Genomic DNA, 46285 nt, shown 5'->3' with positions numbered 1-46285 from the left:
CGTCGATCGCCGGAGGCCCCTCCTGGCTCCTCCTCCGCCTTGCCAGCGCGGCGCCATGCGCCGCGCGCTTGACCGGCGACCCCTTGGAATAGATCGTCTAGTGGTCCCGGACCGGCCCGGCGAAATCCCTCCTTACAGGGAATTGCGGGACGTGTGAGTCCGGAGAGCGCTAAGTTCGTGCAGCGTGCGAATCGTTCACATCTCAGATCTTCACATCGAGCCTGAACCCGAACAGCGGATGCCCGGTGTGATCGCCTCCCTCGACCGCGACCGGGACCAGCTGCACGCGGCGGGCGCGGAGCTCGTCCTCGTCACGGGTGACCTGACGACGTTCGGCTGTGCCCAGGTAGACCACCTGAAGCGTGCCCGGCAATGGCTGGACGAGCTGGGTCTTCCGTACCTCGCGATTCCCGGCAACCACGACTTGTCGCCCAGCCCGGAAGCGGGCGACTTCGAAGACGTGCCGTACGCGAAAACCGGCTACGGCCGGACGTTCGACGCCGATCCGGTCCAGGTCAGCGACCTGGGCTCGGTCCGGGTGATCGCCGCCGGGCTGCGCGAGCGCGACCCCGACGGTGTGCTGCCCCGGATCGTGGAGCTCCTCGAGTCCGACCCGCGGCCGGTGATTCTGGCGACGCACTACCCCGTGCTCGGTGTGCGTGAGCCGAAGGTGCACAAGTTCTTCGGGTCCGACGAGTTCGTGCCGGAGTCCGCTCTGGCGCTGCTCGAGATCATCCGAACGCATCCGAACGTCGTGCTCTACGCCTGCGGGCACATCCACGTGAGCACGACCGCGCGGCTCGCCCCGCACTGCCTGCAGGTCACGGCCGGCAGCCTCGGGCAGGGCGCGAGCACGTACCGGATCTACGACGTCGACTCCGCCGGCCTGACGTACTCCACGGCGCTCGGCTGTGGGCCCCTGACATTCTGGGAGCACAGCGTGACCGGGCTGGACGCGGACTTCTCGCTCGGCCGCGACGACGAACGCACTGGAAGGATCACGTGGTGAGTCGTTACGCGATGTTGATCGTCGGGCAGGACGTGCCGTACGCCGAGCTGCCCGAAGGCGAGGTCGACACCACGATGGCGGAGATCGACGCCTGGTTCACGAAGTGGTCGGCGGCCGGGAAGGTCGTCCCGGGCGGCGCCGAGCTCAACGACGCGTCGATGGCCAAGACCGTGCGCGCCGCCGCCGGCGGGCCGCCGGTGATCACGGACGGACCGTATGCCGAGCTGAAGGAGTACATCGGCGGCGTCGTCTACCTCGAGGCCGACGACATCGACGATGCGGTGGCGATCGCGTCGGAGTGGCCGCGGCTGCAACCCGGCTCGATGATGACCGCGGTCGAGGTACGCCCGATCATCCAGCGCTGAGCGTCGCCGCCTCCTCCCGCGGAGAATGGACGCGTGGAACTCGCTCGGCTTCGTGGCCACGTTCCAGCCGGACCCGAACTTCGGCCGCATCCTGGCGGCCTACGGCGGCGTGTTCGTCGCCGGCTCGCTGGCCTGGGGCGTGGTCGTCGACCGGTTCCGTCCCGACCGCTTCGACCTGATCGGCGCGGCGATCTGCCTCGTGGGCGTCGCCGTCATCATGTATGCCCCGCGCGGGTAGCGCTTTCAGGCGAACGGGTCGTCGTCCATGGGTTCGAGATAGACGTGGTTCCCGCCTCCGGGTGGCAGCTCGGGCGAGTCCGGCAGCTTGGGCAGGCGGCCCAGCTGCTCCACCTGCTCGGTCAACGCGTCCAGCACCGAGCGCAACTGCACCTGTGCCACTTTGGCAAACGTCCGTACGTACTCGATCTCCGGGATCTGCCGTGCGTACGCCGCGCTCGGGTCCACGCCGAACCCGGTCACGCCATGATCGGTCTCGTCGGCGAACACCACCTGCGGATCCTGCAGCGGCGCCTGCGAGGCCGCCTTCGCCGCCGCCCGTTCGGCCTGCTCGTGCGCCTTCTCCAGGATCTCCCGCTGCTGCTCCCGCGCGGTCAGCATCAGATCTCGGGCGTGCTGCACCGCCTCGGCCACCAGCCGGTCCGCCACCTGTTGCGCCTGGCTGAACAACGCCACCGCGTGCGCGTTGATCTCGGCTCGCGGCTTCGGCCCGTTCGTCGCCTCGGAACGCATCCGATCCAGCTCCGCCCGTAAGGCGGCACGCTCGGCATCGGCTGCCTCGATCTCGTCGGCGAGGCCGGCGAGGAACGCCCGGACCTCGGACTCGTCGACCCCGCGCACGCGACGGCTGAACGATGCCGCCCGGACCGCGCGAGGCGACCTGCGCGAGGTTCTTGGATCACGAACGATGTCTGTCACATCGCACCGCCAAGCTTCTCGGATCGGATGTCGCTGCGGGGCATGCCTGCCTTCGCCAGGAAGTCGATGGTGTTGTTGACCATCCGCGGTGAGCCGCACACCATGGCCAGCCGTCCTTGCCACACGCGGCTCTCGGCCGCGACCTGGCCGACCAGGCCGCGGATGCCAGGGAACGAGACGTCATCGGAGACGACCTCGGTATAGGTGAACCAGGGGCGGCTGGACAACTGCTGCAGCCGGCTGCGTTCGTAGAGGCTCCACGGAAGCTTCGCGCCATGGAAGAGCCGCACCTCGGGCGCGCTGCCGTTGGTGCGCCAGTAGCGATCGAGCTGCTCCAGCACCGCGCGTAGCGGCGCCAGGCCCGTACCGCCGGCGATCATGATCAGGTCGCGGCTGTCCTGCAGGGTGAGCTCCTCGCCCACCGGCGCACCGATGCGTACGGTGTCGCCGGGCCGGAGGCTGCGTACGACCGCGCCGCTCACCTGTCCGCCGTCGATCACCTGGACGTGGAGCTCGATCGTGCCGTCCTCGCGCGGGGCGTTGGCCGGGCTGAAGTAGCGCCAGAGCCGCGGCCGCTGTGGGATCTCCATCGCGAGCGACTGGCCGGCGCGGTACGCGTAGGGCTGTTGCGGCCGCAGCTGGACCACGGCCAGGTCGACCGTCCGCCGCTCGATACCGATCACGTCGGCCAGCCACCAGGCCGGCTTGTGCTCGGAGTCGGCCTCGGCTGCCTGCACCATGGTCTTCGCGACCAGGCCGTACGCCTCGGCCCAGTCCGCGGCCAGCTCCTCGGTCCACGCCGGGCCGAGGAAGTGCTGCAGCGTCGCGAGCAGCGAGGCGCCCACCAGGCTGTAGTGGTCCGCGACCACGGAGAAGCGCCGGTGGTCGCGACCCAGCTGCTGGATCACCGGGATCACGTCGTCCAGCTGGTCGACGTTGCTGACGACCGCGCCCAACGCGGCGACCAGCTTGTCTCGCTGCGTGGACATCGCGATCGGGAACATCTCGCGAAGCTTCGGATGGGAGAGGAACAGGTGTGAGTAGAAGAACAGCGGCACCTCGTCACCAGACTTGGCGACCAGCTCCCAGCTGCTCTTCAGCGCAGCTGTGTCCATCAGCGGTCAGCTGGCTCCCGCCTTCACGATGTCCTGCTCGGTGCCGGCGAGCGCCTCGCCGAGCCTGCCGATGATCTCCTCGGGTACGCCCGCCTCCTCCAACGCCGCCACCAAGTGGACGACAACGAGCTTGAAATGCTCACTGGTGATCGGGAGGCCGGCGTGCGCGTCGCGTAATTCACGGCCGTCGTATTTGGCCGGACCGCCGAGTACGTAGGAAATCAACAAGACCTGGTGACGCTTGAGCCGCGGCATATCGACATTGCTGAAGAAATCGGCGAGTTGTGGGTCTGCCACGACCTTCTCGTAGAAGTTGTTGACGACCGCCGACACCGCAGATGCTCCCCCGATGCGGTCGTAATCACTTACTGGGTTGGCGGTTCGGTCTTCGACGTGCTCTGACATCGAACGCTCATCTCATGCCGGGGAATGCGCAACGAGGAGCATTCGTACCAGTACTCCGCGCGGCATCGCAACCCGCCCTACGGAGGGCTGGCAGGTTGCTGTAAAGGCCTTACAAAGGGGTGGTGAATGCGATATAAGAGAAGCATCTTCTCGGCATTTCCCGGCTTAGCCGGACAGATGCTGCTTTCGCACCTGAGCATAACGGTTTCCCGGTCTGTGAGCAGAGGCTGTGGATTGTAGGTAACGGAACGTTTACGTCCAGGCGCGGGCAACCCCGCAAATATCCCTTGCACGGAAGCCCAAGGGCGCGTACGTTCGGTCGTACACGTGGAAGGAGGTGGTCCAACAGATGCATAGCTCTGGGACTCGTGAGGTGGCTGTCCGCTAGGCAGCCGTCCATTCCAGAATCGGACCATGACTGTCCTGGCGAATACCAGGCGGCCACCCGACCCGTAGGTGCCGGACTGTCCCCCGGCTTTCTGTGAGGCGACCGCCTCCCAGGCCTACGGGTCGAACCATTTTCCGGGCCGGCTCGCGCGACGCTACTTCTAAGGAGCGAGGCGCTCCAAGATCCAGCTGTCGCCCTCGCGGCGGTAGCGGAGTCGGTCGTGCAGTCGGCCGCGCCGGCCCTGCCAGAACTCCAACGTCTGCGGCTCGACGCGATAGCCGCCCCAGAAGTCCGGCAGCGGGATGTCCGTGCCGTCGGGAAAGCGCAGCTCGAGCTCGGCGTAGGAGTTGTCCAACGTGTCGCGATCAGGTACGACCGTCGACTGCGGGCTGGCCCAGGCGCCGAGCCGGCTCTCGCGCGGGCGGCTGCCGAAGTACTCCGCCGACTCCTCGGTCGCGACCTTGCTCACCGTGCCCGTCACACGTACCTGGCGTTCCATCGCGTGCCACGGAAAGACCAGCGCCGCCCGCGGGTTGGCGGTCAGGTCGGCGGCCTTGGCCGACTCGTAGTTGGTGAAGAACACGAAGCCGCGCTGGTCCAGGCCCTTGAGCAGCACCGTTCGCGCCGAGGGCACGCCGTCGGCGTCCGCGGTGGCGACGACCATCGCGTTGGGCTCGGGCACGTCGGCGGCGAGCGCGTCGTGCAGCCAGCGGCGGAACTGTTCGATCGGGTCGGGGTCCACCTGATCCTCGACGAGCTCACCGCGCTGGTAGCTGGCGCGCAGGTTGGCCAGTTCGGCCTCGGCCTTGTCCGCGGACATTCCTCCTCCTTCGGCGACCCACCGGTCCAGACTGTCGATCATGTAGGGACAGTCTTGCCAAGGCCTCGGGTGGGGGCAGTCGCGGCCGTGCTGGAGGAACGTCCGGGCCAGCTCGGCCTCCGCGATCTGCTCACCGAGCGCCTCGATCTGCCCGTCGATGGCCGCCCGCCAGGCGGTGCCGCTGCCGTTCAGCACGTTCGCGACCTTGGCCAGGCTGATGCCGAGCCGCTGGGTGAACAGGATGAACGCGATCCGGCGCAGCTCGGACTGGCCGTACCACCGTTTGCCGGCGGCGCGCCTGGCCGGCCGGACCAGGCCGCGCTCGTCGTAGTAACGGAGAGTCGAGGTGGCGACGCCCGTGCGCCTGGCCGCCTCGCCGATCGGCACCAGCTGTTGTGCGGACATGCTGACATCCTGATTCATCTGACCGATCGTTCGCCATTGAGCGAAGCGTGGCCAACCGTAGTAGCATCGCCAGCCAACGAGCTTCCTGCCGACCGCGGCAGAACGAAACCAAGTCCGAAGCCTTGGGGACGTCTGGCGTGCCGGGCGGGCGTTCCGCGTTGCACCGCGGAGCACTTTCGGTCTGTCTGGATGCTCTACCGGTCGACGGGGCCGTGTGTTCAAGCACATGTTCTTGCAGTGAAGCGTGTCGCCCGGCACGCGAACACGCGAGGAGCTATGTGTCGTGCGCAGGCAGCCGGACCGAGCCGACCGCAAACGGGGCGGCGGAGACGTTTCTTCGTTGCGTACCCGCCCACATCGCGGCGAGGTGACGTATCCCACGAGCTTCGTTGGGCTTGTGGCATACGTCGTGGATCACGAAGATCGCACCTGCCGGGCGGCCCTGCTGCTCCGCCGGGTCGCGCCTCTCGTCTACATCATCGCCGCCAGCCTGCTGGTCGCGATCGTGTTGCTTGCGTCGTCGCCAGTGGCGGCAGGAATCTCGGCAGCGCTGCTCGGAGGACCGGCCGGCGTGCTGCACGTCGCGCATCGATGGCGGCGGCGACGGCTGGCCTCAGGTGGACTCGAAGCCAAGCGCTCGGAGCCATGATCGGGACCCCGTGCGCCTGGCGGCCTCGCCGATCGGCACCAGCTGTTGTGCGGACATGCTGACATCCTGATCCATGTGATCGAAGCGGAGCTCAAGGCCCGCGTACCCGACCCGCCGGCGGTGCGTGCGCAGCTGGCTGCCCGGGCGACCGAGGAACGGGCGGTCTACTACGACACCTACTACGACTGGCCGGACCGCCGGCTGACGACGGCAGGCTGCGAGCTGCGGCGCCGCGTCCTGGAGGACGTGACATCGGGACGGCGGACGCAGTTCCTGACGTTCAAGGCGGCGGCAGTCGACGCCGAGAGCGACTCCAAGCCGGAGCACGAGGCGACGCTGGGCCCCGGCGGCCAGATCACCGCGATCCTCGGCGGGCTGGGACTGGTGGAGCGGGTGCGCTACACCAAGCACTGCCTGAACTACCGTTTCACCGCCGACGGCCGCTTCCTGCTGGCGACGCTGGCCACTGTCCCGGAGCTGGAGGGTACGTACCTGGAGGTGGAGAGCATCGTGGAGCCGCACCAGGTGGAGGGCGCACTCACCGTCATCCGTGGCGTGCTGGCCGAGCTCGGCCTGCTCGACCACCTCGACACGTCGAAGTACACCGAAGCCGTCCTGCAAGCCCGCGAAGGAGGTTGACTTCAAGTGCACTTGAAGTGCCACGCTCGGAGCCATGACGCAGACATCACCTCATGCTCCACAGCGATCGTGGTTGATCGAGAAGCCGCTGAGCGGGTTCGCGCTGCCGTCCGGGCGGTTCGCCAGGGTGTACGGCTGGATGCTCAGCCGTAACACCAAGACCGAGCAGGCCGACGTGTTCGGCGCCCTCGGTCTGCAGCCCGGTGAGCGTGTCCTCGAGGTGGGGCACGGACCGGGGCCGTTGCTCGCCATGATCGCCAAGTCCGGCGCCGGGCAGGTGTGCGGCGTCGACCCGTCCGAGACGATGGTCGAGATGGCGCGGAAACGGCTCGCCAAGGTCACCGAGACCGCCGAGATCCGGCAGGGTACGGCCGAACACACCGGCTTCGACGCCGCGAGCTTCGACCTGGTGATCTCCGTCAACAACGTGCCGATGTGGTCCAGCCTCGAGGCCGGCTTCGGCGAGCTGCGCCGCGTGCTCAAGCCCGGCGGCCGCCTGGTCGTCGCCTGGCACGGTGGCCGGAACCCGACGCAGATCGCGAAGCGGCTGACGTTGCCCGCCGACGTGCTCGACCGCGTTCTGGAGGAGCTCCGCACGGTGTTCGGCAACGGTGAGCACGACCAGAGCGAGCGGATGGAGCTGTTCCGCGCTGTCCGATGACCGGTCATGGACCGGTCTGTACATAATCCACCTGGAACAATGGCACCCGTGACCGACGCGAACCTCACGATCCCCGACGACCTCAAGCCTGCCGACGGACGCTTCGGATCGGGTCCCTCCAAGATCCGCCCCGACGCCGTGAGTGCGCTCGCGACCAGCGGCGCCGCGCTCCTCGGCACCTCGCACCGCCAGGCGCCGGTGAAGCAGCTGGTACGCAAGGTCCGCGAGGGCCTGGCCGAGTTCTTCGCCGTCCCCGACGGCTACGAAGTCGTGCTCGGCAACGGCGGCTCGACCGCGTTCTGGGACATCGCCGCGCACAGTCTCGTACGTCAGAAGGCTCAGCACCTCACGCACGGTGAGTTCTCCGCCAAGTTCGCGGCCGCGACCAAGGCGGCGCCGTTCCTGGCCGACCCGACAGTGGTCAAGGCCGAGCCCGGCTCGCTGCCCACGCCGTACGCCGAGGCCGGAACCGACGCCTACGCCTGGCCCCACAACGAGACCTCCACCGGCGTGATGGCGCCCGTCCAGCGGGTCCAGGGCGCCGACGACGACGCGCTGCTGCTGATCGACGCGACGTCGGGTGCGGCCGGCCTGCCGGTCGACATCGCCGAGACCGACGCCTACTACTTCGCGCCACAGAAGGGCTTCGCGTCCGACGGTGGGCTGTGGCTGGCGATCCTGTCGCCGCGTGCCCTCGCCCGCGTCGAGGAGATCACGGCGAGTGGCCGCTACATCCCGGCGTTCCTCGACCTCGCCACCGCGATCGACAACTCCCGCAAGGACCAGACCGTCAACACGCCCGCGATCGCGACGCTGTTCCTGATGGCCGAGCAGCTCGACTGGCTGTTTGGGCTCGGCGGCCTGCCGGGCGCGGTCGCGCGTACGACCGACTCGTCCACGCGGCTCTACACCTGGGCCGAGAAGTCCTCCTACGCCACGCCGTACGTCTCCGAGCCGTCGGCGAGGTCGCTCGTCGTCGGCACGATCGACTTCGACGAGTCGATCGACGCGGCCGCGGTGGCCAAGGTGCTGCGCGCCAACGGCGTCGTCGACGTGGAGCCCTATCGCAAGCTCGGGCGCAACCAGCTGCGGATCGCGATGTTCCCGTCGGTCGACCCGGCCGACGTCGAGGCGCTGACCGCCTGCGTCGACTACGTGATCGAACGCCTCTGACCCGCTCCGGTCGGCACTGTCCGCCCACTCCGGTCGGCACTGTCCGCCCACTCCGGTCGGCACTGTCCGCCCACTCCGGTCGGCACTGTCCGCCCACTCCGGTCGGCACTGTCCGCCCACTCTGGTCGCGAATGACCACGTTAACCACGTAATTGGCGGGTTAACCACGTCCCGGGACGTGGCGAAGCACCTACCAGCGTGGCGAAGCACCGACTTCCGCCGCCTGGGCGAATGACCACGTTAACCAGCCAAAGCCGTGGTTAACGTGGTCATTCGCGGGGGTCAGTAGCGGGAGTCGTCGGGGTAGCGGGGGTCGCTCGGGTAGCGGGGGTCTCCGGAGTAGCCCGGTCCGCCCCCGCCGGGCCCGCCACCGCCGTACGGCCCGCTCGGCCGTCCGCTCGGAGGTCGGGGTGTGCGCCGTGGCCGGTACGGTCCCGGTCCGAAGCTCGCCGAGTCGCGCCCTCCGGACTCACGTTCGCGCTCCGGGTCCCTGCTGCCCGACGGCGCCGGCGCGGGTTCGCGTCGTGGCGAGGGCGGTGGCCTGCGCTCCCGCGGCCCGCCGCCTCCGCTGCCACCGCGTTCGCGCGGCGGGTGGTGCCTGCGTCCGCGGCCCGTCCGTGGGAACGCCGCGATGCCGGCGATCAGCGCGATCGCCGCGATCGAGAGCAGCACCCACATCGACATCCCGCCGAACAGTGAGCTGCCCGCGCCTTCGTCGCGCTTCTCGACGGCGGTCTCCGAGCTGACGCTCGGCGACGGTGTGGCCTCGGGTTTCGGTGTGGACTTCGCTGGCGGCGGCGCCGCGCCCGAGACCGGCAGGGAGTAGACCGGGGAGTTGCCGCCCTCGCTGCCGACCAGGATGTTCTTGCCGTCGTTGCTCACCGCGAGCGACTCGCCCTGCTGCTGCTTCGGCAGCGTGATCGTGCGGATCGTCTTGGCATCCGGCCAGCTCATGACGTACGCGGTGGAGTAGTTGCGCAGCACGATCGCCGACCCGTCGGGCAGGAACGCGCCGTCGGTGATCAGCGAGGGCGCGTCGGCGACCTTCTCCAGCGAGTTGACCGAGTCGGAGCTCGGATCCTCCGGCCCGGCGTAGATCGCGCCACCGCCGAGCGTCTTGCTCACGACGTAGACCTGTCCGGTCTTCGGATGAACGAGCAGCGTCTCGGCGTCGCGGGCGCCGTTGGTGTAGCGGAACCGGAACCGGCTCCACTGCAGCCGCTGGTCGGAGAGATCGGTGGGCTCCTTGAAGCGGTACAGCGTCACCCGCTCGCGCACGCGGTCGTTGTCGCCGATGTCGCCGACCCAGATCCGCCCTTCCGGACCGGAGGCGATCGCCTCCCAGTCGTACGGCTCGACGTTGCGCATGGTCAGCGTGGCCGACGTCTCACCCTTGGAGTCGACGGCGTAGACCCGCGCATCACTGCCGGAGTCGTTGACGGTGTAGTACGTGCCCGGGTGGACGCTGCTCGCGGCCAGCCCGCTCGACTCCAGGATGTCGGGGTCGCCGATCGTGAACGCCGGATCGGGATCCTCGGCGTACGCGACACCGGCACCGCCGACGCCGGCAGCCACCATCGCCGAGGTGGCGAGGGCGGCCGCGGCCAAGGCCGTTACGGCACGACGCAGGAACCCGCTGGTCACGCGCGCAGTACCTCCGCAAGCTCGGGCTCGAGCCTCCGCTCGAGCGCGGGTGTGACTCCCCATGCGCTGGTGAGCTCCTGGTAGTCGCTCACCACGTCAGCAGGAGCGCCGGATCCAGTCCGCACGGCGCGCACCATGAGGTTCCGCGGCGTGTGCACCGAATCGACGAACTCGACCACGTCTACCCGATACCCCACCATTCGCAGCAAGGCGGCCCGCAGCGTGTCGGTGAGAACGTCGGCCACCCTCTCACGAAGGATTCCAGACCTGGTCAAGAGGGCGTACGGACGTGGCGGGCCGGATCCCCGGCGTACCTGGCGGTGCAGGTCGTGGTGGCAGCAGGGCGCGGCCAGCACGACCGGCGCCTGCCAGCGGACCGCCCTCGCCAGCGCGTCGTCGGTGGCGGTGTCGCAGGCGTGCAGCGCGAGCACGACGTCGGGCCGCTCGCCGACCTCGACGTCGGTGATCTCGGCCTGGACGAACGTCAGGCCATCGGCCGCACCGAGCTGCTCGGCGAGCTGGCTGTTGCGGCGATGAGCCTGCTGCTTGACGTCCACGCCGGTGAAGCGGGCGGGCAGCCCGCGATGGTGGGTCACGTATCTATAGGCGGCGAAGGTGAGGTAAGCGTTACCGCAGCCGAGGTCGATGACCTCAAGCGGACGCTCTGGGGTCGGTTCCGGCAGGTGTCCGCTACTCAGCGCGTCGTCCAGAACCGGGCCGAGCAGCCGCAGGAACTCCTCGATCTGGCGGTACTTGTCCATTTTGCTGGGCTTGATCCGCCCGCTGCCGTCGGCGATGCCGACCGCTCGCAGGAACGGGTCGTCGGCCGGGAGGACGTGGTGCTTGGCCCGATCATGTGCCCGATCGGGCATCTCAGCACCGCCGGACGAGCCCGGCTTGGCCGCGGTGTGCAGCTGGGCGTCGCCCTGCTTGGTCACCCGCAGTTGCACGGTCTGGTCGGGAAGGTCGACGTGCCAGTTGCCGTACGGCTCGGCCAGCGCGGAGTCGACGGCCTCGGCCGTGGCACTGCCGAGCTCGACGTTACGGGTGTGGGCCTGAGTCTGGTCATACGTCGTGACCTGCAGGCGACGGCCCGCGCGCAGCTCGACGTAGCGCAGCTCGGTGCGGCGCCAGCCCGGAGCCGGCTCACCGCGGCGTTTTCCGGCCGCGACGGCCCGGACCAGCCGCTCGTCGTCGAGTAGCAGGTCGCGCAGCTTGTCGAGCGCGGGTCGCAGCGGTTCAGGCACCCGTCCATTGTCCGCTACGAATGCGTGTCCGCTTCGAGGGCCGGGAAATCGGGTTGCCGCACTTCGGGCAGGCAGGCGGCTCAGAACGGATGGACGTCGCCCGAACCGCCGCTGACCTGCTCGAACTCGGCGCCGAGCCGGCGATCCGAACGCCGCTTGCGGAGTCGGTGAGGAAAGTCAGCCGCGAGATGCTGACGCTGTGCGGCTACCGACGGCTGCTCTGACTCGCTGGGCCTGCCGTGCGCCGGCCGGCGTGGTCAGCTTCAGCGGCACCGCCACCGCCAGTCCGGCAACGGCGACCACGAGCCCGGCCACGCCGATCGGGGTGACGAGGAGGAGCGCGGCTCCCAGTACGTAGATCGCGATCCGGCGGATCCGGGGCAGCAGACCGGCGAGCAGCACGCTGGTCAGCACGAACCCCACGACGGCGCTGCCTTCCTCGACCGGGTGATGCAGCACACGCTGCAGCAGGAGCGTCAGGGACAGGCACGCGATCAGCACTACGCCGGACCGCGGCAGCCGGTGGATCGCGGCCCGGCGGTCCTGCCGCCACACCAGGACGGCGGCCATCATCAGGACCGTGAACGCGAGCAGCGTGTGACTCACCATGCCGTCCAGCTTGCGCCTCCACCTGCCGTGCGCTCATCCGGAACGATCACGGGCCGATCCCTGAACTGTCCCCGAGAAGATCCCCGGTCCGGGCGCGCGTCAATCCCTGCGGTAGCGGGCGTCGAACCCGCAGTAGAGCCCGAAGCAGGTCCAGCCGGCAGCGAGCACGAACAGCAGGATCTTGCCGAACGGCTGCCCGGCCAGGGTCTGCAGCGCACCGTCCAGCCCTACAGGCTGCGACGGATCGTGCTGGATCGCCGCCACGACGATCAGGATTCCCGCGATCGCGTACGCCACGGCAACCGCGACATGTCCGACCTGCCCGAGCCGGATCGCGCTCTGCCTGGCTGTCCGGCTGACGCCGGAGAAGTCCATGTCGCTGGTGAACTTGGCCTTGACCCCGCGGTACGCCACGACGGCCATCACCACCACCACGCCGACACCGACCGCTCCGAGCAGGAACGGGCCGAACGGCAGTCCGAGCACGCGGGCGGTTGCCGTCTGGCCACCTCCGCCTGCCCCTTTCCCGGCGGCGATCTTCGCGGCGAGGAACCCCAGCGTTCCGAAGACGACGGCTTCGGCGAGGTTCGTGCCGCGGCTCATCCAGCGGCGCAACGCCGAACGCGAGCCGTCGTGGCCACGGAACGCCTCGGAGACCTGCCAGACCACCAGGGCGGCGAGCCCGACCGCGATCGCCCACAACAACACCCGACCGCCGAGGTTGCGGGCCATCTCCTGCAACGCCCCCGCCCGGTTGGCCTTCGCTCCGGTCGTACCGATCGCGATCCGGACCGCGAGGTAGGCGATCAGCACGTGTACGAGGCCGTGCGCGACCAGGCCGCCGCGTCCGAGTACCCTTACGGGCTTGGATCGAGCGGCCTGGCCGGCGGCATCTCCGACATCGTCGGGTTTCGAGACGTCCATGAGGGGCGGGGAATTCCCGGCCCCGCTGTGACCAAACGGATCAGATGTCGGGCGTGAAGTTGGTCGCCTGCAGGTACGTGCCCGATCCGAGGTTCAGGTTGAGGTTCAGGCTGGCCGCCGTCGAGATCTGCAGCCGCAGCCGCTGTCCGTCGATCCGGCGCGGCGTCGAGACCGGGATGGTGACCGTACGGGCGCCGATGCACAGCTCCACCGGTCGCGTCACCTGACCGATCACCTGGGCGTTACCGCCGTCCGGTGCCGTCGCCGCCACTTGGTACGTCGTCGCGAGCGAAAGCCCAAGCAGGCAAGGCATCCGGAACGTGAACGTGCTTCCGGCACCGAACGTGCCACGCGCGGGCGGGTCGCCGTACCACCGCGGTGCGTTCAGCAGGTTGAGCCCGAGCACCTGGCTCGGCGGCTGGTTGGCGTTCATGGTGAATCCGCCCGCGGTGCCCGGAATGTCGTTGCCGTGCAGGTAATACCGCAACGTCACCACGGCCGACTCGGCGAACACGTGCGCGGCGCCCTGCTCGGGCGATCCGGGCCCGGCCGCGAACGGCGCGCCGACGACGGCCGTCGGTCCGGACAGGGCCACCGCCACACCGAAGTTGTCGTCCTCGGTGCCGTCGGATGCGGTCAGTTTGTTCTTCTGCGCCCAGGTTGTACCGGTCCGCCCGAACACGTACGCCGCGCCCTGCTCGACGTTCGCCCCCACGGTCTTGCCGCGAGCTCCGGCCAGCACGGTGTCACCGGACAGCGCGACGCTCCACGCCAGGAAGTCTCCGGTCGCCCCATCGGCCGCGGTCAGCTTCGCCTGCTGGCTCCACGTCGTTTCCGACCGGACGAAGACGTACGCCGCGCCCTGCGCGTCCTCGTCGTCGATGTCGGACGTGGTCGCGCCGATCGCCGCGGTGTCGCCGGCGAGCGAGACGCTGTTGCCGAACCAGTCGTCGGGCAGGCCGTCGGCCGCGACCAGCTGGGCCTGCTGCGACCACGAGGTCCCGGACCGGGTGAAGACGTAGGCCGCGCCCTGTCCCGCGTTGGTGTTGAGCGCTCCGACGAGCGCGCTGTCGCCGTCCAGGTCGACGCTGTTGCCGAACCCGTCGGCACCGGCCGCCGTCAGCTTCGCCTGCTGGGACCAGGCCGGGCCCGAACGTACGTAGACGTAGGCGCCGCCCGCCACCGGCGAGCCGACCAGCGCCGAGTCACCGGACAGCGCGACGCTCTGCCCGAAGCCGTCGAAGCTCGCACCGTCGGACGCCGTGACCTTCGCCTGCTGGCTCCACGCCGTACCCGACCGGACGAAGACGTAGGCCGCTCCCTGGTCGGTCGCCGCACCGTCGGCCGCATCGGCTCCGATCACGACCGTCGACCCGCTGATCGCCACGCTGGCGCCGAAATGATCGCCGGCCTGCCCGTCGCTCGCGACCAGCTTGGCCTGCTGGGCCCACGTGGTGCCGTTGCGTACCAGGACGTAGACCGCGCCCTCGCCGCCCGCTCCCGCGGCGCCCAGGGCGCCGACCACGGCGGTGTTGCCGTCGACTGCGACGCTCGCGCCGTACAGGTCGGCCTCGGCGCCGTCGGCGGCGGCGAGCCGGGCCTGCTGGGCCGGCACAGCGCCCGCCGGAGTCGCCGCGGCGATCAGTCCGGCGGCCACCACGCCGCCGGTTGCCAGGTATGCCGCAGCCGTGCGAATTCCGGCGCGCAGCAGCTTTCGCATGTCATCCCCACCCTGAGTTCGTGACCGGTTACGTCGGCTCTGCTCCAGAGATATGGCGATCCTGGCCGGGATCGGTAACACCACGGCGCGTATCCCTGATACTTGTGGTGGACGATAGGGCGTTATGACTGTCTTCACGCGAATCTTCGAGGGCGTCTTCGCCTTTGTGGCGGCGGCCGTGCTGTGGACTGTGTTCAGCCTGCCGGTCGTCACCGCCCTGCCGGCGACGATCGCCGTCTACGCCGTGATGACGGTCTGGGCCGAGTCCGGCCCGCCGAGCGTCTGGTCGGAGTTCTGGGCGGCGTTCCGCACGTTCTTCAAGCAGTCGATGTGGTTCACGCTGCTGCTGACGGTGGTCTGGTCGATCATCATCCTCGACATCCGGTACGGCCTACGGGCCGAGGGCGCTCCGCTGCGTTCGGTCGTGATGGTCGCCGGGATCGTCGCGATGATCTTCCTGGCCGGCACGCTGGTGTTCCTGTTCCCCGTGATGGTGCGCTTCCCGGCGACCTGGCGGCGGGTGCTGCGCAACGCCGGGCTGTTCGCGGCCGCGTACATCTTCACCACGCTGCTCGGGCTGCTGCTGTTCGGCGCCGCGGTGCTGGTGTTCCTGGGCGTGCCGGTGCTGTTGCCCCTGCTCGTTCCGGCCGTGGCGTTCGTGCAGACCCGGCTGGCCGGCCGGACGTTCGACCGCTACCTGCTCACTCACGACGTCGAGCTGGGCGAGAGCACCGCCTCCGACCAGCCCGCGAAAGGCTCGTAGTCAGGCAGCCGGCGCAGCCGCTCGGCCGACTCCTCGTCCGAGGGCGTGTGGACGCCCATCCGCAGGCCGGGCTGGTCGGGCAGCAGGAAGTTGCCGGAGTCGAGCCGCAGCAGGCCGACATCCGGATGCAGGAACAGCTTCGCTGTCGTGGTCGGCTGCTTGACCAGTTGCTCCGCCCACAGGTCGCGAAACTCCGGCGACTGCTCGGTCAGCTCGTCGATCAACTGTTTGCTGGCCGGGTCGTCGAGCCGGTCGGCCATCGCGCCGCGGTAGAGCGCGACCGAGTGCCGCGCGGCCTGGTCCCAGTCGAGCAGCATCGTGCGCCAGTGCGGCTCGACGAAGATCAGCCGCATCTGGTTGCGGCGCTCGACCGGCAGCAGCCCGACGTCGCCCATCAGGTGGAGGTAGGCCTGGTTCCAGGACACAAACTGGTACGACGGCGACAGGATCACCGCGGGGAACGGCTGGACGGCTTCGAGCACACGCTGGGTCACCGGAGTGAGCTCGTCGTGGCTCACCACCGGCGCCGGCGGCGTCAGCTCGGCGAGGGTGAACAGGTGCAGGCGCTCGTCGGCGTTCAACCGGAGCGCCTGGGCGATCGCGTCGAGAACGTTGCGGGACGGGTTGATCGACCGGCCCTGCTCGAGCCACGTGTACCAGGTCACGCCGACGCCGGCGAGCTGCGCGACCTCCTCGCGGCGCAGGCCGGGCGTACGGCGGCGGGAGCCCGCGGGCAGGCCGACGAGCTCTGGGCTGAGGCGCTCGCGCCGGGAACGAAGGAAAGCCGCCAGTGCGGCACGCCGGTCGTTGGTGGACACAACACCATGATGCCGCGCTGACCGTACGGGTACCAGGTAGTGGCAATACCAGTATGAAGCGACTCTGGTACCAGGCTGAGCAGGTCCGCACGGTGGAAGCCGTGACCACGTACTCCGAGTCCACCACCCCTCAGGCCGCAACCGCGCAGACCTCGACCGGGCAGTCCCCACCCCTCGGCGGCGCGGATGCCTCCGCCGGCACGCTGCGGGCGCTGCCGTTCCTGCTGCTCGGGCTGTTCCTCGGCCTCTCGAACTTCTTCATCGTCAACATCGCCTTGCCCTCGATCGGCCGCTCGTTGCACGCGCAGGCTTCGCTCGTGCAGCTCGTGGTGGCCGCGTTCAGCGCCTCGTACGCCGCGACGCTCGTCGCCAGCGGCCGGCTCGGCGACCGGTACGGCCGCAAGAAGCTGTTCGTCGCCGGCGTGGCGGCGATCGGGCTCGCCGGCCTCGGCTGCGCGGCGGCCACGAACATCTGGATGCTCACCGGCGCGCGGCTCGTGCAGGGCATCGCGGCCGGCCTGATCACGCCGCAGGTCCTCGGCACGATCCAGGCGACACTGACCGGACCCGCGCGAAACCGGGCGATCGGGCTGTACGGCGCCACGGCCGGGCTGGCCACGGTCGTCGGCCAACTGCTCGGTGGGGTCGCCGCCGAGTTCGACATCGCCGGGCTCGAATGGCGCGGTGTGTTCATTCTTTACGCGCCGCTCGGCCTGCTGACGGCGTACCTCGCGCACCGGCTCGCTCCGGAGTCGCGCGGCGCGCACTCGCGGCTCGACCTCGTCGGGGCGTTGCTGCTGGCGCTGACGCTCGCCCTCGTGCTCGTTCCGCTGAGCGTCGGGTCGGCCGCCGGCTGGCCGGTCTGGACGTTCGTGATGCTGGCACTCGCGCCGCTCGCGGCCGCCGGGTTCGGCTATCACCAGCACAGCACCGAACGCGGTGGCCGGACGCCACTGCTGCCGACGTCGTTGCTGCGCGGGCGGGAGTTCCGGCGCGGGCTGGCCGTCGTCGTGCTGTTCTTCCTGGCGACCGGCGGCTTCTTCCTCACGACCGGCGTCTCGCTGCAGGAAGGGCTCGGCATGAGCCCGCTGGGTACGGCACTGGCGCTCGCGCCTTACGCGCTCGGCTTCCTGGCCGCGTCGCTGGCCGGGCCGCGGCTGATCGGACGGTTCGGCACCGGACGGGTGATCGTCGCCGGCGCTCTCGTCCTGACGGCGGCCTTCGCGGTTCTCGCGACGCAGACCGAACTGTCGTACCCGCGACTCACCGGAACGACGCTGGTTCCCGCGCTGACGGTCGTGGGGATCGCGCAGGGGTTCGTGATGCCGCCGTTGTTCGGCTTCGTACTGACGAGCGTTCCCGCAACGCGGGCCGGGCTCGGGGCGGGCGTGCTCACGACGACGCAGCAGTCGAGCCTCGCGGTCGGGGTCGCGCTGCTCGGCACGTTGTTCTTCGCCTGGGCGCACGGTCCCGCGCGTACGTCAGGCTGGGCACACGGGACGACCGCGGCATTTCTGGTGGAGGGGGCGCTCTCTTTGCTGGCCGGGCTGGCGGCCTATTTGGCCACCCGGAGCCGATAGCGCCTGATTGGCACCTTTCGCCCTGTGGGAAACCCTTGTGACACAAGGGAAAGTGCTCTACGTTAACAGCAACATTCTTGCGGGGATCGACTCTCGGGGAGTAGGTCTTGCACGGGGTATGGGCTAGCGCATGGTAGAGACGCCCTTTGTCGCTGCGCTGAACGGTGGGCGTAGTCGCAACGAACACCCTGGCGTCCCGTTGAGCCCGGCTGAGCTCGCAGCCGAGGCGGCGAAGGTGTTGGCCGCCGGCGCGGGCGAGGTCCACGTCCATCCACGCCGGCCCGGCGGTGCCGAGTCGTTGACACCCAACGACGTGTCGGGTGTCCTACGCGCGATCCGGCGGCAGGTCCCAGGAGTCGCGATCAGCCTGACGACCGGTGCGTGGATCGAGCCCGACCCGATCCGCCGGCGCGACCAGGTGTCCGACTGGACCACACTGCCCGACTCCGCGACCGTCAACGTCCACGAGGACGGCGCCCTGGAGGTCGCGCGGGCGTTGGTGAAACGCGGCGTCGGCGTCGAGGCCGGGCTGTTCACGATCACGGCGGCCGAGGAGTGGCTGAACGGACCGATGCGCGAGCTCACGATGAGGGTGCTGATCGAGCCCGTCGAACGTCCGGCGCTGCTGGCCATGCACGACGCCGAGTTCATCCTGGGGCTGCTCGACCGGCACCGGGTGACGCAGCCCCGGCTGTTGCACGGCGACGGCGAGAACACCTGGCACGTGCTGGGACACGCGTTCAAGCTCGGCGTTCCGAGCCGGATCGGGCTGGAGGACACCCTCGTCCTGCCGGACGGTCGGCGGGCGACGGACAACGCCTCCTTGGTACGGGCGGCCCTGGCCGGGCGAGCCGGAGGCGTGCGGGCACCGCGGGCGCGCTGAGGCTGTTCTCTTCCACTACTCCGTGGTGAGCACGGCGATCGTGCTGTCGAGATAGGCCCGCTGGGCTGACTTGGTGCGCGGCAGCGCGCCGGGGGTGGAACGGGCCAGTTGGGCGTAGCCGACGTAGGCGGAGTAGCCCAGCACCGCGCGGCGTCTCGCCTCGGCGCGGGAGAAGCCGATGTCGGCGAAGAGCCTTGCGAGGTAGTCGATCCGGCGCTCGGTCACCCGTTCGCGTACGGGCGTCACGGTGGAGTCGGTGGCCGAGAGCAGGGCGAGCTCGACGGCGAAACCGTCGGGGCTGGTGAGGACCAGACCGAACAGCTTGCGCAGGCGGCGTACCGGATCCTGCTCGGTTTCGACGATTTCGATGACGCGCTCGGTGTGCTCCTGCTCCCAGCGCTCGACGGTGGCGCGCAGGAGTGCCTCGCGGCTGGCGAAGTGCCAGTAGGCACTGCCCTTGGTCGCGCCGAGCCGCTTGGCGAGCGGCTCGATCGCCACTGCGGCGAGTCCGCCTTCGCGCAGGGCCTGCAGGGCGGCGGCGGTCCAGTCGTCCTTGGTACGTCGCTTGGCGGGCATGCCTCCATACGGTACCGTACAGTTGTTCCGTACGGTTGCGTATGGAGGAGGAGCGACGATGATTCGCAACGTCCACTGCCGTGAGGTGCCCGTTCCGGTCTCGGAGGTCGGACCCCTGCTGGACGGCATCCTCGAAGCGGACTCGATCTGGCCGTCGGCGGGGTGGCCGGCGTTGCGCCTGGACCACGGGCTCGCGGTCGGTTCGTCGGGCGGGCACGGGCCGATCCGCTATCGCGTGACCGACCACCAGCCGGGCAAACGCCTGGAGTTCGCCTTCGACCCGTCGATGGGTGTGGAGGGCACGCACGCGCTCGAACTGCATGCCGGCGCCCGGCCCGGATCGACGCTGGTCCGGCACACGCTGATCGGCCGGCCCACCGCGGCCACGCGCCTGCGCTGGGCGTTCGCGATCCGCTGGCTGCACGACGCTCTGATCGAAGACCTGCTGGACAACGTAGCGGTGGCGGCCGGCCATCCGCCGGCGAAGCCCGCGCGCTGGTCGCCCTGGGTCCGCCTGCTGCGCCGAGCCGTCGGCCGCCGTCGTGCTACGTCGGCACGGCCACAGCCAACGCGGCTGTGACCAGTGGTGCGAGCAGGCTGAACGTCGTGCTCGCCTGCCGGAGCAGGTTGGCCTCGACGTTCAACCGCACCTGCAGCCGCGCGCGGGCGTCCAGCCAGGCCTGGCTCGGAACGCCGGCCACCGGCGTGCCGATGGCGCGCTCCACCAGCCGGGCGGCCTCGGCGCGATAGCTCAGCAGCAACGGCAGGACGGCAACGGCCAGCAGGATGGCGGCGACCAGCCCGTAGGCCAGGACAGCGGCCGGAGGGAAGTCCTCCGGCCGCTGGATCTCGGCGTCGAGCAGCGCGACTCGCAGGGCGCTGTTGAGGAGGGCGGTCATCGAGAGCAGCGCCGCGAGCGCGAGCACGCAGGACTGGAACGCCTTCCACACGGCCAGCGCGCTCGCCACGGCAGCGGAGCTGGCCTCGGCGTCCAGCTGGCCGGCAGACCATTCGTCGCCGACGCTCGCCGGCTGGATCTGCTCGGTGCTGCTCCGGAGCCGATGCGCCTGCTCCTGGGCCAGCCAGATCAGCACCACCCACGGCGCCGCGGCCGTCAGCCCGACGACCCCGAATCCCGCGATCAGCAGCCGCCAGCCCTCGACCGGCACCGGGAGGATCTGCTTGCCCTGCAACAGAGTCAGCAGGAAGACCGCGACGATCGCGAGCACGACGTAGGCCGCCAGGTTGCGCACCCACCAGGCGCGGTCGCGCCGCCACGGCGGTGGGAGGGCGCGGATCGTGGCGATGCCACGCCAGAGCAGCCCGAGCCAGATCGTGAGCATGCTGGTCGCGATCGCCAGCCACACGTTCATCGCGACGACGAATCGCTGGTCCGTGGCGTTGTGGCGGACGAACCACTGCAGGCCGAGGAGGATGGCGGCCGCCAGCACGACGATACCGACCGTTCTCGTCGCAGGGGACCGCCACCGGCTCGGGTCGCGTTCCATCGTTCGTCCGGCCGGACCGCGTTAGGCGGAGAGTCGTTCGGGCACTGGTGGCAGGTCGATCGCGCGGCAGAGGGCGGGGAGGGAGATCCCCACGGCGTCGGCGAGGGCGACGATGGTGAAGAAGGCCGGCGTCGGGATCCGGCCACGCTCGATCTTGCGGACGGTCTCGACCGAGACGCCCGCCTGTTCGGCCACCTCGGCCATGCTCCGCTCGCCACGTGCCGCGCGGAGGGCTTCGCCGAGCCGGACGCCACGCTCGCGATCTTCGATGCTCAGTGGCTGCCTCACCATGCCCGCGATAATACCGGTATAACTATTGGCCGGGAGGGGCGCGCGGATGGTCGAACTGAAGACGCCAGGTGAGCTCGACGTGATGCGCGAGGCCGGCCGCCTGGTCGCCCAGGTCCTGCGGGCGTGCTCCGAGCAGGCCACGATCGGCACGTCGCTGCATTACCTGGACGAGATCGCGGCCACGATGCTGTCCGAAGCCGGCGCTCGTTCGTCCTTCCAGGGCTACCTTCCGCCGTTCGCGCCGACGCCCTATCCCGCCGTGATCTGCGCCTCGGTCAACGACGTCGTCGTGCACGGCATCCCCACGGGCTACCGCCTGCGCGACGGCGACGTACTCACCATCGACTTCGGCGCCGCGATCGACGGCTACCACGGCGACGCGGCGGTCACCGTCATCGTCGGCACGCCACGCAAGGGCGACGCGGAGCTCGTCCGGCGTACTCACCACGCCCTCGACCGGGCGATCGCCGTCGCCCAGCCCGGCAACCGGCTCGGCGACGTGGCGTACACCATCGAGCAGATCGGACGGGCTGCCGGCTACGGCATCCCGGAAGGCTTCGGCGGCCACGGCGTCGGGCGGCGCATGCACGAGGAGCCGTTCGTGCCGAACGTCGGCCTGCCGGGCCGCGGCTGGCGACTCCAACCCGGCATGGTGATCGCGATCGAGCCGATGTTCCTCTCCGGCGGCCGCGACGACTGCACCACCGACACCGACGGATGGTCCCTGCGCGCCACCAGGAAGCGCCGGTCGGCGCACGCCGAGCACACGATCGCCATCACCGAGGGCGGCCCGGTCATCCTGACCGCCGTCTGAAGCCGAGCCGGCTCAGCAACCTGGACGGCAACGACGGCCGGTTCGGTACGGGCTCGGGTTCGGTCAGCTCGGCTAGTTGCTCCAGGAGTGCCGCGCTGCCTGTCCGCAGCTCCTCACCCAGCTCATGCAGCTCCCACCGCAGCCGGATCCGGCGCATGACGACGGCGGCGGCCGTGGCCATCGACAGTGTGAGCAGCAGGCCGACGGCCTCCAGCCGGTCCGGCTCGAGATCACCAGGTCCCCGTAGGACGGCCACGCCCACCACCCCGGAGATCGGAAGGACGAAGGCGGCGGCTACGACCAGCACCAGCCAGGTCCGCTCGTTCCTGATCGAGATGCGCCAACCCTCTGTCGCGGCCCGGTCGGACAGCCGTCCGCCGACCTTCTCCATTCTCCGGAGCCGGTCGCGCAGCGGCTCGGCGTCCGCCCGGCTGACCTGGGTGGTCGAGCCGAGCCTCTCGCCGGTCTCCGCGAGCCGGCGACGTACGCGGGCCCGGAAGTGCGTCCGCGGCAGGTGCCCGGTCGCATACCCCAGCAACACATAGCCGAAGAGGATCAGCGATCCGAAGACGATGACCAGGCCGCCGGAGTAGCTGAGGTTGCCCTCGCCGGTGATCAGGTTGACTCCGATGGCGATGCCGACTCCGCAGCCGGCCGTGACCATCGGGATGGCGAACCAGGCGGCGTACTGCTGGTTCGAGAGCGCCTGCGCGCGCCGGTCGACCTTCGTCGTCCACCGCAGCAGCACCAACGACACAGCTTCTACGAGGACGAAGCCGGCCACGAAGGCGAACTCGGCCAGGACAAGCCCTATGAGCACCCCGCGCAGCACCTCCACGGGCGCCACGCTAGCCGGTTGTCTGACCGCTGTGGCCGGAATCGACCACGTAGGGTCGTGGTCATGAGCGATCGGACGGTTCTGGTCACAGGCGCCTCGCGGGGGATCGGGGCTGCGGTGGCGCGGGCATTCGCGGCCGCGGGCGACCGGGTGATCCTGCATCACCGCGACTCACCCGACCTGATCGAGAAGGCACTCGAGTCGCTGCCTGGCAAGGATCATCTGATCGTCCAGGCCGACCTCGGCGATCCCGAGGCCGTCCGCACGATGATGGAGACGGTCGCCGGATCCGTTGCACAGTTGGACGTTCTCGTCAACAACGCCGGCATCTACGTCGAGCACCAGATCGCCGACGTGTCCTACGAAGAGTGGCAGGAAGCCTGGCAACGCACGCTTGCCGTCAACCTCCTCGGCCCGGCGAACGTCACGTGGTGGGCCGTCAAGCAGATGCGGCCCGGCGCCCGCATCGTCAACGTCTCCTCTCGCGGCGCCTTCCGCGGCGAGCCTCGCTACCCTGCCTACGGTTCGAGCAAGGCCGGCCTCAACTCCTTCGGTCAGTCGATGGCCCGCGCCCTCGGCCCACTCGGCATCTCCGTGGCCACCGTCGCCCCGGGCTACATCGAGACCGACATGGCCGCAGACATCCTCGCCGGCCCCGAAGGCGAACGAATCCGCGAGCAGAGCCCGCTCGGCAGAGTCGGCACACCGGAAGAAGTGGCGGCCGCCGTCCTCTTCCTCGCCTCCCCCGACGCGGGCTACGCCTCCGGCGCCGTCCTCGACCTCAACGGCGCTTCGTACCTCAGGTAGCTCAGCTCACGTTCAGCGAGATCGTGTGGTAGCCGCTCGATCCGTCGGGCGCCGGTGGGGCCACCGCCGCTGTCTGCACAGCCCCCGACCCATCCGTCGCGCGGACCTGCAGCTGGTGCTCGCCTTCGGCCGCCTGCCAGGTCCACTTCCACTGCCGCCACGAGTCCTTCGTCGGCTGCCCGGCCAGCTTCGCCTCCTGCCAGGGCCCGTCGTCCACGCGCACCTCGACCTTCGACACTCCCCGATGCTGCGCCCACGCGAGCCCTGCCACCACGACCGGCCCCGGTGAGACACCGGTGCCCTCCCGCGGTACGTCGATCCGCGAGGCCGTCTTGATCGGGCCCTTCTCCGCCCAGCCGCGCGTCGACCAGAACGCCTTGAAGCGGTCGAAGCGCGTCACCTCGATGTCGACCACCCACTTGGTCGCCGACACGTAGCCGTAGAGCCCCGGCACCACCATCCGCACCGGGAAGCCGTGGTTCACCGGCAGCGCCGCGCCGTTCATCGCGAACGCCAGCATCGCGTCACGCCCGTCGGTGAGCGCCGACAGCGGCGTGCCGCACGTCCAGCCGTCCTGCGACGTCGACTGCACCGCGTCCGCGTCCGCGTGGACACCGGCCTCCTCCAGAAGCTCCGACAGCCGCACGCCCGACCACAGCGCGTTGCCCACCAGATCGCCGCCCACCTCGTTGCTCACGCAGGTCAGCGTCACCCACCGGTGCACGATCCGGCGCTTCAGCAGCTGTTCGAACGTCAGCGTGATCGGCTTGTCGACCATGCCGTGCACGCGCAGCTGCCAGTCGGCAGGATCGACGAGCGGCACCCGCAGCGCGGTGTCGATCCGGTAGAAGACCTCGTTGGCCGTACGCCAGGGCGACAGGCCGTCAGCCGAGAGCGACGCCCCCGGCGGCATCGCGGTCGACGGCGGCAACGGCAGCTTCAGCGTCGACCTGGCCTCCTCCACTCCGGCCCGGTTGCCGCCGCCCAGCCGGCCGAGGCCCGCACCGGCCAGCGCGCCGACCACCACGATGCCGCTGCCGAGTAGCAGCTGCCGACGTCCGGCGTCCTCGGAATCGAAGCGGTTCAGCAGGACCGGCAGCACGATCAGCGCCGCCAGCCCGGCGGCCAGCGCGGGCAGTGCCGCCGTCACGGTCGCGTCGGGCTGGTACGCCGAAAGCAGCGCCACCGCAGCCGCCGCCGCGACGACCACGCCGAGCCCCAGCTTGCGGATCCGCGAGGTCAGGACGCCGATGCCCGCGGCCGCGGCGATGATGACGAGGACGACGCCTCCGAGCAGCACCGGCTTGTCGGCCGTGCCCAGCAGCCGGATCGCGGAGCGTTCCAGCCAGCCGGGCACGATGCCGATGAACGCCTGCCCGATAGCCACCACCGGCGTGTGCTGGACGCCGAGCAACCCGGCCACGAGCTCGGCCGCACCGAGCCCGGCGACGGCGGCGAGCACGCCGGCCAGCGCCCCCCGCCGCCACGACGGTCTACGCGCCTCAGGAGAGTCCACGAACCCATCCTCACCCCGCGGACCAAGGAACGACCCGCCCGACGCGAATCCGTCAGCTTTTCGTCACATCCGCACCCTCAGCCACCGCCCGTCCGATACTCCGCCACCACCAGCTCGGTCAGCTCCTGCACGGTGGTCTGCGACGCCTGCCGGTCCAGCTCGATCGTGCCGTGCCGCAGCAGGTTCACCCGGTCGCACACCTCGAGCACCTGTGCGTAGTTGTGCGCGATGATGATCACCGACACCTCGCCGCGGTCGCGGAGCTTGCGTACGAGGTCGAGGATCAGCTTGCCTTCCTTCGCGCCCATCGCCGCGAGCGGTTCGTCCAGCAGGAGGATCTTCGCCTCCGAGTAGACCGAACGCGCCACCGCGATCGCCTGCCGCTGCCCACCGGACAGCTTGGCGACCTCGACGTCCACCGACGAGATGTTGACCCCCATGTCGGCCAGGTGCTGCCGCGCGAGCTCCTTCATCTCGCGGTTGCGCAGGAACGGGCCGCGGCTGATCTCTCGTTTCAGGAACATGTTGTGGAACACCGAGAGCTCGTTGATCAGCGCCAGGTCCTGATACACCGTGTCGATCCCGAGCGACCGGGCGTGCTCGACCGACTTCAGCTGCACCTCCTGCCCTTCGAGCACGACGCGCCCGGTGTCGGGCTGGTGGAAGCCGCTCAGGATCTTGATCAGTGTGGACTTGCCGGCGCCGTTGTCGCCGATCAGCCCGAGCACTTCACCTTTGCGCAAGCGCAGGTTGACGTCGGTCAGCGCGGTGACGGCACCGAACCGTTTCGCCACGTGCTCGACGGCGAGTACTTCCTCGGATCCGACAGCCATCAGGTCCTCCCGGCTCTACGTAGCTGAGCAAGGCGTACGTTCGCGATCATCGCGATCAGGATCGCCAGTCCGATGATGTAGTCGAACGCGTAGGCGCTGATGCCGATCAGGTTGAAGCCGACCCGCAGCACCGCGAGGACGATCGCGCCGAGCAACGCGCCGAGGATGGTGCCGGATCCGCCGGCGAGCGCCGTTCCGCCGATCACCGCCGCCGCGACGGCGTAGAACATGGTGTTCGTACCGCCTGCGGTGGCATCGATGGTGTTGATCCGGAACGCCTCGATGATGCCGGCGAGACCACCCAGTGCACTGCAGATCATGAAGTTGCCGATCTTCACGCGGCCGACCCGGATGCCCGCCTCGCTGGCACCGAGCACGTTGCCGCCGACCGCGATGGTGTGCAGGCCCCATCGCGTACGGGTGAAGAGGACGTGGATAACGGCGACGATCACCAACGCCCAGGTGATCTCCGCCCAGGGCGCCTGGCCCATCCACGGCTGGATCGAGACCGCCGCTTCCGGAATCGCCACCGGGAAAGCCCCTGACGTCGTCAACGTGATTCCGCTGACGACGAACAGCATGCCGAGCGTGCCGACGAACGAGGGCACGTGCAGCATGACGGTGACCAACCCGTTGATCAACCCGATGCACGCGCAGATCGCGACCGCGATCAGGATTCCGGGAATCACCGGAAGTCCCCACAGATCGACGGCGAAATGCATGAGGAACGGTGCCAGCGCGAACACGTTGCCGACCGAGAGGTCGATTTCGCCGCTGACCAGAAGCAACACCTCTCCCGCGGCGATGATCGCGAACGCCGCGACGATCTGGGAGACGTTGACGATGTTCGCGGTGGTGAAGAACGTTCCCGTACTGACTTGGAAATAGATGACCAGGCCAATGGCCACCAGTGCGATGCTGCCCTCGCGCCACCGCAGAAAGAGCTCCGCGGCTCGTCTCCATCCATTACCCTGCTGGCCATTGCCCTGCTGCGCCGCAGCGCTGCTATCAGCTACCACGCGACCTACCCGTGCGGAATCGCGCCGGAACGCTTGACCAGTTGCTGTTCCTTGCTCGAGCCCTGGAACCTGGTCTTCGTGGTCAGGAACGGGTCGACGTTCTCCTTGGTGATGAACGACAGACCCGTGTTGGTGTCGGAGGGCGTGACCAGCCCGCCGGACAACTTGTAGAAGTAGAGCTGCAGGACTGGCAGGAAGCCTTGTAGGTACGGCTGTTGGTCGATGGTGAAGTCGAGGTCGCCGGACTTGACCGCCTGCAGGGTCTTCGGCACCAGGTCGAAGCCGCCGGCGGCGATTCCCTGGCTCTTCAGCTTGTATTTCGTCATGACCTCGCCGACGCCCTGGGTCGAGCCCGCGTCGACGGCGAACATGCCCTTGAGGTCCTTGTGGCCTTGGTAGTAGGCGTCGATGGTGCTCAGCTCTTGTGGCAGCTCCGCACCGGTGGCGATCTGGTCGAACTTGATGTCCTTCTTGGAGTCCTGGATCGCCTGCTTGGCGCCGTCGATGCGCGGCTGGATGTTGAGCTGTCCGGGCGTCGCGATGAAGCCGACGACCGAGCCGCCTTCGACCAGGCTCGCGATGCGTTCGCCGAGCCGTACACCTGAGGTGAACAGGTCCTGGCCGATGTAACCCAGCCGGTTGCTGCCTGGGTTACCGACCGCACCGTCTGCGTTATAGGTGACGACCGGAATGCCTTTGTCCAAAGCGTTGTCGATAGGAGCCTTGAACGCGTTGGTGTCGACGACGCAGACCGCGATGCCGTCGACCTTCGCGGACGTGGCGGAGTTGACAGCGCTGACCATCTCGCCGATGACCGACGTCTTGGAGCCGGTCCACTGGATGCTGGGGAGGCCGAGCAACGCACACGCGTCGGCGGCTCCGTACTGTGTAGGTTGGAAGAACGGGTTGGTCGTCACATGGTTGACGAAGGTGAATTTCCATTTGGGCGTGGCCGGAAAATCTCCCACGCCTGCTCCACTGTCGCTTTCCGGGGCTTGCTCACCACACCCGGCCAGAAGTGCGGAAGCGGCCAGCGACGCGCTGAACAATCCCCCACCGGTGAGCAATCGCCGTCGCGCGACCGAAGACAACGGAAGTGTCTCGACCGCTTCCTCTACCTGCGAATCGATCCTTTTCATAGCCGACCCCTCGGAGATCGCGCGTGTTCGATATATCGGACGCAGTTCGGGTTGTTGAACTTCTAAGGAAGTTATGGCCCGAGCCGGACACTGTCAACGGGCCAAAGATCACAACCGCGACACAGCGACCGTCGAAACCGTTCGACGATTTCCTGAACGATTACCGAACGATGCCGGCGACCACGACGATCAGGAGGAGCAGCACGAGCACACCGGGGATGACGAGGCGGCGATACTTCGGATGCACGAGAGCGAGGCTACTCCTGGCCGGAAGTTCCCGGTTCCCCGAGCGGCCAGCCGGCGATAGTTTCGTACGTCGCGCGACGGCCCGGTCCCTGCCCGAGATGCGACCGTACGAGATCGAGGCGGTCGGCGCGCCAAGGTGGACCTGCGTAAGTTTCGAGCCGCTCGACGAGCGGCCGCACGTCCGCCGGCTGCTTCAGGCGGGCGAGCGTCAGGTGGGGGCGGAAGCGGCCCTCCCGTACGTCAAGGCCGGTACGCCGGGCAGCCGCCGTCGTCGAGTCGGCCAGCCGGCGCAACGGCTGGGTGTCACCGCCGACGCCGGCCCACAGCACGCGCGCGGCCCGACTGGAGCCGAAACCCCCGCCCCGGCCGACCTGGAGCTGGAGGGGGTGGTGCCGGGCCGCGGCCCGGCCGATGCGCCGGGTGAGCTCGTCGAGCTGCCGGTCGTCGACCTCGCCGAGGAACGTCAGCGTCAGGTGCCACTGGTCAGCCGTGGTCCAGCGCAGGTCGGCGGCCGGTCCGCCGACCGCTGTGCCGGCGGCGCGTAGGTCGTCCACGACCCGCTCGAGGTCGTCGAGGACCTCGGGTGGCGGCGACAGTGCGACGAACAACCGCATGGGGCTGTTCTATAGAGGCCGAGCGGAACCGACGACGCCGGGTCGCACAATGGGCCCATGACCGACGCGCACCTGTTCTCCCTCTCCGGCCGCACCGCCATCGTCACCGGCGGTAGCTCCGGCATCGGGCGCGCGATCGCGGAGGCGTTCGCCGAAGCCGGCGCCGCCGTCGTGGTCGTCGCCAGGGGTGAGCAGGCGCTGAAGGAGACGACCACCGCGATCGCCGGTCAGGGCGGTAGGGCCGCGTACGTGGTCGCCGACCTCGCCGACCGCGGTGAGCTGCGCCGGGCCGCGGACGCCGCCGTGGCACATTTCGGCGAACCGGACATTTTGCTCCACGCCGCCGGTGTCAACCTGCGCCCGCCCCTCGACGACCTGACGGTCGAGCAGTGGGACGTGACGATGGCGCTCAACCTCGACGCCGCGTTCCTGCTCGGCCAGTGCTTCGGGCCGGGCATGGCCGAACGCGGCTGGGGGCGGATCATCAACATCGGCTCGCAGCAGTCGATCCGGGCGTTCGGCAACAGCGGCGCGTACGGCGTCTCCAAGGCCGCGGTCCTCGCTCTGACCAGGTCACAGGCCGAAGCCTGGTCCGGACGCGGCGTGTGCTGCAACGCCATCGGGCCCGGCTTCGTCAAGACACCATTGACGGAGGAGACGCTCAGGGACCCGGTTCGCGAGACGGCGCTTGCCGCCCGCAGCATGATGGGCCGCAACGGGTTGCCGGGCGACTTCCGGGGCGTCGCGCTCTTCCTCGCCAGCGACGCGTCGGCTTACGTCACGGGCCAAACGATCTTCGTTGACGGTGGATTCTCCGTGCACTAAAGCGGAAACCGCTCTCCCACATCGTGGCGTTCTGTCGAAATTTGCTTAGCATGGGTAACGAGCTACACTGGAAGCCATGCCTTCACCAACTACCAGCCGATCTGTGTCAACACGCGCTGACGCAGATCTGGCCAGTACGTTGCGGCTTGCGATCATGCGGCTGCGCCGCCGCCTGAACATTCAACGGGCTGCCGACCACCTGCTGTCGGCCAACCAGCTCGGGGCGATGGGCACCCTGAAGCGGCTTGGGCCGATGACGGTCGGGGAGCTGGCCGCGCACGAGCGAGTGCGCCCGCCTTCGATGACACGCACCGTGACGTCCATGGAAGAACTCGGGCTGGTGGCCCGAGAACCACATCCCACCGACGGGCGACAGGTCCTCGTCCGGCTTGCCACCGAGGGCAAGCGAATCCTGCTGGAGGACCGCAAGCGCCGCGACGCCTGGCTGGCTCGCGAGCTGCACCAACTGACCCCCGAAGAGAAGGAGATCCTGCGCCGAGCGGCGCCGATCCTGGAAAGGCTGGCTGCATCGTGAACACGTTCCGGTCATTGCGGAACGCCAACTATCGTCTCTACGCAAGCGGTGCGGCAGTCTCGAACATCGGCACATGGGTCCAGCGGATCGCGCAGGACTGGCTCGTCCTCCAACTTTCCGGCAACAGCGGCACCGTGCTCGGCATCACCACCGGGCTGCAGTTCCTGCCGTTCCTGTTGCTCGGCCCGCTCGGCGGTGTGCTCGCCGACCGGTTCTCCAAACGGCGTGTGCTGCAGGCCAGCCTGGCCGCTTCGGGCGTGACCGCCGCGGCACTCGCTGTTCTCGACCTGAGCAACCACGCACAGGTCTGGCACGTATACGTACTGGCGTTCGTGCTCGGCGCGGCCGACGCGCTCGGCAACCCCGCGCGGCAGTCGTTCGTCGTCGAGATGGTCGGCAGGGAGGACCTGCCGAACGCCGTCGCGCTCAACTCCGCGTCGTTCAACGGCGCGCGGATCGTCGGCCCGGCGATCGCCGGTTTCCTGATCGTGCTGGTCGGCACCGGCTGGGTGATCATGATCAACGCGGTGTCCTACATCGCCACGATCTGGGCACTGCAGAAGATGCGTACGTCGGAGCTGCAGTCGCCGGACCCCGTGCCGCGCAAGAAGGGCATGACGCGTGACGGCCTGCGCTACCTGCGTGGCCGGCCCGACCTCGTCCTGCTGCTGTGGGTCGTGTTCTTCGTCGGCTGTTTCGGGCTCAACTTCCAGCTGACCAGCGCGTTGATGGCGACCGAGGTGTTCGGCAAGGGTGCGGGCGAGTTCGGCATCCTGGCGTCGTTCATGGCGTTCGGCTCGCTGGGCGGCGCGTTGCTGGCGGCGCACCGCAGCCACCCGCGGCTGCGTACGGTCGTGATCGGTGCCGGCGTCTTCGGGCTGGTCGAGATCGCAGCCGGGCTGATGCCGACGTACGCCACGTACGCCATGGTGCTGCCGGCCATGGGGCTCGCCTCGATGACCATGATCACGTCGGCGAACGCGCTGATGCAGTTGACGGTCATCCCCGAGATGCGTGGGCGCACGATGGCGGTCTACGCCATGGTGTTCATCGGCAGCACGCCGCTGGGCTCGCCGATCATCGGCTGGATCGGCGACGTGATGGGGCCGCGCTGGACGTTGATCATCGGCGGTGGCATGAGCGCGCTCGGCACCGTGGTGGCGGCGTACTTCCTGGGCCTGCGCAAGCAGATCCGGCTGCCGCGACAGGCATCGGCGGCCATCGAGCCTCCTGCGGAGGCCGCGGTGGAGGCCGACGCCGAGGACCCCCTTCCCGAGGATGCGGCGGTTGGGGGTGGGAGTAGGGCGGCGGAGCCGCCGGGGGCCGGAGAAAGCACAGTGTCGGTGGGCGATGAGAAGCTGTCTGAGTGGAAGCTTCCGACTACCTCCGACACCTCCAAACCGACGCTGACCGGCTCGCGGATGTGGCGGCCAAAGGTTTTGACGCCGCCGTTCCGTCGTGTGCGGGCTGGACGGTCCGGGACGCGGTAGCGCACGTCGCGGAGGTCTACCTCCACAAGGCCGAGACGATGCGCCGGCAGGCCGACCCGCAACCGTGGCCGCCGCCTGGCCTGTCGGGGCGTGAGCCGATCGCGTTGCTGCTCGAGACCCGCGCGCAACTGCTCGATGAGCTGCGCACCCGCGGGCCGGAGGCACCGTCCTACACCTGGCATCCGCCGGACCAGACCGTAGGTTTCTGGTTCCGGCGGATGGCGCTGGAGACCGCCGTCCACCGGATCGACGTGGAGCTGGCGCACGCGGCCGAGACACCGGTCGATGCGTTGCTCGCCGCCGACGGCATCGACGAGGTGCTTACGGTGATGCTGGCCGGCGACTGGTCCGACTTCCCGGTCGAAGAGGCCGCGGGAACGGTTGTCGACCTGTCGGCGGGCACCCGCACCTGGCGGATCCAGCTCGAGCCGGCCTATGTCACCGTCACCGACCACGCCGCCGACCCCGCCATCACCGACGACGCCGACGTCGTACTGTCCGGCGATCCGTCCGACCTGCTGCTGTGGCTGTGGGGCCGCGCCCCACTCGACCGCCTCACAATCGAGGGCGCCGCCGACGTGGTGACCGCGTTACGGAGCCGGGTGGTGATCGCCACGCAGTAGCTCCAGCCCGTCAACCGGCCGCCGGCGCCGCCCGCATCAATGCCCCGGCCATCCCGATGGCATCACCGTCGCCAGCCGCCGCGGGCCCGCGACGCCATCCCGCGACCTGGCAATCTCGGGTTCGTCTCGACTGTGCCGCGCGCCGCCCAGAGTGGCCCCCCGGAGTCCAGCCGGACGCGGAGGCCGCGCCGATGGCTGCGACACAGTGGCCGTCTCGGCTATGCCGCGCGCTGCCCGGGGTGGCCTGCCGGGTCGAGGTGGCGCGGGTCGTCCGGGTGGGTGGGCGGGGCGGCAGCGTCGAGCGCTCGCCTGGAGCGGAGCGGTGTCACCAGTTCCTCGTAGCCGCCGGTTGGCTGGCGGACGATGATGCCGGTCTCGACGCCGTGTTCCTCTTGTTCCCTGGCGTTGGCCACGAGGCCGGCCAGGAGCGTCTTGGTCGCGAGGTAGCCGACGACCGGCGCGGCCAGGGCGGCGATCCGGAAGAACCAGACCACGTGCTCGACCGCCAGGTGGAACTGCGTCGCGATGATGTCGCCGGCGGCGGCTGCGGTGAGTACGCCGTAGAGCAGCAGCCACGCCACGCCCAACGCCGTCCGGGTGGCCGCCTGGCGCGGCCGTTCCGGCTCGTTCGGTGTCTTCTTGTCCCTGCCGAACCGCTTCTGTACCAGCGGCACGGCCACCAGCAGCGTGAACAGGATCCCCGGGATCACCAGGCCCGGAACGAGAACGGCGAGCGAGAGCGTGTAGCCCGACACCGTCACCTCCCAGTTCGGGAAGATTCGCAGCCCACCGTCAAGGAAGCCGAGGTACCAGTCGGGCTGTGAGCCGTTGCCCGAACCCGCGGGATCCGACGGCCCCTGCACCCACGTCGGGCTGATCTGGGCGGTCCCGCCGAGTACGAGCAGCGTGCTCGTGGCGATCAGCATGGTGCCGGCCGACTGTAGGAGCTCGGCCAGGTTCCGCCGCCCCGCCGTCTTCTGCCCGCCGCCGGCGCCCGCGGCCACGCCCACGTCCACCTGCTTCCGGGCCCACCGGACGACCAGGGCCAGCACACCGAGAATCGCCAGCGGCACAGGGAGAACGTGGATCCAGTACAGCTTCACGACGAAGTCGCCGGGAAAGCCGCCGCTGCCGAACGCCAGCGCGTGGAGGAGCGTCCCGACCACGGGAATCGACTGCACGACGCCGGAAGCGATCGCCATGCTCGAGCCCGACAGCATGTCGTCCGGCAGGTTGTAGCCGGTGAAGCCGCCGGCCAGGCTGAGGAGCATCAGTCCGACGGCGCCGAACCACGGAACCCGCCGCGCGCCCTTGAACAGGCCGCCGAAGAACATCCGCGCGAGCAGCCCGAGCACCGCCGCGTTCAGCAGCACCGACGCCCAGTGATGCGTCTGCCGGATCAACAGCCCGCCAGGAATCTCGAACGCGATCCGCATCATGCTGTCGAACGCCTGCGACACCGTGACGCCGCGCAGCCCCGCGTAGACGCCCACGTAGACGACGGGATCGATGCTCGGCTTGTACCAGAACATCAGCACGACCCCGGTCACGATGAGGACTCCGAGGCACGCGAGCGCGAACTCCCCGAGGGCCCGGGACCACTTGTCCGGGAACAGCCACCGATACACCCGCATGAGTTCCTCCATTCGATCTGAACTCGATACGGAGACGGATCCGCGGCTCCGGCTGTGACTGAGAGCTACGTCACCAGCCGCGCCCGGACGACCTCGCCCCACGGCCTGGTGGGCTCGCCACCCCAGCTACGAGCGATCGCCCAACAGTCCGGCCAGGGGTTGTAGGCCCACGCCGTCCACGACAGCCGGTGCCCGTCGATCCAGTCGAACGTCGTCCGGTCGAAGCCGGTGTCGCCCACATCACTACGCCGGCAGGGTCGATCGAGGTCGTCGACGAGCAGGTCCGGGCCGATCTCCCCCACCAGCACCGGCACCCGCCGGGCCACCGGCGCGATCGTCGAGTCGTAGCAGCCGGTGTCGCTGCACTCGTTGACGCTGTAGAGGTGGACGTCAGCCGCGACCTGCCCCCAGCGCCGAGCCGTCCCGGACGTACGCCAGCGCGACAGGTTCTCCGCCCAGTGGATACCAGCCAGCAGGATCACGTTGCGGGCGCCGGTCGACCGGATCGCGGCCACGAGCTCACCCATCCCGGCGGCTTGGTACGTTCCGCCGTTCGCCGAGGCCTGCAGGCAGCCGGACCACCAGCACCGCCAGGCCCGGGCGGTGTCGTACTCGCCGTACGGAAACGGCTCGTTGAACGCGCCGAACAGCACCCGCCGGTTCGCCTTGAACGCCGTCGCCGCGGAACGCCAGAAGGCCGGCGAGTGATCGCGGTTCGGCATCGGATCCTGCTCCAGGCTCCGCCGCGAGCCGGGCGCCGTCCGATGCAGATCGAGTACGACGGCGAACCCGGCGCGGGTGGCACGCGCGACGAACGCCTCGATCGGTCTCCGGTAGCGCCCGCCGCGGTACGCAGCATCGACCTGGGCCAGCCCGAGCCAGCAGGTCTCGTTGACAGGGAGGCGGATCGTGTTCGCGCCCCACGCCCGCAGCCGTCTGAGCGTGGCGTCGCCCGGTGCGCGGCCGTCCGGGGTGTCCCAGATGCCCCAGCCCTCCTGGCAGGCGTACTCGGCGCCGGAGATGTTGACGCCGCGCAACCGGACCGGGCCGTGCCCACCGTCGTAGAACCGGGCCCCGGACACCCAGATCGGTTCCGAACCCGGCGCCGGTGCCGCCGATTCGACCGGCGCCGGCGCCGGCGCCGCTGGTGCCGCCGGAGACGCCGGTATCGCCACGCAGAGCATGGCCAGCATCGTGAGAAACGCGCGCTTGACGCCCATCGGCCGCCTGTCGTAGATGGCTCCCGCCTCTACACCTACCCAGTTGGGCGCCACGGCTAGAGCTGCAGCGCGGACTCCCAGACGAAACGCAACGCGGGCCGGCCACCAATCGCGGTCTCGCCGACGACGGTGAAGCCCGTCCGCTCGAGCACGGTCCGCGAGGCCACGTTGTCGAGCGTGGTACGCGCCGTCAACGCCGTCAGGCCGTACTCCGCGACCGCCAGCGCGCAGATCTCACGGACGGCAGCCGTCGCCAGTCCCTTGCCGGCCGCCCGTTCCGCGATCCGATAGCCGAGCTCCGCCGATCCGTCCGCGACGTCGACCAGGTTGACCCGTCCGACGATCGACCCGTCGGCCTCGACCAGGACGTGGAAGTGACAGACGCCTTCCTCCTGCTCGGCGAGCCGCATCGCCAGCTGCTCGTCGAACTCCTGGAAGTAGGCATCGCCGCGATCCGAGATCGACGCCGCGAAGTACGCACGGTTCTCGAGCTCGAACGCCAGCAACGCCGCCGTGTGGCTCGCGCTGAGCCGCTCGATCGCAGGCTCCATCAAACGCCCAGCAGGTCGCTGATCGGCCGGATCGCGAAGTAGACGACGAACAACGCCGCCACGATCCACATCAGTGGGTGCACCTTGCGGGCCTTGCCGCTGACCGCCTGCAGCACGACGTACGACACGAAGCCCGCGCCGATGCCCGCCGTGATGGAGTAGGTGAACGGCGCCACCACGATCGTGAGGAACGCGGGCAGCGCGATCTCCATCCGGTCCCACGGAATCTCCCTGATCTGCAGCATCATCAGGAAGCCCACGATGATCAGCGCCGGAGTCGCCGCTTCGTACGGAATGATCTCGACGACCGGTGCGAACACCGTCGCCAGCAAGAAGCAGATGCCGGTGACCACCGACGCGAGACCGGTCCGCGCGCCCTCGCCGACACCCGCGGCCGACTCGATGTAGGACGTGTTGGACGACACCGACGCCGCACCACCGGCCGCCGCGGCCACGGAGTCGACGATCAGGATCCGCTGGGTGTTCGGTGGCTGGCCCTTGGCGTCGAGCAGCTTCGCCTCAGCGCCGATCGCCGTCATCGTGCCCATCGTGTCGAAGAAGTCGGCCAGCATCAGCGTGAAGACCAGCAGCACGGCGGCGACGACACCGACCCGGCTGAACGCGCCGACCAGGTCGACCTGCCCGATCAGCGAGAAGTCCGGCACCGAGAACCACTTCTCCGGCAGCGTCGGAACGTTCAGTCCCCAGCCGGTGGGGTTCACCTTGTCGCCGTCGACGGACGGGCCGATGTGGAAGATCGCCTCGGCGATGATGGCGAGGATCGTGGCACCGATGATCCCGAACAGGATCGCGCCCTTGACCTTGCGCAGCATCATGATCGCGATCGCCACCACGCCGATGACGAACACCACGACAGGCCAGCCGTCCAGGAAGCCGCCAGACCCGAGCTCGACCGGCACGGGCGGATTGGCCGTACGCCGGACGAAGCCGGCGTCGACGAAGCCGATCAACGCGATGAACAGGCCGATCCCGACACTGATCGCGACCTTGAGCTCCTTCGGAACGGCCTCGAAGACGGCCTTCCGTAGTCCGGTGAGGACCAGGAGGAGAATGACCAGACCCTCGAGTACGACCAGGCCCATCGCGTCGGCCCAGCTCATCTGGCTGGCGATTCCGAACGCGACGAAGGCGTTCAGGCCCAGACCGGTGGCCAGTGCCAACGGGAAGTTGGCGACGACGCCCATCAGGATCGTGACCACACCGGCGACCAGAGCCGTCGCCGCGGCGATCATCGCGAAGTTGGGCGTGGAACCACCGCCGAGGAGCTGGCCGTCGGCGTCCTTGGCCGTACCGATGATCAAGGGGTTGAGCGCGATGATGTAGGCCATCGTGAAGAACGTGACCAGGCCACCTCTGATCTCGCGGCCGAACGTCGACCCGCGTTCGGTGATCTTGAAGTAGCGGTCGAGTGCGTTTCGCGACTGCGGTTTCGGCGCGTCGGTTTTGGAATCGACCATCTGGGGCCTCTCATCGCACGGGTGACAAACCAGGCGTCGTTGCGAAGGATAGGGGAGATTTGTTTCTGAGGGGCCACCGCGGTCGACCGGCACAAGAAGCCGCCCATGGCAGACAGCGACAACAGCGGGCTGCGGTGGAACTGAGCACGGTCGAACGCGAAAATATGGATTAGGCTCGCCAGCGTGAGCAACGATCGTCGGTTCTTGGAGACCGCGCACGTACCACCAGCCGATGTGACCGGCGTCCGCACGATCGCGGTCGGCACCGCGGTGTGGGCCGTGGTGCTGGTGGGCTCGCTGCTCTTCCGCGATCGGCTGGAGGCCGCCGGCAACGGCTGGTGGATCTGGACCTGCGTGGCCGGAATCGTGCTGGGACTGATGGGCGAGGCCTACTGCCTCGACCGCCGCCGCCGGCTTCGCCGCGCGCTTGCCGCCACCCCGCCGGTGGCGGCAGACCACCAGTAGTCCCGCATACCCCGGGTTGCCCCGCGTCGTCTAGTCGACGTCGTCGAAGCCGAGAGTGTCGAGCACCGGCATCAACTGGTCGACCGAGTCGGAAACGTCGACCAGCACGACCTCGGAGTGCGCACCACAGCCGTGGTCGAACGACACGACTTCGCCGTCGCTCGGTGAGTAGGCGTTGGCGCAGACGCCGAACAGCGAGCCGAGCTCGCCCCTCAGCCGCACGAGGAAGCCGCACGAGACGCACTTGGCCGGAGCCGCCTGCGCTACCGGGTCTTCCGGGCCGTGCGGGCCTTCGTACCAGCGTTCGGCCGCCAGCTCACGTCCCTCGGTCGACAGCACCCGCGACCGCCCGACGCCGAGATCGTCGGCGAGCGTGCGGAAGTCGCCGGCGTCGAGGTCGACGTCGGCGCCGGTGTAGGACGGGACCAGCCGGGGGTCGTCACTCTTGGTAGGCAGCAGGTCGCCTGGACCGAGGTCTTCGGGACGGATCCGCTCCGACCACGGCACCCATGGTGGGGCCAGGATCGCGTCGGCGCCGGGCAGCAGCACCACCTCGTCGACACTGACGACCTTCTGCCGGGGTGCGCGGGTCACCGTCACGGCCCAGCGCCAGCCGACGTAGCCGGGGTTGGCGCATGAGAAGTAGTGCGTGACCACGCGTTCGGCATCGGCATCGCAGCCTTGGTAGTCACCGAGCTCCTCTTCGCCGGCCACCTCTTGGGCGGCCAGACGAGCGAGCTCGGTGGCTTCGGCACACAGCGTGTCGGGGCGGACCGTGCGGGGGGTTCGGACAGAGCGCCTGACGTCGGCATTCACGTACACGATTGTGACACGCGTCCCAGGCGTTGACCGACATGGTTACCGAAGCGTTGGCAAGATGGGAGAGGTGGAGCCCGGAAGCGACCGACCTGACGACGCACCCGGCACTCCGCTCGGACCTCCCGGGCGCCGTGCCCGCCGCCGAGCGACGGCTGCCGACGCCGACGCGGGTACGGAGCGTGACCGCAACGCCCACGGCGGCCCGCACGGCACGCGCCCGATGGAACAGGTGCCCGCCCAGCGAGAACAACGGCAGCAGCCGGCGCCGCCTCCGCACGACCCGGAAGACGGCAAACCGACCCTGCCTCCGCGCGCCCGGGTGACGGACGAGAGCGCAGCCGGCCGGGCCGCGCAGGAGGGGCGGACGGCCCGGAAGCCCTGGTGGCGCGACTCCGGCAAGGCCGATCCGGACCACGCACCCAACGCACGCGGCGCCGAGCCAGGCGGCCCGGCAGTCGCACCCGGCAGCTACGACCGCGGTGGCCAGGCGGAGGCAGGCCGGCCACCGGAAGCACGCCACGGCGAAGCAGGTGGTGCATCAGCCGGCAACGGCGGCCACGCGGAGACAGACCGACCGCCCGACGCACGCTACGGCGAGCCGGGCGGAGCGCGCGGCCCAGCCGCCGCACGCGCGGACTATGGCCAGGGCCGGCCCGGACCAGGCCGGCTGCCCGACGCTCGCCACGGCGAGCCCGGCAGGGCAGGCGCCCCGGCAGCCGCACCCGGCAGCTACGGCGCTGGCGGCCACGCGGAGGCAGGCCGGTCAGCTGACGCTCGCGACAGCGAGCCGGGTAGAGCTGGCCGCGCTGGCCGGGCAGAGGCGGGCCGGACGCCGGAAGCGCGCCACGGTGGAGCGGGCGGAGCGGGCCATCCCGGGCCGGCAGCCGCGTCAGCCGCCCAGGGCCAGCGCCATGCGGAGCCGGGCGGATCGGGATCGTCGGCCGAGGCGCCGGGTGGCGCCACCGCCGAAACACAGGCGCAGGTCGGCGCCCCACCGACCCCTGCTCCTCCGGCGGGCAAGCTGGCCGGAGCTGCGGCCGCGGCGAGGAAGGCCGGCGCGGTCGCTGCCGGATTCGGCCGCGGAAGCGCGCGGCTCGGGCGTGGCGCGGTCCGGCGGATCAGGCGCGTCACCCATGCCCAGGGCGCCGGCGAGACCGGCCTGGGCCGGATGATCGAGCTGCACGCGTTCAGCAACGGCGGCGACGCCGCGATGGCCGTCGGTCTGGCGGGCACGCTCTTCTTCACCGTCCCCTCGGCCGAGGCGCGGGGCAACGTCGCGCTCTATCTCGCGCTCACGATGGCTCCGTTCGCGGTGCTGGCGCCGCTGATCGGGCCGTTCCTCGACCGGTTCCGCCGCGGGCGCCGGTGGGCGATCGGCTCGACGCTGGCGGTCCGCGCGTTCTTCTGCTGGGTCGTCGCCGGCGCACTGGCCACCGAGCAGTGGTACCTCTATCCCCTCGTGCTCGGCTGCCTGGTCGCCTCCAAGGCCTACAACGTCACCCGCGCCTCGGCCGTACCCCGCCTGCTGCCCCCGAGCGTCCCTCTCGTCACCGCGAACTCGCGCATCTCGCTCGCCGGAACGATCGGCGCCGGCCTGTTCGCCGCGATCGCCGGCGGGTTGTCGTTCATCGGCCCCGACTGGGCGCTGCGCTGGGCGTTCGTCGTGTTCATCGTCGGTACGATCCTCGCGATCCGGCTGCCCGCTCGCGTCGACTCCTCCGAAGGCGAGGAGAACGTCGGCATGGCCGAGGTCGCCGGCAACCGGCACAAGATCCCCGCCGTGGTCGTGCTCGCTCTGCGAGCCAACGCCGCGTTCCGTGCACTGGCCGGCTTCCTGCTGATGTTCATGGCGTTCCTGCTGCGCCAGCACCCGCTTCCCGGCGTGCCCACCGCTGCCCAGGTCGGCATCGTCGCCGGCGCGGCAGGCGTCGGTGCGTTCGCAGGCACGTCACTCGGGGCGCTGACCCGCGACCGCCTGAAACGCCCCGAAATCGTCGTGATCGTCCTGCTCGCGCTGGTCACCGTGACGGCCGCGGTCGCGTCGGTCCTCTACGGCCTGATCGCCGTCGCCGTGTTCGCGCTGGTCACCGGTGTCTGCCAGCAGCTCGGGAAGCTGTCGCTGGACGCACTGATCCAGCGCGAGGTCCCCGAGCACGTACGCACAGGCGTCTTCAGCCGTTCGGAGACGGTGCTCCAGCTGGCCTGGGTGCTCGGCGGCGGCCTCGGCATCGTGCTGCCGCTGATCCCCGCGCTCGGCATGGGCGTCTGCGCCGCCGGACTGGCGATCGCGCTGGTGTTCGTGCTCCGGACGCGTGTGAGGATACGAGAAACGGCGGCCACCCAGCCGGCGGCCGCCGCTCCTGCCGAAAGGAACTAGAGCTCGAGCTCGTCGGCCAGGCCGCGCATCACCTGCGCGAGCTGCTTGGCCTTACGTGCGTCAGGGTGCCGCCCACGCCGGTAGTCGGTCTCCAGGCTGTCCAGCAGCTTGATCACGTCCTCGACGACCGGGACCATCTCCTCCGGCTTCTTGCGCCGGGCCTTGGACACGCTCGGAGGCGCCTCGAGCAGCTGCACCGACAACGCCTGGTCGCCCTTGCGACCGGCAACGATGCCGAACTCGACGCGTTGCCCTGCCTTCAACGAGGTCACGCCCGCGGGCAGTGCGGAGGCTCGCACGTAGACATCGCCGCCCTCATCTTTGGTGAGGAACCCGAAGCCCTTCTCCGCGTCGTACCACTTAACCTTGCCTGCCGGCACAACAACCTCGCTCAACGGTGTGGACATAACTGAGCCCCCGGTTCTCAGGGGGCCGTCTCCCAGGGTAAACGTATCGACGCCGAACCACTACCTTGATTACGGACGGCGCCGACGCACCAACTATCCGATCAGACGTCAACGATAGCGTTCAGGATCCGTGAGCAGCTCGTTCATCGAACCCGAACGGAAGCCCTTCGGATCGACCTCCACGGAGTCGAAACCAGCGGCGGCGACCGCTTCGTAGACCTCCGGAAGCTCGGTCACCTGCTCGACCAGCGCCGAGTCGACCTCGACCTTGGCGGTGTCGCCGACGTCGCGTACACGCATGTTCTGGACGGGCAGCCGCACGGAGTCGAACACCTCGCGCAACGCCGCTTCGGCACGCTCGACCCGCACCAGCCGCATCGGCGTGATCGACAGGCCGTACGCGATCCGGCTGGACAGGCAGGCGGCGGCCGGCTTGTTCCAGGTCGGCAGCTCCCACTGCCGAGAAGCGGTCCTGACCTGCGACTTGGTGAAACCGGCGGCGCGCAGCGGCGTCACGGCACCGCGCTCGTGGGCCGCCCGGATGCCGGGACGGAAGCCCGCGCGGGCGTCGTCGTAGTTCGTTCCGGTGGCTACGTGGTCGATGCCGAGCTCCTCGGCCAGCGGCGTCAGGACGTCGAGCAGCTCGGACTTGCAGAAGTAGCAACGGTCGCCGGCGTTAGCGCGATAGCCGTCGCGCGCCATCTCGTTCGTCGACGGCGCCAGGTGGCGTACGCCAAGAGACGCCGCGAACTCCCGCGCCGGCGCCAGCTCGGCGTCCGGCAGCGATGGCGAGACGGCGGTCGCGGCCACCACTTGGTCCGGCCCGAGCGCGCGGACCGCCGCGGCCAGCAGGAACGCGGAGTCGGCGCCACCGGAGAACGCCACCAGGACCGAGCCGAGCTCCTTGAGCTGGGCCTCCAGCGCGGAGAGCCGGCGCGGCAGCAGCCAGCGCTCCAGCCAGGCCGGGAAGCCGGTCAGGTCGTCCAGCACCACGTCGGTGCCGGCCTCGGCGAACTCCGACGCCGAGATCGGGCCGGTGGTCACGCTCACCGCGACCGCTCCGGCTGCCCGGGCTCCGCGAACGTCACCGAGGTGGTCGCCGACGTAGATCTCCGCGCCTCGTTCGCGCAGCGCGACGCCCTTCTGCTCGGCCCACAGGTCGCCGATCACCTCGTCGATTGGCAGGCCGAAATGCTCCATGTGCAGCCTCGCGTGCGGCTCGTTCTTCGCGGTCACGACCAGTACGCGCCCGCCGTTACGGTGCACGGCGTCGATCGCCTCGCGTACGCCCGGCAGCAGCTCGGCCGCTGGCACACCCATCGAGGGATAGAGCTCGCGGTACGTCGCCACGGCTCCGGCCACCTGCTCGGGCGGGAACCAGTTGGCCGCCTCCGCCTCCAGCGGCGGGCCGAGCCGGCTGATGACGGTCTCGACGTCGATCGGCACGCCGGTACGTTCGGCGAGCGCCCGCCACACCTCACCGATTCCCGGCCGGGTGTCGGCCAACGTCATGTCGAGGTCGAAACCGACCACCAAACCATCTGAAGCCACGTCTTTGAACCATACGGGGTCGCGCACAGCGACTCGATGTTCACCACAGGGTTCAGCGCCGGCCTCACCGCCGTCGCTACAGCGGCGCGACCAGTGCCTCGAGCGCGCTGTGCTGCCGCGCGGCGTCGGAGGAGTCGAACGGGCCGGCCCAGTGCAGGCCGTACTGCGACAGGCTGTTGCGGTCGTTCGCGTACGCGGAGTCGGCCTGTCTGGCCAGGTAGGAGCGGTACGGACGGCCGGACAGCGCTCGGTCCAGCTCGCCGAGGTTGCGTACGTACACGCCCTTGAACGACGGGCCGTCGCCCCCGCAGTCGCCGTTCTCGCACGGCTCGCGCAGGACGCCGCCGGGGTTCAGCGTGCCGTTATTGGTCGAGGCGTCGGCCAGCTGGCGGGCTCGCGTCAGCATGCCGGCGTCGCCGGTCGCCCGCGACAGCTCGACCAGCCCGCCGAGGACGATGCCCTGGTTGTAGGTCCACATGGTCTGGCCGTTGTTCTGGCAGGTCGTGTTGTCGAGGCCGTCGTTGACGAGGTTCGAGGAGTTGATCATCCCGCTGGCCTGGAACCAGCTCCAGCCGGCCTGCGCGCGTCCCAGATAGGCGGTGTCGCCGGGGATCCGGTTGTGCAGCGCGGCCGACAGCTTGATGTAGAGCTCGTTGGTGACGGCGTTCTTGTACGTCTTGTCGGTCCGCCACCAGACCCCGCCGCCGCAGTGCCCGTCCCAGTACGAGTGCATGTAGTCGGCGTCGATCCGCGCCATGTCAAGGTAGCGTTGCTCGCCCGTCAGGTCGTACGCGCGCACCCACGCCAGCCCCCACCAGCCGGTGTCGTCGAGGTACTCGTTGGTGAAGTTGTTCCCGCGGTTCTTGTCGAACGTGTTCCCGATCGCGTAGCGGTACGTCGTCGAGCCGGTGCGCTGGCTGTAGTCGATCAGCGCGGTCAGCGCGTTGGCGGAGTTCCACCAGCCGGTGGTGTTCCAGAGCCCGCGCGAGTTGTCGTAGAACTGCATCAGCGCGGTCGCGGCCGCGGCCTCGCGGGTGGCGGCGTTGACGGTCGAACGTGCCCACGGCGTGCAGGTGATCTCGGGCCGGTTGCCGGCCTTGCCGCACGCACGCAACGCGCCGATCCCACGCGCCGACGGGTTGTCGACGTTGTACATCAGCGTGCGCCAGCCGCGCTGGCCGGACGGGATCGTGGTGTCGCCGAGCTTGCTGCCGTCGGGCTCCCAGGTCCGGCCGCCGTCGAACGAGCGGTCCAGCCACACCTCGTCGCCCGGGTCGCCGTTCTCGATGCCGGCCCAGCCCATGTTGTCGCCGTCGGAGATGTGCAGCACGACCTGCCGGCTCCACACGCTCGACGTACCGGCGATCCGGTCACCGGCAGCCTGCGCGGGATCGCGCTTGTCGCAGTAGATGTTGCAGACCTCTGCATACATTTCGCGGTCGTCCGTGCTCAGTTTCACCGTCGACTCCGTGTGTTGCTCACCGCTGGGGTCGGCTTCTTGTGCGCGGGCGCCCGCCGGTACCGCGTTTGCAGTAGCAGCCGGAACAGCGAACGAGACGGCTACGACAGCAGCGGCCACCAGCCCGATCGATCGTGCGCGCATGCCCTGAAGCTAGGAACCGCATCCGGTCATCGCAAGCTCGCTGGCCGCTTCCTGCCGTAACCTCACAGGCATGGCTCCTCGCGTGGTCTGCCTCGACACCGAAGTCGTCCTGCCCGACGGCGTACGGCTCGCAACCGACGTGTTCATGCCGGACGATGGCCACCGCCATCCCGTGCTGCTGGTGCGCACGCCCTACGGCCGGGGTGGCGCGCGTGGCGCCTACGACGCCGCCGGCATGGCCCGGCTCGGCTGGGCCGTCGTGGTGCAGGATGTTCGCGGCCGCTGGGACTCCGAGGGCGAGTTCATGCCGTTCGACAACGAGGCCGACGACGGCGCCGCCACGATCGCGTGGTGCGTGGCGCAGCCGTGGGCCAACGGCAAGGTCGCGATGATCGGCGCGTCCTACCTCGGCTTCGTCCAGTGGCTGGCGGCTTCGCGCAAGCCCGCGGGACTGGTTGCGATCGCGCCGACCGTCACGGCGGCAAACCTGCGTGACGAGGTGACGTTCGAGGGCGGCGCGCTGACGCTCGGGACGATTTCGGGGTGGGCGGTCGGGGTCAGCGCGCTCGGCAGCAACCTCGACGCCGGCCTGCAGCAGGAGTCCCTGCAGGCGCTGGACGGCTGGCCCGGCCTGCTCGCGTCCCCGCTGGAGGAGACGGTGCTGTCGCGGATCACGTCCTCGGGCCTCGACTGGATCGACTACCACAACACCGAACGCTGGGACCGCATCGACGTCTCGCCCTCGCTGGGCGACCTCGACCTGGCCGGCTACCACCTCGCCGGCTGGCACGACATCTTCTGCGAGGGCAACCTCAACGCGTTCGCCGCGCTCACCTCCTCCGAACGCCCGGAGTCCGTACGCCGCCGGCAGCGGCTGGTGGTCGGGCCGTGGGCGCACGTGACGATGCTGCGGCGGGTCACCGGCGAGCTCGACTTCGGCGTGCAGGCGGCCGGCGACTTCAACGGTGTGGTCGAGGAGCAGATCGCGTTCCTCACCGCTGCCGTGGCCGGCGCACCCGAGCTGCCCAGCGGCGTACGGCTGTTCGTGATGGGCGACGACAAGTGGCTCGACTTCGACGCCTGGCCGGTGCCGACGTCGCCGGTTTCGCTTTACCTGGCTGAGGATTCACGGCTCACCCAGGCGCCCGCCGAGACCGCCGGAGCCGACCGCTGGCAGCACGACCCCGGCTCGCCGGTGCCCAACGCCGGCGGCCGTACGCTCCATCCGATTCCCCCGGCGCCCGGGCCGCTGGACCAGCGAGCGGTCGAGAGCCGCGCCGACGTGCTGGTCTACACCAGCGACGTGCTGGAGCACGACCTCACGATCATCGGTGGCGTACGCGCGGAGCTCTACTTCGAGTCCACCGCACCCACCGCGGACGTGACGGTGAAGCTGGTCGACGTCCACCCCGACGAGCGCGCGATGCTGGTCGTCGACTCCATCCGGCGGGTCTCCGGTGCCGATGCCGGCGCGACGCCGGTGGAGGTCGAGGTCGGCTCGACCGCGCTGACGTTCAAGGCCGGCCACCGGGTGCGGATCGAGGTCGCGTCGTCCAACTTCCCGAAGTACGACCTCAGCCCGAAGGCCGACCAGACCGTCCACCACGGTGGCCGCGCGCCGTCCCGGATCGTGCTGCCGGTGTTCGAGCGCTAGGCCGTGTTTCGAAGTCGGGCGTGTCGTGATCGTCGACAAGTGAGGTCTCCGGTAGAGGGGTTCATCGACCAAGACGAACCTCATACGCGGAGACCTCGT

46 protein-coding genes and 1 pseudogene are annotated in these 46285 nt (G+C 69.5%); 20 read left to right on the top strand and 27 right to left on the bottom strand.

Features of this window, described 5'->3' with window-relative positions; translation table 11 throughout:
• Positions 1-184 precede the first annotated feature (184 nt).
• The 3 genes and pseudogenes from ACYVF6_RS11860 to ACYVF6_RS11850 form a co-directional block, all read left to right on the top strand.
• Positions 185-1009 (top strand): metallophosphoesterase family protein, encoded by an 825-nt coding sequence (locus ACYVF6_RS11860; RefSeq protein WP_460520128.1) that lies wholly within the window; start codon positions 185-187, stop codon positions 1007-1009.
• A complete protein-coding gene (locus ACYVF6_RS11855; RefSeq protein WP_460520125.1) occupies positions 1006-1374 on the top strand; it encodes a YciI family protein in 369 nt (122 codons plus the stop codon). The genes ACYVF6_RS11860 and ACYVF6_RS11855 overlap by 4 nt, the downstream gene beginning before the upstream one ends.
• 31 nt (positions 1375-1405) lie before the next feature.
• Positions 1406-1612: pseudogene (locus ACYVF6_RS11850) on the top strand (YnfA family protein); the annotation flags it as partial.
• A 5-nt stretch (positions 1613-1617) separates the two neighbouring features.
• On the opposite strand, the gene ACYVF6_RS11845 reads toward ACYVF6_RS11850, so the two are convergent.
• From ACYVF6_RS11845 to pdxH, 4 genes are all read right to left on the bottom strand, one after another.
• Complete coding sequence (locus ACYVF6_RS11845) at positions 1618-2310, bottom strand: DivIVA domain-containing protein (RefSeq protein WP_460520122.1); 693 nt, start codon at positions 2308-2310, stop codon at positions 1618-1620.
• Positions 2307-3425: a globin domain-containing protein gene (locus tag ACYVF6_RS11840; RefSeq protein ID WP_460520119.1), complete on the bottom strand. Its 1119-nt coding sequence runs from the start codon at positions 3423-3425 to the stop codon at positions 2307-2309. The genes ACYVF6_RS11845 and ACYVF6_RS11840 overlap by 4 nt, the downstream gene beginning before the upstream one ends.
• Before the next feature lie 6 nt (positions 3426-3431).
• Positions 3432-3830 (bottom strand): group I truncated hemoglobin, encoded by a 399-nt coding sequence (locus ACYVF6_RS11835; protein WP_460520116.1) that lies wholly within the window; start codon positions 3828-3830, stop codon positions 3432-3434.
• Between the two features lie 548 nt (positions 3831-4378).
• Positions 4379-5443: a pyridoxamine 5'-phosphate oxidase gene (gene pdxH, locus ACYVF6_RS11830; RefSeq protein ID WP_460520113.1), complete on the bottom strand. Its 1065-nt coding sequence runs from the start codon at positions 5441-5443 to the stop codon at positions 4379-4381.
• Between the two features lie 409 nt (positions 5444-5852).
• Between pdxH and ACYVF6_RS11825 the strand changes: the two genes are divergently transcribed.
• From ACYVF6_RS11825 to serC, 4 genes are all read left to right on the top strand, one after another.
• The gene (locus ACYVF6_RS11825) at positions 5853-6092 is read left to right on the top strand and encodes a hypothetical protein (RefSeq protein ID WP_460520110.1); all 240 of its coding nucleotides are present in this window, start codon (positions 5853-5855) and stop codon (positions 6090-6092) included.
• Positions 6093-6167: 75 nt separating this feature from the next.
• Entirely contained in the window at positions 6168-6731 is a 564-nt protein-coding gene (locus tag ACYVF6_RS11820; RefSeq protein WP_460520107.1) for a class IV adenylate cyclase, read from the top strand.
• 34 nt (positions 6732-6765) lie between these two features.
• Positions 6766-7392 (top strand): class I SAM-dependent methyltransferase, encoded by a 627-nt coding sequence (locus ACYVF6_RS11815; RefSeq protein WP_460520104.1) that lies wholly within the window; start codon positions 6766-6768, stop codon positions 7390-7392.
• A gap of 48 nt (positions 7393-7440) precedes the next feature.
• Positions 7441-8565 carry a phosphoserine transaminase gene (gene serC, locus ACYVF6_RS11810; protein ID WP_460520101.1) on the top strand — a complete coding sequence of 375 codons (1125 nt, stop codon included), beginning with the start codon at positions 7441-7443 and terminating at the stop codon, positions 8563-8565.
• Positions 8566-8847: 282 nt separating this feature from the next.
• Here serC and ACYVF6_RS11805 read toward each other — a convergent pair whose 3' ends face one another.
• The 5 genes from ACYVF6_RS11805 to ACYVF6_RS11785 all read right to left on the bottom strand — a co-directional run bounded on the left by ACYVF6_RS11805 (position 8848) and on the right by ACYVF6_RS11785 (position 14709).
• Complete coding sequence (locus tag ACYVF6_RS11805) at positions 8848-10209, bottom strand: hypothetical protein (protein ID WP_460520098.1); 1362 nt, start codon at positions 10207-10209, stop codon at positions 8848-8850.
• Positions 10206-11456, bottom strand: a complete 1251-nt coding sequence (locus tag ACYVF6_RS11800) for a class I SAM-dependent methyltransferase (RefSeq protein WP_460520095.1) — start codon at positions 11454-11456, stop codon at positions 10206-10208. Before ACYVF6_RS11800 ends, ACYVF6_RS11805 begins: the two co-directional genes overlap by 4 nt.
• A gap of 177 nt (positions 11457-11633) precedes the next feature.
• Positions 11634-12065, bottom strand: coding sequence for a hypothetical protein (locus ACYVF6_RS11795; protein WP_460520092.1), 432 nt, complete (start codon positions 12063-12065; stop codon positions 11634-11636).
• Positions 12066-12164: 99 nt separating this feature from the next.
• Complete coding sequence (locus ACYVF6_RS11790; RefSeq protein WP_460520090.1) at positions 12165-12989, bottom strand: DUF1206 domain-containing protein; 825 nt, start codon at positions 12987-12989, stop codon at positions 12165-12167.
• 40 nt (positions 12990-13029) lie between these two features.
• Positions 13030-14709 (bottom strand): FG-GAP repeat protein, encoded by a 1680-nt coding sequence (locus ACYVF6_RS11785; RefSeq protein WP_460520087.1) that lies wholly within the window; start codon positions 14707-14709, stop codon positions 13030-13032.
• Between the two features lie 124 nt (positions 14710-14833).
• Between ACYVF6_RS11785 and ACYVF6_RS11780 the strand changes: the two genes are divergently transcribed.
• Positions 14834-15472, top strand: a complete 639-nt coding sequence (locus tag ACYVF6_RS11780; RefSeq protein WP_460520084.1) for a YesL family protein — start codon at positions 14834-14836, stop codon at positions 15470-15472.
• On the opposite strand, the gene ACYVF6_RS11775 is transcribed toward ACYVF6_RS11780, so the two are convergent.
• Positions 15415-16290 (bottom strand): helix-turn-helix transcriptional regulator, encoded by an 876-nt coding sequence (locus ACYVF6_RS11775; protein WP_460520081.1) that lies wholly within the window; start codon positions 16288-16290, stop codon positions 15415-15417. The genes ACYVF6_RS11780 and ACYVF6_RS11775 overlap by 58 nt on opposite strands.
• 101 nt (positions 16291-16391) lie before the next feature.
• Here ACYVF6_RS11775 and ACYVF6_RS11770 point away from each other — a divergent pair, with 101 nt between their 5' ends.
• Positions 16392-17870, top strand: coding sequence for an MFS transporter (locus ACYVF6_RS11770; RefSeq protein WP_460520078.1), 1479 nt, complete (start codon positions 16392-16394; stop codon positions 17868-17870).
• A 130-nt stretch (positions 17871-18000) separates the two neighbouring features.
• Positions 18001-18753 (top strand): beta-keto acid cleavage family enzyme, encoded by a 753-nt coding sequence (locus ACYVF6_RS11765; RefSeq protein ID WP_460520075.1) that lies wholly within the window; start codon positions 18001-18003, stop codon positions 18751-18753.
• A gap of 15 nt (positions 18754-18768) precedes the next feature.
• On the opposite strand, the gene ACYVF6_RS11760 is transcribed toward ACYVF6_RS11765, so the two are convergent.
• The gene (locus ACYVF6_RS11760; protein ID WP_460520072.1) at positions 18769-19329 is read right to left on the bottom strand and encodes a TetR/AcrR family transcriptional regulator; all 561 of its coding nucleotides are present in this window, start codon (positions 19327-19329) and stop codon (positions 18769-18771) included.
• Between the two features lie 58 nt (positions 19330-19387).
• Between ACYVF6_RS11760 and ACYVF6_RS11755 the strand changes: the two genes are divergently transcribed.
• Entirely contained in the window at positions 19388-19909 is a 522-nt protein-coding gene (locus tag ACYVF6_RS11755) for a hypothetical protein (protein WP_460520069.1), read from the top strand.
• Here the strand turns inward: ACYVF6_RS11755 and ACYVF6_RS11750 are convergent.
• Together ACYVF6_RS11750 and ACYVF6_RS11745 are read right to left on the bottom strand one after the other, a co-directional pair.
• Positions 19875-20837, bottom strand: a complete 963-nt coding sequence (locus ACYVF6_RS11750) for a hypothetical protein (RefSeq protein ID WP_460520066.1) — start codon at positions 20835-20837, stop codon at positions 19875-19877. The two genes, ACYVF6_RS11755 and ACYVF6_RS11750, sit on opposite strands and share 35 nt — an antisense overlap.
• A gap of 21 nt (positions 20838-20858) precedes the next feature.
• Positions 20859-21128 (bottom strand): helix-turn-helix domain-containing protein, encoded by a 270-nt coding sequence (locus ACYVF6_RS11745; RefSeq protein WP_460520063.1) that lies wholly within the window; start codon positions 21126-21128, stop codon positions 20859-20861.
• A gap of 46 nt (positions 21129-21174) precedes the next feature.
• Between ACYVF6_RS11745 and map the strand changes: the two genes are divergently transcribed.
• Positions 21175-21942 (top strand): type I methionyl aminopeptidase, encoded by a 768-nt coding sequence (map, locus tag ACYVF6_RS11740; protein ID WP_460520060.1) that lies wholly within the window; start codon positions 21175-21177, stop codon positions 21940-21942.
• Here map and ACYVF6_RS11735 read toward each other — a convergent pair.
• Positions 21923-22780, bottom strand: a complete 858-nt coding sequence (locus ACYVF6_RS11735) for a hypothetical protein (protein WP_460520058.1) — start codon at positions 22778-22780, stop codon at positions 21923-21925. The two genes, map and ACYVF6_RS11735, sit on opposite strands and share 20 nt — an antisense overlap.
• A 63-nt stretch (positions 22781-22843) precedes the next feature.
• On the opposite strand from ACYVF6_RS11735, the gene ACYVF6_RS11730 reads away from it, so the two are divergent.
• Positions 22844-23587, top strand: a complete 744-nt coding sequence (locus ACYVF6_RS11730) for an SDR family NAD(P)-dependent oxidoreductase (protein WP_460520055.1) — start codon at positions 22844-22846, stop codon at positions 23585-23587.
• A 1-nt stretch (position 23588) separates the two neighbouring features.
• Here the strand turns inward: ACYVF6_RS11730 and ACYVF6_RS11725 are convergent, their stop codons facing one another.
• The 5 genes from ACYVF6_RS11725 to thpR form a co-directional block, all read right to left on the bottom strand.
• Positions 23589-25103 carry a molybdopterin-binding protein gene (locus ACYVF6_RS11725; RefSeq protein ID WP_460520052.1) on the bottom strand — a complete coding sequence of 505 codons (1515 nt, stop codon included), beginning with the start codon at positions 25101-25103 and terminating at the stop codon, positions 23589-23591.
• A gap of 77 nt (positions 25104-25180) precedes the next feature.
• The gene (locus ACYVF6_RS11720; RefSeq protein WP_460520049.1) at positions 25181-25936 is read right to left on the bottom strand and encodes a sugar ABC transporter ATP-binding protein; all 756 of its coding nucleotides are present in this window, start codon (positions 25934-25936) and stop codon (positions 25181-25183) included.
• Complete coding sequence (locus ACYVF6_RS11715) at positions 25936-26844, bottom strand: ABC transporter permease (RefSeq protein ID WP_460520046.1); 909 nt, start codon at positions 26842-26844, stop codon at positions 25936-25938. Before ACYVF6_RS11715 ends, ACYVF6_RS11720 begins: the two co-directional genes overlap by 1 nt.
• Before the next feature lie 116 nt (positions 26845-26960).
• On the bottom strand, positions 26961-27923 hold the full coding sequence (locus tag ACYVF6_RS11710) for a substrate-binding domain-containing protein (RefSeq protein WP_460520043.1): 963 nt from the start codon (positions 27921-27923) through the stop codon (positions 26961-26963).
• Positions 27924-28351: 428 nt separating this feature from the next.
• Entirely contained in the window at positions 28352-28954 is a 603-nt protein-coding gene (gene thpR, locus ACYVF6_RS11705; RefSeq protein WP_460520041.1) for a 2'-5' RNA ligase family protein, read from the bottom strand.
• Positions 28955-29011: 57 nt separating this feature from the next.
• Here thpR and ACYVF6_RS11700 point away from each other — a divergent pair, with 57 nt between their 5' ends.
• The 4 genes from ACYVF6_RS11700 to ACYVF6_RS11685 all read left to right on the top strand — a co-directional run bounded on the left by ACYVF6_RS11700 (position 29012) and on the right by ACYVF6_RS11685 (position 32427).
• Complete coding sequence (locus ACYVF6_RS11700) at positions 29012-29779, top strand: SDR family NAD(P)-dependent oxidoreductase (protein ID WP_460520038.1); 768 nt, start codon at positions 29012-29014, stop codon at positions 29777-29779.
• A 154-nt stretch (positions 29780-29933) separates the two neighbouring features.
• A complete protein-coding gene (locus tag ACYVF6_RS11695; protein ID WP_460520035.1) occupies positions 29934-30314 on the top strand; it encodes a MarR family winged helix-turn-helix transcriptional regulator in 381 nt (126 codons plus the stop codon).
• Entirely contained in the window at positions 30311-31804 is a 1494-nt protein-coding gene (locus ACYVF6_RS11690; RefSeq protein ID WP_460520032.1) for an MFS transporter, read from the top strand. The genes ACYVF6_RS11695 and ACYVF6_RS11690 overlap by 4 nt, the downstream gene beginning before the upstream one ends.
• Positions 31738-32427: a maleylpyruvate isomerase family mycothiol-dependent enzyme gene (locus tag ACYVF6_RS11685; RefSeq protein ID WP_460520029.1), complete on the top strand. Its 690-nt coding sequence runs from the start codon at positions 31738-31740 to the stop codon at positions 32425-32427. Before ACYVF6_RS11690 ends, ACYVF6_RS11685 begins: the two co-directional genes overlap by 67 nt.
• 218 nt (positions 32428-32645) lie before the next feature.
• Here the strand turns inward: ACYVF6_RS11685 and ACYVF6_RS11680 are convergent, their stop codons facing one another.
• The 4 genes from ACYVF6_RS11680 to ACYVF6_RS11665 all read right to left on the bottom strand — a co-directional run bounded on the left by ACYVF6_RS11680 (position 32646) and on the right by ACYVF6_RS11665 (position 37310).
• On the bottom strand, positions 32646-34061 hold the full coding sequence (locus ACYVF6_RS11680; RefSeq protein ID WP_460520026.1) for a cytochrome b: 1416 nt from the start codon (positions 34059-34061) through the stop codon (positions 32646-32648).
• A gap of 65 nt (positions 34062-34126) precedes the next feature.
• Complete coding sequence (locus ACYVF6_RS11675) at positions 34127-35281, bottom strand: glycoside hydrolase family 5 protein (protein WP_460520023.1); 1155 nt, start codon at positions 35279-35281, stop codon at positions 34127-34129.
• 56 nt (positions 35282-35337) lie between these two features.
• Positions 35338-35832 carry a GNAT family N-acetyltransferase gene (locus tag ACYVF6_RS11670; protein WP_460520020.1) on the bottom strand — a complete coding sequence of 165 codons (495 nt, stop codon included), beginning with the start codon at positions 35830-35832 and terminating at the stop codon, positions 35338-35340.
• The gene (locus ACYVF6_RS11665; RefSeq protein WP_460520017.1) at positions 35832-37310 is read right to left on the bottom strand and encodes an NCS2 family permease; all 1479 of its coding nucleotides are present in this window, start codon (positions 37308-37310) and stop codon (positions 35832-35834) included. The genes ACYVF6_RS11670 and ACYVF6_RS11665 overlap by 1 nt, the downstream gene beginning before the upstream one ends.
• A gap of 183 nt (positions 37311-37493) precedes the next feature.
• Between ACYVF6_RS11665 and ACYVF6_RS11660 the strand changes: the two genes are divergently transcribed.
• On the top strand, positions 37494-37775 hold the full coding sequence (locus ACYVF6_RS11660) for a DUF2530 domain-containing protein (protein ID WP_460520014.1): 282 nt from the start codon (positions 37494-37496) through the stop codon (positions 37773-37775).
• A gap of 30 nt (positions 37776-37805) precedes the next feature.
• On the opposite strand, the gene ACYVF6_RS11655 is transcribed toward ACYVF6_RS11660, so the two are convergent.
• A complete protein-coding gene (locus ACYVF6_RS11655) occupies positions 37806-38591 on the bottom strand; it encodes a DUF3027 domain-containing protein (protein WP_460520011.1) in 786 nt (261 codons plus the stop codon).
• 61 nt (positions 38592-38652) lie between these two features.
• Here ACYVF6_RS11655 and ACYVF6_RS11650 point away from each other — a divergent pair, with 61 nt between their 5' ends.
• Positions 38653-40971, top strand: coding sequence for an MFS transporter (locus ACYVF6_RS11650; RefSeq protein WP_460520009.1), 2319 nt, complete (start codon positions 38653-38655; stop codon positions 40969-40971).
• Here the strand turns inward: ACYVF6_RS11650 and ACYVF6_RS11645 are convergent.
• From ACYVF6_RS11645 to ACYVF6_RS11635, 3 genes are all read right to left on the bottom strand, one after another.
• The gene (locus ACYVF6_RS11645) at positions 40968-41351 is read right to left on the bottom strand and encodes a cold-shock protein (protein ID WP_460520331.1); all 384 of its coding nucleotides are present in this window, start codon (positions 41349-41351) and stop codon (positions 40968-40970) included. The two genes, ACYVF6_RS11650 and ACYVF6_RS11645, sit on opposite strands and share 4 nt — an antisense overlap.
• Before the next feature lie 135 nt (positions 41352-41486).
• Positions 41487-42929, bottom strand: coding sequence for an ATP-dependent sacrificial sulfur transferase LarE (larE, locus tag ACYVF6_RS11640; RefSeq protein WP_460520006.1), 1443 nt, complete (start codon positions 42927-42929; stop codon positions 41487-41489).
• 76 nt (positions 42930-43005) lie between these two features.
• Positions 43006-44388: a glycoside hydrolase family 76 protein gene (locus tag ACYVF6_RS11635; RefSeq protein ID WP_460520004.1), complete on the bottom strand. Its 1383-nt coding sequence runs from the start codon at positions 44386-44388 to the stop codon at positions 43006-43008.
• Between the two features lie 214 nt (positions 44389-44602).
• Between ACYVF6_RS11635 and ACYVF6_RS11630 the strand changes: the two genes are divergently transcribed.
• On the top strand, positions 44603-46186 hold the full coding sequence (locus ACYVF6_RS11630) for a CocE/NonD family hydrolase (protein WP_460520001.1): 1584 nt from the start codon (positions 44603-44605) through the stop codon (positions 46184-46186).
• Positions 46187-46285 lie beyond the last annotated feature (99 nt).

The organism is Flindersiella endophytica, from assembly GCF_054779015.1.
This window is presented reverse-complemented; position numbering and strand designations above follow the sequence as displayed.

Coding starts and splice junctions, on each gene's coding strand:
- ACYVF6_RS11665 (WP_460520017.1), bottom strand. CDS start 37,310: ATGGTCGATTCCAAAACCGACGCGCCGAAACCGCAGTCGCGAAACGCA.
- ACYVF6_RS11695 (WP_460520035.1), top strand. CDS start 29,934: ATGCGGCTGCGCCGCCGCCTGAACATTCAACGGGCTGCCGACCACCTG.
- ACYVF6_RS11670 (WP_460520020.1), bottom strand. CDS start 35,832: ATGGAGCCTGCGATCGAGCGGCTCAGCGCGAGCCACACGGCGGCGTTG.
- ACYVF6_RS11750 (WP_460520066.1), bottom strand. CDS start 20,837: ATGGAACGCGACCCGAGCCGGTGGCGGTCCCCTGCGACGAGAACGGTC.
- ACYVF6_RS11760 (WP_460520072.1), bottom strand. CDS start 19,329: ATGCCCGCCAAGCGACGTACCAAGGACGACTGGACCGCCGCCGCCCTG.
- ACYVF6_RS11755 (WP_460520069.1), top strand. CDS start 19,388: ATGATTCGCAACGTCCACTGCCGTGAGGTGCCCGTTCCGGTCTCGGAG.
- ACYVF6_RS11780 (WP_460520084.1), top strand. CDS start 14,834: ATGACTGTCTTCACGCGAATCTTCGAGGGCGTCTTCGCCTTTGTGGCG.
- pdxH (WP_460520113.1), bottom strand. CDS start 5,443: ATGTCCGCACAACAGCTGGTGCCGATCGGCGAGGCGGCCAGGCGCACG.
- ACYVF6_RS11765 (WP_460520075.1), top strand. CDS start 18,001: ATGGTAGAGACGCCCTTTGTCGCTGCGCTGAACGGTGGGCGTAGTCGC.
- ACYVF6_RS11815 (WP_460520104.1), top strand. CDS start 6,766: ATGACGCAGACATCACCTCATGCTCCACAGCGATCGTGGTTGATCGAG.
- ACYVF6_RS11650 (WP_460520009.1), top strand. CDS start 38,653: ATGGGAGAGGTGGAGCCCGGAAGCGACCGACCTGACGACGCACCCGGC.
- ACYVF6_RS11785 (WP_460520087.1), bottom strand. CDS start 14,709: ATGCGAAAGCTGCTGCGCGCCGGAATTCGCACGGCTGCGGCATACCTG.
- ACYVF6_RS11720 (WP_460520049.1), bottom strand. CDS start 25,936: ATGGCTGTCGGATCCGAGGAAGTACTCGCCGTCGAGCACGTGGCGAAA.
- ACYVF6_RS11790 (WP_460520090.1), bottom strand. CDS start 12,989: ATGGACGTCTCGAAACCCGACGATGTCGGAGATGCCGCCGGCCAGGCC.
- thpR (WP_460520041.1), bottom strand. CDS start 28,954: ATGCGGTTGTTCGTCGCACTGTCGCCGCCACCCGAGGTCCTCGACGAC.
- ACYVF6_RS11840 (WP_460520119.1), bottom strand. CDS start 3,425: ATGGACACAGCTGCGCTGAAGAGCAGCTGGGAGCTGGTCGCCAAGTCT.
- ACYVF6_RS11680 (WP_460520026.1), bottom strand. CDS start 34,061: ATGCGGGTGTATCGGTGGCTGTTCCCGGACAAGTGGTCCCGGGCCCTC.
- map (WP_460520060.1), top strand. CDS start 21,175: ATGGTCGAACTGAAGACGCCAGGTGAGCTCGACGTGATGCGCGAGGCC.
- ACYVF6_RS11675 (WP_460520023.1), bottom strand. CDS start 35,281: ATGGGCGTCAAGCGCGCGTTTCTCACGATGCTGGCCATGCTCTGCGTG.
- ACYVF6_RS11835 (WP_460520116.1), bottom strand. CDS start 3,830: ATGTCAGAGCACGTCGAAGACCGAACCGCCAACCCAGTAAGTGATTAC.
- ACYVF6_RS11795 (WP_460520092.1), bottom strand. CDS start 12,065: ATGGTGAGTCACACGCTGCTCGCGTTCACGGTCCTGATGATGGCCGCC.
- ACYVF6_RS11745 (WP_460520063.1), bottom strand. CDS start 21,128: ATGGTGAGGCAGCCACTGAGCATCGAAGATCGCGAGCGTGGCGTCCGG.
- ACYVF6_RS11730 (WP_460520055.1), top strand. CDS start 22,844: ATGAGCGATCGGACGGTTCTGGTCACAGGCGCCTCGCGGGGGATCGGG.
- ACYVF6_RS11700 (WP_460520038.1), top strand. CDS start 29,012: ATGACCGACGCGCACCTGTTCTCCCTCTCCGGCCGCACCGCCATCGTC.
- ACYVF6_RS11630 (WP_460520001.1), top strand. CDS start 44,603: ATGGCTCCTCGCGTGGTCTGCCTCGACACCGAAGTCGTCCTGCCCGAC.